The sequence below is a fragment of the Sphingobacterium sp. UBA6320 genome, from assembly GCF_002440335.1.
In the GTDB taxonomy this organism is placed as follows: domain Bacteria; phylum Bacteroidota; class Bacteroidia; order Sphingobacteriales; family Sphingobacteriaceae; genus Sphingobacterium.
Genome location: NZ_DJTA01000024.1, coordinates 57,672 through 115,342, shown reverse-complemented (window position 1 = coordinate 115,342; position 57,671 = coordinate 57,672). Strand labels below are relative to the sequence as shown.

Sequence of the window (57,671 nt, the reverse complement as noted above, 5' to 3'; positions counted from 1 at the left end):
GTGGATATCTATGGAGCATCAAGACCGAACATTATGGGATAAAAATTTAATTGCTGAAGGTTTTGCTTATTTGAATCAAATAGATCTAAAGAAGAACAGACTAAATAAGTATTATTTAGAAGCATTGATTGCCTCCGTACATTTATCTGCAGTTCAATATGAAAAAACAAATTGGCAATTGCTTTCAAAACTATATACACAATTGACATTATTAGAACCCACAATATCGGTTGAAATCAACAAAATCATTGTTGAAAGTAATTATTTACCAATAGCAGGGTTAATAGAAAAAATAAAAAATTTTGAACCTGATCTAAACGAGTTCCTCAAATTTCCCTTTTACACTACATTGGCTCATCTTTATGAAAAAAATAAGATGAACCAATTGGCTTCAACATATTATTTACGCGCTTTATTACATACTAAAAATCAGTTTGATAGAGATTATATTGGTCAAAAAATCACGAAGATAGTCCAGTAACAGGATTTTATATAAAATTAGCCGTTAGTAAGTTAAGCTTGCAAAACATAATAAATTGAGAAAACCCCAACTAGATAGTTGAGTTTATTTTTTGATAGCGGAAAGGGAGATATGGTTTCACGATCCCTAATCGGGAGGTTTCATCTAGCGATTCATTTTAGAGAGACCCTAGCTAACCATCTTTTAGGGGCTCACTATGGTCTCGCTGGAAATGAGAAGTATTGAAAAAACGATATGAGTATATAAAAGAAAAACCCTACAAATCGTAAATTTATAGGGTTTTGATACGTTTTCCTTGTTAGGATGCGGAGAGGGCGGGATTCGAACCCGCGGTACCGTTAAGTACACACGCTTTCCAAGCGTGCTCGATCGACCACTCTGACACCTCTCCGTAGTCTACTGGCAAAAATAGAAGTATAATTCTATTTTCCAAAACAAATTTCAGCAAAAAGTGTTATTTCCGCATTAATAAAAAAACTACCTTTACTTAAGGTGTTTGAAATTAGAAAATTATGGTCAATAAAAAATTATGGGCAATATTGCCAATTGCTGCTTTAGCATTTGGCTGCCAATCCAATAAAAGTTCAGATCAAAAACAAGCAGATCGAACAGTGTTTTTAGATGTATCAGGCATGGACACCACAGTACATCCAGGCGATAACTTCTTTATGTATGCCAACGGGCAATGGTTAAAAAAGACCGTTATACCACCCTCAGAATCAGGTTGGGGATCATTTTATACCCTTAACGATGAAAATCTACAAAAGCTTCATGGTATATTGGAAAAAGCGGCACAGTCTAATAGTAAAAAAGGGACTGATCAACAGAAAGTTGGAGATTTCTATACCAGCGGGATGGATACAATCACGATTGAAAGGCTTGGCATTAAACCTATTGAAGATCAATTGAAAAAAATTGATGGGTTAAAATCTATTGATGAACTTATTGCTTACAGCGCTGATGGTTTTAAAGAAGGAAATGGAGATCTATTTTCCTTCTATATTGCTGCAGACGAGCGTATGAGCAATAAAAATGCAGCTACCTTTGTTCAAGGTGGTCTTAATCTTCCTGAAGCTAGCTATTACCTAGATCAAGATGATAAGGCTAAGAAGATCCGTGAAGCATATACGAGTTACCTCACCAAGTTATTTACATTAGCAGGTCAGCAGGCAACAGCCAAAGTGAATGCCGAGTCTGTTTTGAAAATAGAAACTGCTATTGCTAAATCGCATATCAGTCCTGTTGAATTACGAGATCCCATTAAAAATTATAATAAAGTAGCTGTGGCTACATTTCAAAAGCAAACTCCAAACCTCAATTGGAATGATATTTTAGGAAGATTATCGATAAAAACAGACACATTATTGGTGCAACAACCTAAGTTTTATGTTGCTCTAAATAATTTGTTGAAATCGGAGTCATTGGATACATGGAAAATGAAGTTGAAAGCAGACCTCTTGAACAGCTCTGCTCAAGCTTTGACCAAAGACTTTCGTAATGCTCAATTCGAATTATATGGCAAGACCCTGCAAGGTCAAAAAGAGCAAAAGGAACGTTGGAAATTAATGGTGAGTACAGTAGATGAAAGCTTAGGTGAAGTCATCGGTAAATTGTTTACAGATGAATATTTTAAACCTGAAGCCAAGAAAAGAATGCTTGAGTTGGTCAATAATCTTGAAATCTCTTATCGCGATCGTATTGAAAAATTAGATTGGATGACCCCTGAAACTAAGAAAAAAGCCATTGATAAACTGCAGTCTTTTACTAAGAAAATCGGATATCCAGATAAATGGAAAGATTATTCAGATGTTGAAATCAATAAAGATAGCTACTATGCAAATTTACAATCAGCATCACGTCACGCTTATAAAGAAATGATCGATAAGATGGGCAAACCGGTAGATAAAACAGAATGGCTGATGACAACGCCAACCGTTAATGCCTATTACAATCCTCCATATAACGAAATTGTATTTCCAGCAGGAATACTACAGTTTCCTTTCTTTGATGCCAATGCAGATGATGCGATTAACTATGGTGCTATCGGTGCAGTGATTGGACATGAGATGACTCACGGTTTTGATGATCAAGGTCGTCAGTACGATAAAGAAGGAAATTTGAGAGATTGGTGGACTCCAGAAGACGCGACCAAGTTCACAACAAAAGCCAATCAGGTGGCAGCATTGTATGATGGTTTTACCTTATTAGACAATCAGCATGTCAATGGAAAATTGACATTAGGAGAAAACCTGGCTGATATAGGAGGATTAAACATTGCATTTGATGCTTTCAAAAAAACAAAACAAGGTCAAGAATCAACAAAAATAGATGGATTTACACCCGATCAACGTTTCTTTTTGAGTTTTGCTCAAGTTTGGCGCATCAAGAATAGCGATGAAAGAATGAACATGCGCTTAAAAGTAGACCCGCATAGTCCAGAAGAATTTAGAGTCAATGGACCAGTCTATAACATGGAAGCATTTTATCAAGCATTTCAGATTCCTAAAACAGCCAAGATGTATGTGGCACCAGAAAAGCGTGTTGCCGTTTGGTAGGGGAAGAAATAAAAAGTGTAATATATTTTAGAAATTGAATAATAATTGCTAATTTTGCCGTTCATTAACAATAAACACATTTAATTAATTTATTAACAATGTACGCAATAGTAAATATAGCAGGACAGCAATTCAAGGTTGCAAAAGACCAATTTCTTTTTGTGCACCGCTTACAAGGAGATGAAGGCGCTAGTATTGAATTTGACAATGTATTGTTAGCAGAAGATGGTGGTAAATTCACAATCGGTACTCCGAACGTGGCTGGTGCTAAAATTTCGGCTAAAATTTTGTCTCATTTAAAAGGTGATAAAGTTATCGTTTTCAAGAAAAAACGTCGTAAAGGCTACAAAAAGAAAAACGGTCACCGTCAACAATTCACTAAAATCCAGATCACTGGTATTACATTATAATTGAATTTTTAATCAGACATTAGTCTTAATCTAAGATAAGAAATGGCACATAAAAAAGGTGCGGGTAGTTCCAAGAACGGCCGTGAGTCACATTCGAAACGTCTAGGTATCAAAATCTTCGGTGGTCAAGCTGCTATCGCTGGTAACATTATTGTTCGCCAACGTGGTACAAATCACAATCCTGACTTAAATGTTGGTATTGGTAAAGACCATACGTTGTTCGCTTTAGTTGACGGTAAAGTAGTTTTCCGCAAAAAAGCAAACAATAAATCTTATGTTTCTGTAATCCCTACAGAGCAAGCATAAGTTTTTGCTACACAATATTTGTAAAAGGCGTTAAGTTTACTTAACGCCTTTTTTGTTTTTCACCCTAATTACGAGCTTGTTAATATACTTGAACATAATTATTTGTATCAATAATAAGAGTTTGGTACAATTTTATACGTAAAAAGCAGTTTATAGATAATATTAAACGTTCATGATTTTTAAAAGTCTATCATACGGTATTCCAGCAGTTAGCTTATTACTACTATCATCCTGTAGTTCGATGTATATGCCCAATGTCCCAGCAGCCCCTATGTTCAAAGATGCAGGTGAGGTATATGTTTCTGGAAATATCAATTTAAAAGGAAATGTTTCTGCAAGTGGTGGGGTCGCTGTTTCAGATCATATTGGAGTGATTGCAAATGGTTCTTATATAGATCGAAAAGATAGTCCAACTGATTTTGCTCAAAAAATGGGCGAATTAGGCATCGGATATTTTACTACTTTTGGACAGCGACGCAATCGTATTTTAGAAGTATATGCTGGATATGGAATAGGAACTGTGAATGAAGTGGATACCAGAACATCAACCGCTGGCCCCGCTGTCGTTGAAAGTAGAGATATGGATTTTGATAAGATATTTGTTCAGGTCAATTATTCTTCTACAAAAAGACAAAAGATACATTTATTTGGTGGAGATCGCGCATTAAATTATGGAACAATTTTAAGAGTATCCCATGTGAATATGACTGATTTTAAAATTGATCAGGTACATGCACATAAGGAACGTAATGTATTGATTGAACCTGTATTTTATACCCGTATGGAAGTGGGGCGTGGCTGGCAGATACAATATATGACAGGAATGAATTTTGGATTGATGAGTAATGATTATTTAAAAGCAGGTCATCCTATCAATAGCTTAGGAATTCTTTATAAATTTGGAAGGAAAAATTAAATTATGATAAACGTGTTGAAAAAGAATTGGTTATTCGCATTTGTGAGTATCGCAATCTTGACTAGCTGTGGAGTTAGCAGACAAAAAGCCCAAATTGAAAATTTAGGCAAATGCAAATACGATATACAATCCGTAGATAGTATCCGTGTGGCAGGTACTTCTATTCAAAAGATTGTTAAATCAGATGGTATTGATCTTTCAGCATTGCCAAGTGTAGCATTAGGGATGTTGCGTAAAAATATACCGTTAGATGCTGTTGTTCGATTGAAAATTCAGAATCCGACTCTTAAGAAAGCTGCTATCAATCAATTTCAATATATTATCTTATTTGAGAAAAAACAATTAGCAGAAGGTATTGTCAATCAGTCGATATCGTTAGATCCAGGACAATCAACAATAGCATCGGTGCGATTGAATACTAATATTTATGACTTGATCAATAACGGTGATTTAGCAGGATTTATCGGATCTAATTCCAATACAAAAAAGGGATTATTTACAATTAAGATAAAACCTTCCATCAATATTGCAGGTAAGTCAATTTTTTATCCGGGCTATATTACAATAGACAAAGAAGTGAGTCGTAATATTTTATTGTAATAAAATACGTCTGTACTACATTAAGGCTTGTGAAACTTTGTTTTACAAGCCTTATTTTTTTTAAGCACTTATCATTTTTAACTTTTGTAATAAAAAAGTTATGAGGCTTATTGTTTATAATACACAATCAAATTAATATCTTAGACAAATAATACGTCTGGATTAGTGGGAGGGTGATGACCAATTATTTATAGAAAAAAATAAAATGCATAAAAGTTTACTTGCTCTTATCTTGTTAGGAATTTCTAGTACGTCGTTTGCACAGCAAAAGGTGGAAAGTTATGTACAAGAAATAAAGGGTACAAAATTGAAATTTGATATGGTTGCAATTCCTGCTGGAGTATATAAACAAGGCGGAAATGTAAAAGCAGATGAAAAACCTATTCATGAAGTGAAAATAGCACCTTTCTGGATTGGTAAGTATGAAGTAACTTGGAATTTATTTGAACCCTTCTTGTATAAGGATTACGAACTAACTCAAAGTTTAGACGGCAAGATAGCACCAGAAGTTGATGCAGTTACACGTCCTACAAAGCCTTATTTGGACATGACTTTTGGTATGGGTAAAGAAGGGCATCCTGCCTTAGCCATGACACATTATAATGCCATTCAATTTTGTAAATGGTTGTATGTTCGTACAGGAGTTTTTTATAGACTTCCAACTGAAGCAGAGTGGGAATATGCGTGTCGTGCAGGAAGTGACAAAGCATTTAGTTTTGGCGATGATGCATCTCAATTAGATCAATATGCTTGGCATAAAGGAAATAGTGATGGATCTACACATCTTGTCGGCACTAAGATACCAAATGCATGGGGTTTATTCGATATGCATGGCAATGTTTCTGAGTGGACTTTTGATCAATATATTGAAGATTATTATAAACAATTTGAAGGTAAAGTAGCAGACAACCCAGTTGCAGTACCTACAAAATTATATCCAAATAGTGTAAGAGGTGGTTCTTTTGATAGCGAACCTATGGATTTGAGAAGTGCCGCTCGGTTGGCATCAGATCCTTTTTGGAAGCAATTAGATCCACAGATTCCTAAGAGTAATTGGTGGTTTCCTGAGGCACCATTTGTGGGGATGAGGTTGGTAAGACCAGTTACTCCACCTTCACATGAGGAGATCATGGCTTATTATGATAAAGCTCCAATTAAAGATTATTAAAATATCAATTATAACCCTAAATACCTAAAATATGGAAAAATTTGAACGTCGTGATTTTTTAAAAACGACAGCAGCTATTGCAGGTGGGACAGTTTTAAGTTCCATGCCTATCGTAGGAGCATTTGCAGCAGGAAGTGATGTGATTAAAGTTGCATTAATCGGTTGTGGAGGTCGCGGTACAGGTGCAACTTTTGATGCTTTAAGCTCTGGTTTCAATATTAAAGTTGTAGCATTAGCTGATGCTTTCAAAGATAATTTGGATAGCACTTATAAAACTTTAAAAGATAAATGGCAAGATAAAATCGATGTATCTGATCAACATAAATTTGTTGGATTTGATGCCTACAAAGAAGCCATTAAGTTAGCGGATGTTGTTATTTTAGCAACTCCTCCTGGGTTTCGTCCGATGCATTTCGAAGAAGCAGTTCGCCAGGGCAAACATGTATTCATGGAAAAGCCGGTAGCTGTTGATATCCCAGGCATCCGTAAAGTTTTAGCAGCAGCTGAAATTGCTAAAAAGAAAAAATTAAATGTCGTTGTAGGTCTTCAACGTAGATATCAAACAAATTATCGAGAAGCGATCAAAAGAATACATGATGGTGCTATCGGTGATGTTGTTGCAGGACAAGTGTACTGGAATAGCGGTGGCGTGTGGGTAAGACCACGTAAACCAGGACAAACAGAAATGGATTACCAAATGCGTAACTGGTATTATTTTAACTGGTTGTGTGGAGATCATATCGTAGAGCAACACGTACATAATATAGATATTGCCAATTGGGTAAAAGGTGCATATCCCGTACGTATTCAAGGTACAGGTAGCCGTGCACATAGAACAGGTAAAGAGTATGGAGAGATCTATGATAATTTTGCATTGGAGCTAACGTATCCCGATAATTCGGTTGTGTACAGTCAGTGTGCTCACTTTGAAGGTGTCACTAACAGAGTTGATGAGCAGTTCCAGGCAACAAAAGGTCGAGCATACCTATCTGCAAATGGCCAAGCTGTACTTTGGGATGCCAAAGGAAATGAAATCTATCGTCATGATCCTAAAGGAAATCCAAATCCTTATCAACAAGAACATAAAGAATTGTTCGAGGCAATTTCAAAAGGAGAATACAAATTTGATAATGCCGAATATGGAGCTTACAGTACTTTAACAGGTATTATTGGTCGTATTGCGTGCTATACAGGAAAAGTCATCAAGTGGGATGCGGCATTGAAATCGGACATTGATATTATGCCAGCAAATTACGTATGGGATGCTTTACCAAAAGTATTACCAAAAGAAGATGGTTCATATCCGGTAGCAATACCTGGTCAGAATACAAATTTATACATTTAATAAGGGGATGCATTCATGTATTTTAAATCATGGATACTGCTCTCAATAAGTTTGTTCAGTTTGTGCGGCATCGCTGCTACACAAATTGAACAAACTTCTTATTTTGTACAACCTCTCCAAAAAATTGTCTTGTCAGGGCCTGCACAGGGCACCTCTTACCACATAACATATTTCGATCAATATGAACAAGTTTCAAAAAATGATGTCGATAGTATATTAAAAGTGATCGATTTATCCATGTCAATCTATAATCCATTGTCGACAATCAGTCAGTTTAATAAACAGGAAACAAATATTGTCAAACTGGATCGACACTTTCAAAAAGTAGTTGAAGCATCATTTTACTACCATCAGATCACGAAAGGTATTTTTGATATCACTGTAGCACCTCTTGTTCAGTTATGGGGATTCGGTACTACACAAATCAAGCATTTTCCCGATTCCAATAAAATTACTTCCACTTTATCGTCGGTTGGGATGAACAAATTGATCTGGGAAGCACCCTATCTCAAAAAATCAAGACCCAACATTAGTATTGATGTAAATGGTATCGCTCAAGGATATTCGGTCGATGTATTGGCTGAATTTCTTGAAAATAAAGGTGTCAAAAATTATATTGTTGAATTGGGAGGTGAAATGCGTGTCAAAGGCAAAAATTTGCAAGGTGATTTTTTTAAAATTGGCATCGAAAGACCAACTTCAAATCATCATTTGCAAACAGAGGTAGTATGTATTAAATCTGGGGCGCTAACCACGGCCGGCAATTTTGAGAAATATATGATGAATGGCAAACAGAAAATCAGCCACCATGTCAACCCATTAACTGGATATATGTTTTCAAGTCCCATAGTGAGTGTGACGGTATATGCAAAAACTGCTATGGAAGCCGATGCTTTAGATAATTATTTTATGGCACTGACACCTGACGAGATATTAGATTTTGTAAAGAAGAGGAAGAATTTAGAAGTTTATATTATATTTAACAATGAAAGGGGAGAAATAGAAGAAAAATACTCAAAAGGGTTTTCTGATTTTTTTCTACAAAAAGCAACATAATGAAATTATGAAAAGATCTGATTTTTTAAAAAATACCTTACTGGTAGCTGGTTCAGCAGTGAGCTTGACCACCTTAGCAGGAGAGCAGCAACAGAAAAAAAATAAAGCTGGAGCCACATTTAATTTGGATTATGCACCCCACCAAGGAATGTTCAGTGCTACTGCAGGCAAAAGTTTTGTTGATGAGATCAAATATATGCACGAGTTGGGATTTCGAAGTATCGAAGATAATGGTATGACGGGGCGTAGTATTGACGAACAAAAGAAAATAGGTGAAACCTTGGCGGCTTTGGGTATGCGTATGGGTGTGTTTGTTGTTCCAAAAGGCGGGAACGGTGCCAATACATTAGCAGCAGGAAAACAAGATTACATCGATATCTTTCTGAAAGGCTGTAAAGAGTCTGTAGAAGTTGCAAAACGTGTAAATGCAAAATGGGTAACGGTCGTACCTGGCGACTATGAACGCAATTTATCCATCGGTGTTCAGACAGGTAATGTCATTGAAGCATTAAAAAGAGGAGCAGAGATATTCGAACCTCATGGTATTACCATGGTATTGGAGCCATTAAGTGATACTCCCGATCTATTCCTAAGATATTCGGATCAAACGTACGAGATTTGTAAAGGAGTAGGAAGCCCTTCATGTAAATTATTATATGATGCCTATCATATGCAAAAAAATGAAGGAAACTTGATACATAAAATGAATGAATGTTGGAGTGAGATCGCATATATCCAAGTAGGAGATAACCCTGGTAGAAAAGAGCCTACAACAGGTGAGATCAACTACAAAAACGTCTTTAAATGGCTTCATGAGAAGGGCTTTAAAGGTGTAGTGGGCATGGAACACGGCATGTCCAAAGGAGGCAAAGTGGGAGAAGAAGCTTTGGTTAACGCATACAGAGAAGTAGATAATTTCTTAGTGTAATTTGTACAATTGTTTTTTTTATGCTAGATTGTCATATTAAAACCAATTATTGATAAAAATCTCTTATTTTAAAATAAACTAAACATATAATGTCTACATCTATTAGATTTAAATTGTCGTTCATGATGTTCCTGGAATTCTTTATCTGGGGCGCATGGTTTGTTACATTGGGTACCTACCTAAGTAAAAATTTACAAGCACAACCGCTTGAAATTGCGAATGTCTTTTCTACCCAATCATTAGGAGCTATTATCGCCCCTTTTATTATCGGTATGATTGCCGATCGATACTTTAATGCAGAGCGTATACTTGGTGTATTGCATGTAGTTGGTGCTGTTCTGATGTATCAAATGTATAACGCTACTGAAATATCATCATTTTACCCTTATGTATTGGCTTACATGGTATTGTATATGCCAACACTATCATTGGTAAATTCGGTATCTTTCAGACAACTAAGCAATCCTGAAAAACAATTTTCCAATATCCGTATCTGGGGTACAATCGGTTGGATCGTGGCAGGTTTATCGATCAGTTACCTATTTAAATGGGATGCAGCAGAAGCATCTTCTGCCGGTGCTTTGAAAAATACCTTTTTAATGGGAGCGGTAGCATCATTAGTATTAGGTTTATTTTCATTCACTTTACCTAAAACACCTCCCGTTAAAATTGAATCCGATCAAAAACCTTCGTTTGCATCCATTATTGGTTTAGATGCAATCAAATTATTGAAAGATCGTAACTTCTTGATTTTCTTTATTTCTTCCATATTGATCTGTATTCCTCTAGCATTTTACTATCAAAATGCTAATCCGTTTTTAGATCAAATTGGAATGGAAAACCCGACAGGCAAAATGACTATTGGACAGATTTCGGAAGTCCTATTCTTATTAGCATTACCTGTTTTCTTTTCTAAATTTGGTTTTAAGAAAACAATTTTAGTGGGTATGCTTGCTTGGGCTCTAAGATATATCTTATTTGCATATGGCAACGCCGGCGATCTTTCTTTCATGTTGATATTAGGTATTGCTTTACATGGTATTTGTTATGATTTCTTCTTTGTATCAGGTCAAATTTATACCGATAGTAAGGCAGGTATTAAATATAAAAGCGCAGCTCAAGGTTTGATCACATTAGCAACTTATGGAGTAGGTCAGCTAATTGGATTCTGGGTAGCAGGATTTATTGGTGAAAAATATGCGTATCTTCAAGAAGCTAATGTTGCTGATTTCTGGAAACAAACATGGATTATTCCAGCAGGAATTGCATTCGTAGTTTTTATTATTTTCTTGGTTGCTTTTAAAGACGAGAAAGTAGAAAATAAAGTTATATCCGAATAAAAGTTAATTAAAAAACTAAACTAAACATAAATATAAAATGGCTGAAAATAACACTTATGATGCTATTGTCATTGGTTCAGGAATCAGTGGTGGATGGGCAGCAAAAGAATTGACAGAAAAAGGTTTAAAGACCTTGATGTTGGAGCGTGGTCGTAATATTGAGCACGTGAAAGATTATCCGTCGCCGAATAAAAATCCATGGGATTTTCCGCACGCAGGTGGTCGTACACAACAAATGATCAAAGATCGTCCTGTTTTGAGTAGAGATTATCCTTTAAATGAAAAAAACTTAGACTATTGGGTGAATGAGCAAGAAAGTCCTTATACCGAGACAAAACGTTTTGATTGGTATAGAGGATATCACGTAGGTGGTCGTTCATTGATGTGGGGAAGACAATCTTATCGTCTTGGTGATTTGGATTTCGAAGCAAATTTAAAAGACGGTCACGGAGTCGATTGGCCTATTCGTTATAAAGACATTGCACCTTGGTATAGCTATGCAGAGAAATTTGCAGGTATCAGCGGTAACCGTGATGGTCTAGATGTTTTACCTGACGGTGATTTCATGCCAGCTATGGCGATGAATATCGTGGAAAAAGATTTAGCAGCTCGTTTGAAGAAAGAATATAATGGTAATCGCCATTTTATTATGGGAAGAACAGCTAATATTACTGTTCCTCATCACAATCGTATCAACTGTCAATATCAAAATCAATGTTGGTTAGGTTGTAACTTTGGCGCTTATTTCAGTACACAGTCGGCAACTTTACCAGCTGCGGTAGCGACAGGTAATTTGACATTACGTCCTTTTTCTATTGTCACGAAGATCATATATGATAAGAATACAAAGAAAGCTAAAGGAGTGGAGATTATTGATGCAGAAACAAATCAAACCTATGAATTTTTCGCTAAAGTAATCTTTGTAAATGCATCTGCATTTAACTCAACTTGGGTCTTGATGAATTCAGCTACTGATGTTTGGGAAGGCGGACTTGGAAGTAGCAGTGGCGAGTTGGGTCATAACGTAATGGATCACCATTTCCGTTGTGGTGCCGGTGGTACAGTTGAAGGATATTTAGATAGTTATGTTTTTGGTAGAAGACCAACAGGATTATATGTGCCACGTTTTGTGAACGTTGCCGGTGACGAAAAGAAACGTGATTATGTACGTGGTTTTGGTTATCAAGGAGCTGCAGGTCGTGGTCGCTGGTCTGGAGAGGTCGCAGAGATGAGTGTAGGTGGCGCATGGAAAGATGCTATTACTGAAGCTGGTGATTGGAGCGTAGGTTTTACCGCTTTCGGGGAGATTTTACCATACCATGAAAACAAAATTAGCTTAGACAAGACTAAAAAAGATAAATGGGGTCTTCCTGTATTATCAATGGATGTTGAAATCAAGGATAATGAGTTGAAAATGCGCGGTGACATGCAAAACGAGATGAAAGAGATGTTGGAGAAAATTGGTGTTAAAGACACATATACCTACGATAATGTGTATGGTTTTGGTCAAGGTATCCACGAAATGGGAACAGCTCGTATGGGTAGAGATCCTAAAACATCTGTTTTAAATGGTAATAATCAGGTTTGGGACGCGTTAAATGTTTTTGTAACAGATGGTGCAGCGATGACATCAGCAGGCTGTGTCAATCCTTCATTAACGTATATGGCATTAACAGCCCGAGCGGTTGATTTTGCTGTAAGTGAACTGAAAAAAGGCAATCTATAATCATCAATAAATCTAAATTATGGAAAAAAATAATTCATCAAGAAGAGACTTTCTAAAAAAAGCAGCCTTGTTTGGAGCTGGAGTAACAATTTTACCTCGTCATGTTTTAGGAGGTACTGGTTTTACAGCACCAAGCGATATGTTGAATGTTGCATCTGTAGGGGTTGGTGGTATGGGTGGATCAGACGTTTCACGATTTGCCGCTAGCGGAAAAGCAAATATTGCTTATTTATGTGATGTAGATACACGTCGTGCCGCAGACTCAGTAAAGAAATTTCCAAAAGCAAAATTTTATAAAGATTATCGTGAAATGCTCGATAAAGAGCATAAACATATCGATGCTGTTTCAGTGTCAACACCAGACCATCAGCATGCAATCGTAGCTTTGGCTGCGATGCAGTTGGGCAAGCACGTATACGTGCAAAAACCATTAGCACATGATGTGTGGGAAGCCCGTGCATTGACACATGCTGCCAAAAAGTATAAAGTTGTAACCCAAATGGGCAATCAAGGAGCATCAGGTGATGGAGTGAGACAGATGAAAGAGTGGGTTGATGCAGGTATGATCGGCGATCTGAAAGAAATTTATTGCTGGACTGATCGTCCAGTATGGCCACAAGGAATCCAATGGCCAACTCAAAAAGCAGAAGTGCCAAAAGAACTGGACTGGAACCTTTGGTTAGGTACTGCGCCAAATAAAGATTACGTTGAAAAATTAATTCCTTTTAACTGGAGAGGTTGGTGGGATTATGGAACTGGTGCATTAGGTGATATGGGCTGCCATAACATGGAAGCACCATTTAGTATCTATGGTCTACAATATGTAAAAGATGTACAGGCAACTGTAGGCTCGGTATATGTTGATGAATTCAAACGAGGATATTTCCCAGAAAGTTGTCCACCGTCCAGTTATGCGGTTATGACTTTTCCAAAGACCGAGAAGACAACAGGTGATGTTAAACTGCACTGGATGGATGGCGGAATTCAACCACCAAGACCAGAAGAATTAGGACCAAACGAAGCTTTTGGAGACGGCGGTAATGGTATTTTATTTATCGGTACCAAAGGTAAAATATTAGCTGATACCTATGCCGCAAATCCAAGATTGCTGCCAACATCTGCTTCTTATACCAATCCAAAACAAAAGTATGCACGTGTTAAAGGTGGTGCTGATGGTCACTGGGCGCAATGGGTAGAAGGATGTATTGCTGGTTACGGTAATATGCAGATGTCTTCACCTTTTGAAATCGCTGGACCATTAACAGAAGCCTTGCTAATGGCTAATTTAGCCATTCGTGGATCTGATTTGAAAGTGGATAATAAATATCCAGGAAGAAATTTACGCCTATTATGGGATAATAATAATATGCGTGTGACTAATTTTGATGAAGTAAACCAGTTCGTAAAACGTAATTATCGTCCAGGCTGGGAAGTAAATTATACATTTTAAGTATTAAAAAAGAGATTGATTATGAATAGAAGAGAAGCAATTCAGCGTGTAGCCATGTTGATGGGAGGCGTGGTCATCGGCTCGAGCCTTTTTCTTGAAGGTTGTTCACGCTCTGCTACTAAACAAGTAGAAGTTTTATTTGAACCTAAGACTACTGATCTATTGGGAGACTTAGCAGAAGCTATTTTACCAAAAACCTCAACTCCAGGAGCAAAAGAAGCTGGGGTAGGAAGTTTTATTCCTGTAATGATTAGAGATTGTTATACTGACGAACAGCAAGCTGTTTTTATGGATGGAATTAACAACCTAGATAAAAAAGCACAAGAGTTAATGAAGAAAAACTTTTTGGATCTTTCTGCTGAAGAACGTACAAGTTTTGTGAATTTATTAGACAAAGAAGCAAATGAGTTTAATAAAAAACAGGATGAGGAAACAAAAGAAGAACGTGAAAAGAATGCAGTTAAGCAGAATGAATTATATCGAGAGGTCGCTGGTAAGCCACCACATTGGTTCACGATGTTTAAACAATTGACCTTAACGGGCTACTTTAATTCTGAACTTGGATTAACAAAAGCATTACGCTATGTTAAGATCCCAGGAAAGTTTGATGGAAATTATCCGTATAAAAAAGGCGATAAAGCTTTTGCAGGTTAATTTGCTTTATCATCATATAAAAAGGGGCTGTATCATCAAATTTGATACAGCCCCTTTTATTTTGTTTCAATTTCTAGAGCAAAAGATATATGTTCCTGCTTAGCAACGGTCATGAAATAGCCCAATTCAGTTGAATTGCCACTAATTTCCACCGTATCATTATAGCGAAGTTCTCTCAAATAATTCATTTCTATAGCAGCTATTTGATTGGTTAATACCAGTTCCATGGGTAATCGGTCCATGCACCAATCCAAGTATTTAACATTGTTTGCGTGATTGACAATATCTAGATCCGATATTTTAACCGTATAGTTTTCTATTGATTTGACTGCCTGAGCTAAATTCAATTTTGAAAAAGGTTTTTGCGTACTAAAGCGATCAGGAAAAGTTTTAAAATTTCCGAGAGCGATTGCCAATTCTTCAGGTCCTCTTTTCACCGTATTGATTACAGCCCAATAACTGCTTGCTGCCACATACAGTTGATCGTTGACATAAACTTCAAAATTACGGGTAGATTTAGCCCCCTCTAGTCGTTGAATCCAAGTTTTAATAGTCACTTTATCCATCCACTTTGGCAAACGACTTATTTCAAATCGGATACGGCTTAGAACCCAGGTTTGATTATTCTTCGCCATTTCTTTAAAACCAAAGCCAGAGATAGTAGCATGCTCACCAGCTGTCAATTGCAATAAGTTAGAAAGATCAGAATAGCGAATTCTAGCATTTGAATAGCATTGTGTAAAATTGATCTCCCAGTTTTTTTCAAATGTTGAATTGTCCATTTTTGATAAATTTCAACAAATTTAGGGATAATTATACGAGTGATGATCTGGATTTGTAAAATAAATGTTAAAAACAAAATACTATTGGTATTTTATTTAGGAATTCTTACATTTAAGTAAGGTTAAGTATATGTTATAACAATTAGGAACGTTATAAATGAAATGGCTTATTTAATCAAATTGTCAATTATAAATTATTAGGAGTATGATCGGAGAATTGATAGAAAAAGAACAAATCTCTTCATTCAAAATTGTTGCAGCGAATGAAGATAGAACTCAGACGTTCTTAGAAACACTAAAAGGGGCTTTACGATTAGGTAATGAATTCAAGTCCAAGACAACGATCGCTTTTCAAACAGAGGCTGGTCCCAAGAGAGTGGAAACAACAGTTTGGTCTTTAACAGATAAGTATCTTCAAATTAAAAGTGGTGTGTTGATCCCACTGAGATCAATTTTAGCAATAGAGTATTAAATATTATAATTTGCAATAAAGAAGAAAAAGTGCTGTACGATCAGCACTTTTCTTTTTTCTCTTTAGCCAGTGCTATATCTTCTTGATCTACATCCAGTGTATTTTCTTCTTGTTCGATATCAGCAGATCTCTCATATTGCAATTCTGTTAAAATTGGGAAGTGGTCCGAATTGAAGTTATACAACCTTTTCATCCGCTTCAATTTAAAATCCGTGCTGCAAAAGATATGATCCAATGGAAAACGCATAAAAAAATGATGCGCATGGAAGGTGTTGAGAAAGAAACGTCCCCTTCTAGGATCTAGCAATTGACTTGTTTTTAAGAATAGTTCAGTCGTATAGCTCCATGCAACGTCATTTAAATCCCCACAAACAATAACCGGTAGTTCAGATTTTTCAGCTTCATCTGCAATCATTAAAAGTTCTTTATCTCTTTCCGTTGATCGCGGGTTTTCGTTTGGAACAGGTGGAGTAGGGTGTACTGCATACAATTGGACAAGCTCACCACTCGGTAAAATTACCTTTGTGTGGATTGAGGGAATATCATCTTCAACTAAAAATTTGACTTCACTATCTTTTAGTTCCAATTTAGAATACAAAAGCATACCATAGGTATTGTCGATTGGCTTTTCGATACGAAAGGGATATGCATCCGTAGCCTCTCTTAATTCTTCCATCCATTTATGACTGGTTTCGAGCAAAAGAACAACATCTGCACCCGTCTTTTTAATCTCCGCAATACAACCCTGATAATTGGTGTTATCCTCAAATACATTGGATATCATTATACTGATCGATTGATCAGGTATATCCTTTTTAGCTCTTAAAATTTGCTTTTTTCCAATTGGAGTAAAGGGGAGAATCTGCTTTGTTAAATAGATAATAGTACCAGAAAGCAGCGTAATATAGATGTAGAAAATAGTTGTTTTTTCGCACAAAATCACTAATAGAACTAATGATACAATCGTGAGCACCAGCTTTTGTAGTCTAGGATATTCAAAAACACGAAATGTCCAATAATCGTTCCTGATTAATGGAACAAAACTTATAATGATCAGAATGGAAGAAAAAATATAAAGAGCTGTGTGCATATGTCATCTATTGTTCGATAAAAATATAAAAATAATCGAGAAAAGCTGACCGGTACACAATAAAATAGCAATTCAGAGGTATGTTATTAAGGTGATCATAGGATCCATTAATTGCTAATCAAATAATTGACTCAAACCATAAAGGAAAGTCTAGAACATAAAATTTCCTTTATGGTGTAAAAACATATGATCTACTCTTATTCTTCATACAAGCGTTCAACAGCAAACCCATTTTGCTTGAGCTGAAATGCAATCTCAAAAGCTTGAATATTGAGAGCTTCTAATTTTAGTATAAGCCCATTACTGAGTCGCTTAATATTAATGGTAACAATATTTGGGATATTCTTTAAAGTCGCCTCTAATTGATGAATTTTATCATCATTGATAAGCATAGTTTCAAAAATATATTTTTCCATAACAATAAATATTAGGGTTTTAAAATTAATGTACTTGGTAACTGTTTTGTCCATTGTTCTTTTTCAAAGGAGATCTGTTTCCATGCTAAGAAGCTAATCAGTATAATATCAAAAGAAGAATATACCACATCTTTACGATCTGCTTCATCTATGATATTGATATGATTAGGAGCTGCGTAGTCTAGCGATCGAATCGCTTCCTTAAGTTCTACAGAAGTTTTAATCACTTGATCTTCATCTAAGAAACTTACTTTTACATCATTATTTTGGATTAGTTTATGGATATAGATCAATAAGAAACTATCACTGAGAGTTTTGATAGGTACCAGTATATTTTTTACCGCATCAGGAATACCTCGATCGACCAATATCCCACAAGGAATATGAATAGATTTGAGAAGTGCTGTCGTTTTATCTTCAAATCCACTGTGATTAAACAGACTTTCTTTTCCTGTTAATGATCCTAACAATCGTTCAGGATTAACCACTTTACTCGTAAATCCAATGATACTTCCAAGGACAGACCCTTCATAGACGGATTGACCAATTCCCGTTAATAATAAGTCAAAGTCTTCTTCATTAGCCATTTTAGCAATATCTTCATTGATGTTGTCTGTACCTCTAAAAATAGGCGTATAGGGTTGATCTAATTTTTGACTTTCATCGTTTAACAATGAAAAATTATCTCTTTCATATTCTATCGAATTAAACGTATTTAATTCATTCCCTAGAGAAAGGTGTAACGCAGTTACGGTACTATTTTCTTTAGATTTTTTCGTGAGCATATTGGCAATTCGAAGTAGGATTTTACCTGAATTTGGATTGCTAAATGAAATTAAAATGTTGTATTTATTTTTCTTCGATATCAGCGTAGCATTATCTTCTATTTCGGGTTTGAAAAATTTATTAATCAAATCTAATGCTGGTCCAGTCATAAACGTGGTGATCAAGGCCATCAGTACCAATATGGCGAACATTTCATCCGTCAGTACGCCAAGATCATAACCTATATTGAGCGCAACTAACTCCATCAACCCTCTGGTATTCATTAAAGCTCCAATGGTGAGGCTACTGTGCCAATTTTGTCCTACAAACCTTGCAGAAAGCGCACTTCCAATAAATTTGCCCACTACAGCAATCAGGACTACCCAAAAACATGTGTGCCAATGTTCAGCTTCATTGAGCAATCCAATCTGTGTGCGTAATCCCGTAAATACAAAAAATAAGGGTAAAAGAAGTACTTGTGCTACATCCTCTACTTTTTCAATAAATATACTTCTAAAGCTCGTGTTATTGGGCATGATCACACCTGCCATAAAAGCCCCAAATAATGCGTGGATACCAATAACTTCAGTCGTCCAGGAAGAAATGAGTAACGTCAGGAAAAATATGCCTACAATAGATTTTCCCAGACGCTCCTTCGTCGTGTGCAGATCTCCAATACGTTGCAGAAAAGGTTTCACAAATCGTACCATTAAGAAAACGTAGCCAATGGCAAAAGCAATGGTGTAAACAGCACTGATAACAGATCCTGCTTTTACGACTGCTATGACCGCTGCCAAAAGGCACCATGCAGTAATATCATCTGCCGCGGCACAAGTAATAGCCATGGAACCCAATCTTGTCTTGTTCATACCCCTTTCTTGAACAATTCTGGCCAGTACCGGAAATGCTGTAATACTCATCGATATACCAATAAATAAAGCATATGACAAAAAAGAAACGTTATCGGGAGCTGTCGATTGAAAGATCACATAAGCCAAGCCCATTCCAAGCAAGAATGGAAAAATAATACTGACATGACTAATCACAATAGCATCATGAGCTTTATTTTTTAGGATTTTTAGGTCAAGTTCCATACCCACTACAAACATAAAAAGGACGAGACCTATTTGGCTAAGTACACCCAAATTACCTAAAGAACTAACTGGAAAAAGAAATGAAGATATCTCAGGAAAATAATTTCCTAAAAGAGAAGGACCAAGTGCTATACCCGCTACAATCTCTCCAATAACAGAAGGTTGACCTATTTTTTTAAATAATAAACCAAAAATTCGAGCTACAAAAATAATGGTTATGATCTGTAGTATGAGGACTGCTAGTGGGTAGGAAAGATTTTCATGCAAGTGATCTAAAAAATGTGACCAGGCAGAATGTATAGGAACGTTTATATTTCCATGTGTTTCATGTTCAAATCGCGTCCCTTGATGGATAATAAAATAGCCAAGTGATATCCCAATTATTAAAATAATGAGGTAAAAAAACGTAGATCGGTATTTACTATTTAACATATATTTTCCTATTGTAGACAACAAGATAATAGCTGTAAGGTTCTTAACAAACTTAAATTGTATTTTTTGTACCGAACAATAAAAAAAATGTACTAAACAATCAGACTGTTAATAAAATGATCCCTGTAGGGTGCAGATAATGTAAGTTTTATCATCGCAGATGGCTCCTTTATTTTACAAATCACATACTGTGCAGTATACGAAGATACCGTCGCTAATGCAATCACATTTCGCCTATTGATTCGACAGAATTTTCCACTAGGTAAGAGCATCAAGATTTCGTCCAGGCTTATGTTTTTTGCCAGAATATCAGGTCCGTCAGTCATCTTTATATACTTGTCCCTTCTATCATGATCTGCGACTTCGATGTAAGCAATTTGTGAAGTAATGATTCGAGTTTTCCCTTGATTACTATTCAATTCAATGATATCTTCACTGGATACCGCATTTGCTATAATCCATTTCATCGCTTTATCAAAAGCAATTTGCAAGCGATCAGCTTGATAAGGTTTACGTAAATAATCTACAGCATGCAAATCAAATGCATCCGCCGCAAACTCTTTATATGCGGTCGAAAATATAATAGCCTTATTGGGTAAGAGTTTTGCAATATCGAGACCATTAAGATTAGGCATGAGGATATCCATGACACATGTGTTAAAATCAAGCTTGTCGACCTGGTCTAAAAATTTTTGTGGATTATTAAAACTTTTGACAATTTCGACATCCTTAAAATTTCCACATAAAGCCTGAAGATAGCTTAGTGAAGGAAGTTCATCATCCAACAATATACATTTAATCATTCTTATACAGTTTTATTTTTACTGTTACGGTGTAAATATCTTCTTTTTGCTCTGTGTTTAAACTATAATCTTCACCATAAATACTTTTTAATCGTTGTATAAATGTTTTGTTTCCTAAACCACATAAAGTATTCGTTGTACGTTGTTTTGACTGGATGCGATTAGATACGGTCAGATAAAAATAATCTTCAACAACTTCAAAAACAACAGAGATATAACTATTTTCATTTTGGACATCGGCATGTTTAAACGCATTTTCGATTGGATTGATAGTCATAAAAGGAGCGATCAGCATATCTCCAGCTTCGGGGCTAATTTTTTTACGAATATGCAAATCAAATAAAGGACTGATTTTAAGTTTGTTGATCTCAATCAGATTTTGAGCAAAAGCAATTTCATCCTTTAATTTAACAAATGTGCCATCTGTCTCATAAAGAATATAATCCAGTACATTGGATAACTTATCGAGGGCATGATAACTTTGATAAGCATGCGATTGAATTGCGTTTAATGCATTTTTTAGTAAATGTGGATCTAACTTATAAATAGTTGTTTCATCTGGAAGAGTGATACTATATACATCACGATTCTGTTTAGTAAGTAATTCATTTTGCCGTTTCAAAATGCGGATTTTCCAATATAAAAATACAGTCAATAGCACAAGAACTAAGAATGCAAGAAATAATAAACTATAATAAAAATTGAGCATACTAACTTTATTTTACTTCGAATATAGCAATTTTCTAAAAAGACATTGAATTTTCTGGATTTCAGTTGAAAATTGAAATCGCCAATTGGATCGTTTTTAAAACAAGAAAAGCTCATCTTTTGGATGAGCTTTCTTGTACCTAGGGCGGGAATCGAACCCGCACTTCCTTAACGGAAACAGGATTTTAAGTCCTGCGTGTCTACCAGTTCCACCACCTAGGCAGGTGATATTAATGTGGAGCGAAAAACGAGATTCGAACTCGCGACCCCAACCTTGGCAAGGTTGTGCTCTACCAGCTGAGCTATTTTCGCATTGCTAACAGTCAACAAGTTGTTTTCTGTTTTGGTGATGCAAATATACGGCGATTTTCCTAATATCAAAATTTGAAACCATCATTTTTTAATAATTATATGTAATCGCCTCAAATATTGCAGATTATTTTTTAATGTCAAATTAAATTAGGTAAAGTATCAAGCTATAAACGTGATTTTCGAGGATATAATCTCCCAACGGATAATTATGGTAAACATTTAGGAGCACATCTTAAGAAAAGGTTCGCAAGATTAGATAGTCGATTTTACTTAATTTTGGAAATTTTGATCTATAGATTTAGATATCATGACAAGCATCTCTCATTTTAAGTAAAATCAATGATTAGCAGGAGTACTACCAATGATCCATCCTAAAAAGAGTTATATACAAGAAAAGCTCATCTTTTGGATGAGCTTTCTTGTACCTAGGGCGGGAATCGAACCCGCACTTCCTTAACGGAAACAGGATTTTAAGTCCTGCGTGTCTACCAGTTCCACCACCTAGGCAAGGTGTATTAAGTGGAGCGAAAAACGAGATTCGAACTCGCGACCCCAACCTTGGCAAGGTTGTGCTCTACCAGCTGAGCTATTTTCGCTTTTGATAATGCAAATATAGGCAGATTATAGAAACTACAAAATGTTTTTTTAGAGCTAAAACGTAATTCCCTCAAATGAAGCGAGATAAATTTTTGTACTATTAAAATAGGAGACCTTTGTAAAGCAATTGGACATTATTTATCCGTATATTTTTAGTAATCCATGATTTATATCTTGTTTTGCAACTTTCTCAAAATTTAAAATTCGATTGTTGTGAATCGCCAATGGTACGTATCGACAAGTGTCAACTTGTTGAAATCGACAGGAAGATCCGTTACAATTTTAAGGACCTGTATTGCCATCATGCTGCCAATAATACCTGGTAGTGGACCTAATACACCATATTGGTCACAGGTAGGTATATCTTCTGGATGGGGAGGCTCAGGAAATAGATCTCGCAGTTGCTTACTTCCTTTGTAATTAAAAACCGCCATCTGACCTTCAAAAGCAAAGATACTTCCATAAACTAATGCCTTTTGAGCACGTGAGCAAGCATCATTGACAAGATATCTAGTGTTAAAATTATCTGAACCATCGACCACAACATCATATGCCGCAATGATACCATCTACATTGTCAGTACTAATTTTAGTCATTAAGCTGGTCACCTTGATGGAAGAATTTAGTTCTTCAATATAAGCAGACGCACTTTTTACTTTGTCGACATGTATGCTTTTTTCGGTGTGAATAACTTGTCTATTGAGATTATGGATTTCGACATGATCAAAATCAACAATCCCTATATTTCCAATACCAGCCGCCGCAAGATATTGAAGTATGGGTGAACCCAATCCACCTGCACCAATGACCAATACTTTTGCCGCCATGATTTTTTGTTGCCCCTCGATACCGATTTCATTAATAAAAATTTGGCGGGAGTATCGATCAAAAGGACTATGCTGTTTCATATAATAGAGAACTTAAGTTGTTATCCCGAGTAGCTTATGTCCCAATCTTTCATAACAGGATCATAACCGGCTTTCCTAATGATACTTTGGATCGTTTCCATGCTTCGCTCATCGCTGATTTCAAATTGTTCCAGCGATTGCGGATCGACAACATAGCCACCAGGATTTGTTTTGGAAGCCGCACTCATGCTCGTCACACCGATAGGAATGATATGATCCCTAAATTTTTCACGCTCACGTGTTGATATAGAAATTTCAAGATTTTCATTCCATAGACGATATGCGCATATTAATTGAAGCAAATCCCGATCTTCCATGATAAAGTTAGGCGTTGATACCCCTTCAGCAGGACGTAGTCGTGGAAATGAAACCGAATATTTTGTACGCCAATATTGCTTCTCTAGATAGTCAATATGTAAGGCATTAAAAAAGCTATCCACGCGCCAATCCTCAAGACCTAAAAGTACGCCCAAACCGATTTTATGAATATCTGCTTGACCGATACGATCTGGGGTATCCAAACGATATTCAAAGTTGGATTTCTTACCTTTTGGATGATAGGTTTTATAGACCTCTTGATGATAGGTTTCTTGATAGACAAGTACAGAATGGACACCCTCTTTCTGTAAAATCCGATATTCCTCTAATAATAAAGGCTGTACTTCAATGGATATCTGTGCAAAATAAGGCTTCAATAACTGAATTGCATTCCTGAAATAGCTGATCTCGACAGTTTTATTTGCTTCTCCGCTCACGAGTAATACATGATTAACCCCCATCGACTTTAGTGCCATCGCTTCTAACATTAATTCGCCATTGGAAAGCGTTTTTCGTTTGATTTTATTGTCCATACTAAATCCACAATACGTACAGATATTTTGACATTCATTACTCAGATATAACGGTGCATATAATTGGATTGTTTTACCAAATCTGCGCTGTGTGACCTGTTGTGCCAGTCTTGCCATTTCCTCCAATTCGGAAGTCGCAGCAGGAGATATCAAGGCCAGAAAATCGTCCAGATTTCTTTTTTGCTTCCGAAGACTTTTTTTGACATCCTCACTTGTTTTATGGTATATTTTTCCCTTAATATCATGCCAGTCGTATTGTCTAAATAAGTGTTGAAACGTATGCATCATAATAGTTTAATCGATTAAAAATGAGGTTAGAGGACTAGATGCCATGGCTCGATTTTCCACTCCACCTAAGCCCGCATGATAGGCTTTTCTTCCTGCGATCACGGCTTCTTTAAATGCTTCAGCCATTTGTACCGGATAAGTTGCTGTTGCGATTGCAGTGTTGACCAGTACGGCATCGGCACCAATTTCCATTGCTTTTGCAGCATCAGATGGTGCGCCGATACCAGCATCTACGATCACAGGCACTTGGCTTTGCGCAATAATCATTTCTAAAAAATCTATGGTACGCAATCCCTTATTACTCCCTATAGGCGCTGCTAATGGCATGACCGCTGCCGTTCCAACGTCCTCCAGACGCTTACAGAGCACGGGGTCGGCATGTATATAGGGTAGCACAATAAAACCTAGTTTTGCCAACTGTTCAGTAGCTAATAGCGTTTCAATAGGATCAGGCATGAGATAACGAGAATCAGGGTGGATCTCCAATTTTACCCAATCGGTTTCCAAAGCCTCCCGAGCGAGTTGTGCCGCCAATATAGCTTCCTTAGCATTGCGCGCTCCCGAAGTATTTGGCAACAAATGTACTGATGGAATCTGCAAAGCTTCTAAAAATGTATCTGAGGAAGACTGATGATCCAAGCGTTTTAAAGCCATGGTAACCATTTCAGAACCCGACGCAACCAAGGATTCTTGCATTTGATTGAGGTGACCAAACTTTCCTGTTCCTAAGAAAAGTCGAGAATGAAATATGCGATCTGCTATTTTTAAAGTGTCCATTGCAGTTTATTTTTAAGTTCTTGAATAAGTTGAGGTTTTTTTGTGATCAGGCCTGAGAGTGCTACGCCATATATACCCATTTCTTGAAGAAGGGTAATATCTTCGAGTAAGATTCCTCCGATAGCAAAAATAGGAGGATAGTCAGTTCCTTTTGTTCTTAAATTTTGAATGATCTCCTGATATCCTGTGAATCCTAATATAGGACTTAGCTTTTCTTTAGTAGAGGTAAAACGTAGCGGTCCAAGACCAATGTAATCGCAGTTTTCTGCTATTCGTTGCTGTACATCAGATAGACTATTTGCTGTACCTCCAATAATCTTCTTTGAGCCCAGTAATAATCGTGCGTCCCGTATGCTGCTATCCGTCAATCCCAGATGTACACCAGTAGCATCAACAGCTTTAGCAATGTGAACATGATCATTGATGATCAGTTTTGCACCATATTGAAAGCACAGTTGTTTAATACAGACGGCTAATGTTAATAACTGATCTTCATTGCCTTCTTTCCAACGTAATTGAATCCAATCTGCACCAGCTTGTAGTGCGTTTCTAATATTCGTTTCCTGTTCCAGAGCAGTATTTCCCTGTGATATATATTGAATTTTACTAAACATGATGTTGACCGATAAGATTGTTTTAACTGTTTAAAAATTGTCTGATATAGATTTTCATAATTGACATAGTTCAATATGGTTATATCCTATAAGCTTACTGCTAACCGTACCACCATTAGGATCAAGGTCTACTATGATGAGTAAGAAAGGTCTTTCTGTAGACATTCATTAAAACTGATCAAAGGTTGTTCGCTTTTCCAGATGGCTCCCAGTAATGCTACTCCATCAACGCCATCCTGATATAAAGAGATGATGTTTTCGGCGTGGATGCCAGCAAGTCCTATTAAATGAACCTGCTGGTTGTCACGGTATATGAGTTCTTTTTTTACGGTGTGTTTAGACCCATGATTAAGTTTTGAAATGCTTAAAAACATTGGACTAAGCAAAGCGTAGGACCATCTGTGATCCAAGCTGTTAAAATCGTGGATGCTATGTACTGATGTTGATCGGATGATCTGTTGACTGAAATTATTTTGTATCCCCAATTTTCGATCATGCTCATTAAAATGCAATCTCTCGATGTTCAACGATTCCGCCAGATGATGATGACTATGCATGACAAGGCGATTTCGATAACGAGTTGCTATTCCGTTAATAAATTGAGACATTTCATCATCAGAAAAGCTATACTTCCGAATGTGTAACAGTTCCAATCCCGCATCTAGTATATCATTGATCACTTGTAGTTCACGAGGTACAGCCTGTTCAGCAGTCACAACTAGGATCATAGATATAGCTCTTTACCTTGCTCGATAAATTCTTTAGACATATCCATCATTCCCTGTTCTGCAGAATCGCGTATCTCTTGGGTAATCTTCATCGAACAAAATTTGGGACCGCACATCGAACAGAAGTGTGCCACTTTTGCACCATCAGCAGGTAGTGTTTCATCGTGAAATTCTCGCGCTGTATCGGGATCCAATGAAAGATTAAACTGATCTTCCCAACGGAACTCAAACCTAGCCTTGCTCAAAGCATTATCGCGATATTGTGCACCAGGATGCCCTTTGGCTAGATCCGCAGCATGTGCTGCCAATTTATAGGTAATGACCCCATCTTTCACATCTTTTCGGTTAGGCAATCCAAGATGTTCTTTAGGAGTAACGTAGCAAAGCATGGCACATCCAAACCATCCGATCATAGCCGCGCCAATTGCAGATGTAATGTGATCATAACCCGGAGCAATATCTGTTGTCAATGGACCCAACGTATAAAAAGGTGCTTCATCACAAACTTCAAGCTGTTTGTCCATATTTTCCTTAATCATATGCATCGGCACGTGACCAGGCCCTTCAATCATAACTTGTACATCATGTTTCCATGCAATTTTAGTTAACTCCCCTAAAGTCTCTAACTCCGCAAACTGTGCAGCATCGTTCGCATCAGCAATAGAACCAGGGCGAAGACCATCACCCAATGAAAAGGCGACATCGTATTGCTTCATGATCTGACAGATATCTTCAAAGTGCGTATATAAAAAGTTTTCCTTATGATGGAATAAACACCATTTTGCCATGATCGATCCACCACGAGATACAATTCCCGTTACGCGTTTTGCTGTCAGATGAATATATCTCAACAATACCCCTGCATGAATGGTGAAGTAGGAAACACCCTGTTCTGCTTGTTCGATTAAGGTATCTCTAAATATCTCCCAAGTCAGATCTTCTGCTACACCTTTTACTTTTTCCAAAGCTTGATATATAGGCACTGTGCCGATTGGGACTGGAGAATTACGGATGATCCATTCACGTGTTTCATGGATATTTTTACCCGTTGAAAGATCCATTATCGTATCCGCACCCCAGCGACATGCCCAAACAGCTTTGTCTACTTCTTCCTCAATACTGGACGTCACTGCACTATTGCCAATATTGGCATTTATTTTCACTAAAAAATTACGTCCGATAATCATCGGTTCACTTTCTGGATGATTGATATTGTTCGGGATGATGGCTCTACCCGCTGCGATTTCTTCACGTACAAATTCCGCTGTGATCAGTTTCTTGGGCGTTCGAGCACCAAAACTATGTCCCGTATGTTGATGTTCCATACCCACTGTCGCCGCTTCTATTTGCTCGATACGTTGGTTTTCACGAATAGCCACATACTCCATTTCTGGAGTGATGATCCCTTTTCTAGCATAATGTAATTGACTAACGTTATGACCTGCTAAAGCTTTTTTAGGTTTATGGCTGTATTCAAAACGAAGTTCATCCAGATCCGTATCCGCCAATCGTTCTTGACCATAATCCGAACTGATCTGGGGTAAAATTTCAACATCTTGCCTATCCAATATCCAACTTTCTCGAGTGCGAGGTAGCCCCTTACGGATATCGATCTTTGCATCATCATCGGTATATGGACCTGATGTATCATAAATGGTTACAGAAGGATTGATTTCTACACCACCTTTGCTCAATTTAGTTGCACTGAGTGTAATTTCACGCATAGCTACCTGAATTGGAAAGAGTTTTCCAGGGATGTAGACTTTTTTCGAATTTGGGAAAGGGGTTTGGGTAATGGTTTGTTCTAACATAATGGTGTATTAATAGGTGTAAATGATTTATCCGCCTTGCGTAGCAGAAATGACGAGAATTGAATCTTGATGGCGTAACTGGGTTGTTGCCCAAGCCGTTTTGGGTATGACTTGGTTATTAATGGCAACAGCAATGCCTTTGCTTTTTTCTGGAAATTCCAAAAGCATCAAACCTTCCAAAGAGGAGGGGGGCTGTTCAAAAAAACGTGATTGGTGATTGATCGTAAGTTCCATTCCTTTAAAAATTTTTAAATAAAAAACTTTAGGAATGGCCACAGTTATGCAGGTATATGCACAATGAAGACATCTTACTTTTCCCTACGCCAGTATGACCCGGATCAGGTTCTAAGGGTAAAATCTCAGCCTGCAAATCTTGCAGACACCCCTAAAGTTTCCACTAAACTATGAAAAAAATATGAATAAAAGAAAAGAGGTAGATTTATTTCTAACAAATACCTAATTGATTATAACCAATTTATCTTTTTATCAGTAATTATAAACGGTCTTGTTGAGTTGATACCGGAACCAACTTTTTTATTTTTAATTGCGTAGACGTGAATTATCTCAAATTGTTTTTTGTCTAATAATTTTTCAAATGTTTGCTCTTCATGACATCCAATATCTGATGAACTAATGATGAAAAGAAAAATTTTATTCTAATTTGTTTTATCATTAAAAATGATTTTTAAATGGTTTTTATTTAGGTTTTGGAATAAGCAGAACAAAAAAAGGGTGGCTTTATAATGTTCAGGGAAATAAGGGAGTTCAAATAAGATACGGTGAGAATAAATGGGTTACCATAGGAAGTGAAGAACCAAATGTACTTAGAGAGGCTCTTATAAAGGAATTTGGTGAAAATGTAAATTTTGAAATGAGTAATTAGGTGTTAAATTTTTATAATTTCTTAAATCCCTTATTTTGTTGTATTTAACAAATTAGGGGATTTTATCTTTTAATTGATTTTGAATTTATCTTGAAGAACTTGTATTGCTGCATTGTGCCCACACATTCCATGTAAGTGGCGGGTATTTAGAATTATAACTGGCTCGAGGATTGGACAACAGTTACTGTTATTTTTGTAAGTCGGAGTAGAATTAAACATGAAGTACAAGCTTATCATATCACAGTGAAGCGCTCCTGGAAAAAGGAATCATTAAGATGAGATTGTTGAGCCTTTTGGCGCATTGTTCAATGAATAGAATTTTGAACCGCTACGTCTGATTCACTTTTGATACACAACCTCAGACAATTAATTCCATTCCTTTGACCAAGAATCCCAAATTGAAGTCCTCTTTAGCGGCAAGTATATATTAACAGTGGTGGCATATCTAGTAGCAAAGCAACCATAAATGCCATAAAGATTAAAGTCAAATGAATACATCTTCTTTTAAGTACCGAAACGGCTTTTAAATAGTATTAACATTACGTGAGAAGATATGAAAATGGAATAGTGATCTAGATTTGAGCAATATCGATCTTCATATTGTTGCTCAAATATCTTTAAAAGGGGGCTAAATTTCACTGTTATCTCTCCAATATGATAGGATTTATAAGATGAATATCTTTGTAAAAATAAATATTTCGCAATGTAGATATGATTCTTTTTTTAAGACCATCAGTAAAAGGAAATATAGACAATTATAGATGTTTTTTTTAGAGAATCGCACGTCTACAAGATCGAAGTGATCGAATTATTTTATGTTTAATTTTATTTTAATTATCTTGCTATCTAATTAAAGATTGTGCTACATTTAGTAGTATTAACCAATTCAACTATATAAACTTTAAGACAGATTATTTACATTACATATGTAAGAAAGGCTTGGTATTATAGCTGAATTATTATAGTGAAATTAGTTATATTATTAATGAAGAGAATAAGAACTATAATCATTGAAGATGAGCCACTACCGCAAAGGCGATTGAAAGCAATGGTAGAAAAGAATGAAGATTTGAATTTAGTGGGCGTATTTGACGACCCAACCGAGGCTAATGAAATAATAAGTTCTGGTCAGGTTCAATTAATTTTTTCAGATATTCAAATGCCGGAAATGGATGGAATATCATTTGTTACATCTCTGGAAGGATCTCCATTTGTAATTTTTGTAACTGGTCATTCCGAATATGCTGATAAAGGTTTCGAACTTGATGTTCTTGATTATATAATGAAGCCCCTACTTACTGAAGAAAGGTTCGCTAAAAGTGTGCAAAAAGTAAAGCGAGCAATATCATATCAAAAAAATACTGCAAGGCGAGAATATATTAAAGTCAAAGATGGACATAAAACGATTTTTATTAAACCCAAAGAAGTCTTGTATCTAAAAGCCTACGGAGATTATGTGATTGTGCAAACCAGCGAGAGCAGTCATCTTATTTTGGGTACCCTGAAGGCTATGGAAGAAATGCTACCATCAGAAAACTTTGTTAGAATACAGCGATCTTATATTGTTAATATCGACGAGGTAAATACTGTCGATGCTACTAAAGTAATTCTTAAAAGTAATAAAGAAGATATCCCAATAGGATTACAATACCGAGAAGCTTTTTTTAAGCTGATGGGTATCCATTAATCATATTCGTAATGTCCGCTATAACAAGAATTTTTCAACATTATACTCCTGTAAAGAGAACCGTACTCCATGTCTTATTTTGGAGTTGCATGTTTGCAATGTATATCATTTTATATAATAGGTTTGACCAAAATTATGCATGGTTATTGGCAATAAAAGAACTGATTGCAGTAACCAGTATATTCTATCTAAGTTCATATGTTATCATCCCAAAATTTCTTTTAAAAGGCAGGTACATCTTATGTCTTTTATGGTTTGTTATGATGTATTGTTGGTGGGGATTATTGACATATTTGACTTGTATGGAACTTGACTTGTATATTCATATTAGTGAGCGCCTGCAGAAATATGTTGATAAGGTTTTGCAAATTGGCTTGACTGGACTTTTTAAATATTCTACAGTTGCATTTTATTTTCTAGATTTTATATATTTTATTTCGCTTCCCTTAGGAATAAAGTTGACACAAGCTATTCTGAGTATTCGCTATCAGAAGACCGACCTGGAGCTGAAAAATACAGAACTTGCTCTAAATAATGTCATGCTTGAATTAGCTTTCCTTAAAGCACAGATTAACCCACACTTTCTTTTTAATACGATAAATAATATTATTTGTTTGGTACAGGAGGATCCAGTCCGCGCAGAAATTAGTCTAGTTCAGCTTACCGGTATTATGAATTATTTAGTCTATGAAAGTGATAAATCAAGTGTTCCGTTACAATCAGAATTTACATTTATAGAAAGTTATATTGGCTTGGAAAAGCTTCGATTGAACAGTAAAGTTCAAACTTCAGTACAGATTTTGTCTGACAAAGATGACTATTTTATAGCGCCCGTAATTATATTTGCTTTTATTGAGAATGCTTTTAAGCATGGTCCTATGTCTAGTAGTAAAAATGCATGGTTGGATATTGAAATTATAGCAAAAGATGGTAAGTTAACTATGCAGGTTTCAAACGGATTTAAAAGAGTAGCTAAACCAGTAGGTTATGTCGGTGGTGTTGGCTTAGAAAATGTCAAGAAAAGACTTGAACTGAATTATTCTGGCAATTATAATTTAGACATTCAAGAAATGGAAGATTCTTATATTGTATTGCTTGAGTTGAATTTGAAGAACTAAAAAGTTCGTGTGTTTGATCGTCAGAAATCATGAAGTTTTAACAATAGAATTCAGTTGAAGTGATTTAGTTTTACCCATGCACATACGGTAATAATTATTCAATATATGATATAGCGCATATTCATAGAGTCTTTGTTCCGATGGAAGTAGCCGATTTATGAGCATGTGTATATAACTAGATAATAGGTTGCTTTTTTTATTTAAAATAGCTTTGACACTTTTCTCATCGACCTCAATTTTATCTACAATAGTTTTAAAATAACTTATGGGATATTCTTCATTTGTGTGCCATGATAGCTTATTGATGCAATGTTCAATAGTTTTTTTTTGTTCTCTAAAAATTTCGTTAAATCCTTTCTCCGTGAATTTGTTATTGCCAAATTCGGTAGAAAATGCTGAAGATATCTGCATCGAGAATTTGCATTTTTCTAATAATGTTAGGCCGGCCGTATCCAACAGCTTATTCATACAAGCTAAACAGGTATTCCAACGCTCTGAAGAGTTCGGAGCATTTTTAATAATGGACAATACATATTCGCTTTCGTGATGAAAAAGATCTTCGGTTATTAACATGTATTCTGGTGTATAGCGCTCAATCTCTCTTTTATAGGTGTCAAACTGAATATTAAAAATACTACGCTCATCAAGTGATGGTGCAAAGTTTTCATTGATCATTTGTACGATAATGCCAAATTTATCTGGAGATACTGCTTCAAATCTTAAGCGTAAATGATATTCGGGATCTCGGTATCGAATGAAGAACCATTTTTTGATTAATTTGGCTTCTTTTAATTTTTTAATAATTTCAGGAACAGTTGTTTTCAAAAGTTCTTCTGAATAGTGTATTCCACAGTAAATTTTTACATATACCCATTCAGTGCCGAGTACAAAATTTCTTTCATAGATTGATGAAGGAGGAGGTTCCGCAATACGATTCTGTTTTAGTGTTCCCTTAATTGGCAATATTATCTCATTATTGTAGCTGTTTCCGTTGACATCTTTTACAGGGGACTGGTATTCAGAAAATAGAAATTCACAAAGTACTAAATCTTCTTGTAAGACTTTATCGAAAAAAATATCGACAGCTATAGGATTGGAAAAATCGAGAAGCATTTCACTATCACCTTCGATAAGAACGACCTGCTTTGGAAGACAGTACATCTTCATAAGCATCTTTAATTTCTGTTTTTTCTCCATAGGACAGGCGGGTACATGCGTTAATTTGGATATGTGCCAAGATGCACGATTTAGTATGATGTCTTTGTACCGTATTCGAGGGAGAAAAGATTGTTTCGCTATATTACCCCATTCCCATTTTAAACCAATAGGGGGGTCTTGAAACTGTAAATCTGCAAGAAACCGATATAGATTAATGCCTTTTTGAAAGTTATGCGCGGTAGTCAACTTTGGTATGATTTCTTTTCGTAATTGTTCGGACCATAATATTAGTCGTTTATTTTGCATGAAGAGGTGTAAATCATTGATTTTTATTAAGTTTGTCTTTTTGTTTTCACTTGTCATGAGTATAATTTCAGTATCCCTTACACTGGGACGCTGAAGAATGTTACCAGTTCTGTTTTCAGGTAGATGTACAATTTCTGCGACAATTGCATCTGGATAGCAATCTTGTTCAAATTTGCTTAATGCAATTAGTTTTTTCTCGAGCTCAGTATCAAGGTAACCAAAACGTGATATGAGATTTGAAGCAGAAGATCCTCCGCATGCATGAAGGTTAAAAAGTATGTTTTTATTGGTATTATTTTCAATTAATAAATTACCCATAGCATAAAATGTAGGGGAAGATAATTTGTCATCAACTTTACTATTAAAGTTATTTATATCGCTTTCTTGTAAAGTAATTTCATAATAAGGTTGCCCCATCTGAATTTTATCTACATATTTTCTAAATATTAAATTTTCAAATGCATTTGATGCATTTTGTCGATTTTCTTTTTTAGGGCTAGCTATATTTTTAAGGATAGAGTCATCGCCTAAACTGTTTGCTGTGCTGTTTCCATAGCCTATGCCGCTATCGGGGTCTAGCGCTTCAAGTAATGAGATCATTTGACCCTCATATCTTTTTGAAAAATTATTTTTGAACTTTTCAAGTTCAATATTTGGATAGTTTTTTGACAAGGGAAGCAATTCTTCCAATTGTTTTAATACGTTTTTAATGCATTTCTTAGATAGGGCATTAGTTTCTGTTCCTAATAGCAAATCACCTTGAACTAGATTTTTTACAGGATGAGAAGGGATTTTTTGCGCAGTTAGCGTTTTTATTTTTTGATCTTTTACAAGTATTGAGCAGTCTGATTTTAATACATTATTTATCTTTTTTAAAATTGGGTGATAGTGTTTATCAATATCGATAGCTTTCAAGTTCTTGATTAATTCGCTCAAACAATCTTTACCAGTTATCTGAGGTTGCATTTCAGAAATCAATATTTGATGCTGTATGAGACTATTCAGTAAACGCTTACTTTGTACATCTGTAGCCCCCTTTGTTTTTATGAGTGAAAGTAAATCATTGTATGTTATTTTATTGGATATCTCAGTGACAATGTATGCTAGTATTGGTGTGATACGAATCTGATTTAGAAAATGTGAATTGTTTTGAATACCAACTTGCTGTTGATAATACTTATAATAGTTTCCTTGTCGGTATAGGGTGCTGTTTATGGAATATTTAAGCTTAAACCTTATTTGATCATCCGTTGCAATATGTTGAATTAGCTGCGCTAGGTATTGCATATCCAATCGGTATTGGACATGATCTACTTGCGTCCTGATGATATTGATGGAGGTATTTGTCGAGTCTAATATTTTTCCCATACTAATTCCTGCAAAATGACCATATGGAGTACAGCGAGATCCTAATCTTACCGTATATTTATACAATGTTTTGGCTAGCTTTTCCGATAATGGATTTTCTCCATGAAGCCATTTTTCAACTTCTTCATAAATTTGTTCACTGGACAGAAAAAGCGCATGTTTCATGTATTGGCTACTGTACAGCATTTTAATTGATAAATCAAACTGCTGTTTTGTTCTAATATCCAACAATAACTGAGTTTTCTCTAAAGAAATCTTAGGAGATCTTAGTAAATAGAAATCAAAATCTTGAAATTCAGACATGTTCTCGAACACTATTTTTTTCTAAAATCATTTGTAGACAATCGTCAAATCTTATCGACGAAATAGGTTTTTGAAGAATAAAATGTTCTCTTTCTTTAATGAAACTTGGATAATGCTCTGGGAAAAGAGCTGAAGTCACGATAATAAATGGAATAGACATTAAGTATTTCTTCAACATCACAATGTTTCCACCTTTTATTTGCAAATCGAGAAAGACGATATCTGTATTTTTGTGGTCAAATGTTAAATGATTTACTTCTTCAATATCATCTATATTTCCAGCAAAAAATAAGTGTTTTTGCTTTCCTATTAAAGATTGTAGTCTTCGAGTAGCCAAAGGTTCATCTTCGATAATTATGCAACTCAATAATGGCTTCATTTTTTGTATTATCATTAAATGTTTTTATCCCACTATTTAAATTACGAAGTGAGATAAAAACATGTTGTTAGTTAGATGATCATGCTTGAAGAAACAGTTACACCCGTTTCTATCATTTCTCCCCAAATACCATATGAAATGTTATCGACAGAACAAATTGTCTGTACTTCTAATTCAAAATTCTCAAAAGTTAAATTTTCCATTTTATTTGATTTGTTGTTTGTTCAAATGTGCTTTAATGAAGTTAAATGGTATAATGGATTCGCTGGAATGCGATGATTTTAGGGTAGAATGGGAATTTTTCGGGATTAAATTTTGAGAGATAATCCTTGTATAAGCTAGCAAACTTTTTTACCCTATTAAATTGCCATTTCATCGATTTCCTATTTTTCAATTGAAAATGATTAGGTATGTTGTTGTTTATTTTTGCTATTACAGCAATAAACCAAAAATTATGACAGCGCAATTGGAAGATCGACCATATTTCCTCGTGATTGAATCAAAGGTATTAACTGATAAACAGGCTCAAGTCGGGTCTTTCGATTATGTGTTGGAATTCGCTAGTGATAGCATCTTTTCTAAAAAAGCACACACACTGCTTTGTTAAGTCAAAGTCACTTATACGAGCCATTTTTTATCGATTTAATTCAAGTAAATTGTATATCTCCCCATTTATTTCACTTAAAAACTACACAAAGGTTTCTCTACCTTGTCCTTATGTTAGCAGGAGAATGCAACTATAGTGAATCGGGTGGAAAAAAGATAAGTGATCTTCCCGTAGACACTTTTCAGATGGGCTATCTGGATCAAGGATCTTATGAGATCTTATGTTATCAAGGTAAAAATGTAGGATTGATCGTCTGTATTTCACCGCAATGGATAATGGAGGTTAGTGTAGACTATCATAATATTAAAGAACTATTGCGTCGCTTTGCAAATAGTACGTCTCAGGCCGAGGTACTCTGCCAATGTAAACTAGACCGAACCATTAAGAATTGGTTACAAAAGATTTATGCTTTTTCTAAAAATAATATAGGTGCTATTGATGGCAATTTACGCAAATACGTAAGCTATGTCTTAGAACATTACAATGCTATATTAGGACAGCAAAAAGTTGATATAGCCATTGAGGTAAAAGAATACCTGAATCAAAATTTTCTTAATAAACAGCTTTCTATGCCTCTTATAGCTGACCATTTTTTTACAACAGAACGCACACTTTTCAATCATTTTCGAAAGCAATATCAGATAACTATTTGAATGTATTACACAGCACTCCGTATGGAGCATGCACTTAAATTGATGGAGGAACAGGGGATACGAGCAAAGGATATATTTATGGAAGTTTGTTACGAAGATGAAAGTTCATTTCGAAGAGCGTTGAATCGTTATCTCAAACAACGAGGATAGCCATATGCTGGTTTGGAAAGGAGAGGGGGAATAGCATTTTCATTTTTTCATGAACGGCTTTATTAAGGTCGGTTATGTACCTTAATTTTATATTAGTACAATCTTTAATTATAAATGATGAAAGCTATAATGATACATTTACTTAAAATAGCATATCCGCGTAAGTTCGCGCTGTTCACGGGAACTCAGGCCTTTTGGATTCTAGGAAACTAATTGACCATACAATAGGATCCCTCAATAGCATACCTGAAAGGCAAAACCGACATGCAAAAAAAACTAACAAAATTATAAATATAAAATATTGCGTTATGAAAACGTTAAAATCAAAAATTGTAGCTGGTATATCAGCGTTAGTATTATTATTTGGCGCTTTCTATATAGTGGAGGCTATGGATAGGAATGATCTTGAGGTTAAGAATAATGTAACTTTAGTATCTGTTAATTGGGAATTTACCCCAACGACTTCCAACGATCCATTAAATCCTGAAAATTACACAGCCTCATCTACAGCTCATTGTCAAGGAGCAAGCCAGCTTTGTGGTATACAAGCTCCTTCAGATGAAAATGGGCTTCCTATTATTGAAGAAAATAGTCCATTAGCACAGCGTATTCAAAATAAGGATACAAGCCAAGGGGATGTTTTTTTGATGAATTAGCTTATTCTCATTTTGAATAACACCTTATTCTAGTAGGTTGATTATAAGTAAAAAAAGGAGATTTTTAAAAGGTGTAATCTCCCTTTATTACATCCTTTAAGGGTTTTGCGCTATTCCACTTAATACAATTACTTGGTCAGGGATTTTAAAAGTATATCTAGCACTATTTGGTTCAAGTTCAATAATTGAATTGCCTATTTTTCGTTTTAATTTTATGGCTCTTTTACTGTGTAAATTCAATCTTTTTAAATCTATCCATCTCAAACCAGCTCGAAAAGCGAGTTCTTTTCCCCTTTCCTCTAATATGACATCTGAGGCTTTTGACTCATTTGTTTCAGATATTGGTTTAAAAGTATTATTCTTAATTCTGTTCTTTAACAGTTTGTTCAATACTGAAATTCCATCATCAACGCGATTATTTCTAATGAGTGATTCTGCCAATATGAGGTAAATCTCATCACGTGCAATACCCGAAAAAACAGCGACACTATTATTTCCAGCATAATCAGCATAAAACCCATTGATTCCCGCAATGTTTGTTTTATAAAATATATTTTTTCTCAAGTCATTGTCGGCATATAGTTTATAAAGAGTAGTGTCAACTCTTGACCTATTTGTAGAAAACAAACTGGAAAAATTTCCCTTGATCGCGTGAAATGTGACTTCACTTGGGATATCATTGGATAAAATACTACCCACAACTGAAAATCCAGATGAGGAGGTGAAAATTAGTGCAACTTCTAAATTCAATAAAAAGTCGATCGTCTATAAGCATGTTGTAACTAATGATGATGGTGCGGTGAGCGACGAAATTGAATGGAGTAGAAAACTGGTGCTTGGTGAACGTAATGTTGAAAATATAAAGCTAACAGCATATATCAATTTCCTTATTGATGAAGGTTATTTCTTGAAAGCTCGAACTGCGCTGTACCTATTTATACATTTTAGGGTATATTTTCAGTACGAACACACAATAAAGGACCTACGGATGTCATTAGCAAAGTTATTACGAAATGATGCTGGTAAATCACCTGTTTTAATGCGTTCAATTGTTAATGCGCAGTATACTTATTACAGGATTTTTTGATGAAGTACGATTGTTTTTTAATATAACACCATCTCTTAAAGATTGATTATTAAGTCAATGAGCACTCTAACTACTCACAATGTCAAGCGATGGAGTAGTTTTCTAGTGCAGTTTTTACGAAATTTACCTTAAATCCTCCAAAAGCTAGTCAAATTGATCTGTAACGACCCATTTTTTATAATAATAGTACACTAGTTGCCATTTAGGGAAATCGTTAGCCACCGTACAGTATTCTTTATCCCGTTTTAAAGAGGTAAAGAATACTGCCCCAAATCAATCGAAGGTTCTGTTTGTACTTGTAGATGCCCTTAGTGTTTTTCTGCACTATTTTTAAACGGGCTCTTAGATTTTAAACCTTGAAAAAGCCAATTTCGTCGATTTTATCTTTTATCTCTGTCTAAGTTATTTATATTTATTTCAGTGGTTACAAAAAGCTACAATTTAATCAATAATCATAAACCAATAAATGAATCTTAGGAACATAAACATTAGAATTATTAGGCATGTAATGTGCTTTTATTTAATACTTGTTCTTCAAAGTGCAAAATGTCAATGGAATATCTTTCATTATGAAAATATAAAATTAGACTCTCAGTCAATTATTCCCAACAATGCAGAATCAATAGATGGTTATTTATTCTTCGATACATCGTTTGATTTTAAAGCAAAAGTGCAGAGGAGAGCTTTTAATCCTTTAGTAGATGGGAATAAAGTGTGGTTTAAAGTTCTTTCAGATGAAAAGCAGCCATTAAAAAAAACATTATATTTTAATCTCTACACAGATAACTTATCTGGGATTTTAGTGCGTATCTATGAAAATGAAAATAATTATGCTGAATCATATGTTCATTTTAATAGCGAAGGTTATCAATTGCCTTTCGAAATCGCTTTAAAAAATATAAAAAAAGATGTTGATTCATTGTTATTATTTGCTAAAAATAGAAAGGAACCCAAATTCCCATTATTTGCATGCTATCCTATAGTGAAAGATAAAACCAAAGGAAGTAAGTTGCTGGTGGGTGAAGCCAATATTTATCAAAAAAAAGAGACTAAAAAACCAAGCGAGGCTAATTGGTTCTATGAGATTACTGGAAAAAATGAAAATAAAATTACGAACCAACCAATTACAGATATAGGTGATAATTTTCCTTTAGTCAGTTATGGTGATTTTGTAAATTATCGAGGTGGCGATTTTAATTTTCAATTCGAAAATTTGGAAAGCGATAGTTTAATAATCCAACTAAGTACCCTCGAATTATTAAAAAATATTTTTTTAAAATATCCATATTATAATAAGCCTTATTTATCAAAAAACAAAACAATAACTGAAATCGAGAATATCATAAAGTCAGATTTATCTTTCCAATCTAAAATTCATTTTTTGAAAGAAATAGCGGATAATTTTCACGATGCACATTTTTATTTAAGAATTATTACTTCCAAAACTCAGAATATTACTACTCCATTAATTTTAAAAAAGATAGGGAACCGGATTCAAGTAGTTGGACTTAGAGATACTTCTTTAAATTCAAATATCTCATTAGGGGATCGAATTTTTTCCATTAATAATAATGATCCAGAAATGTTGGTAAACAAATTATCGAGTAACTATTTTGGCAAAGACGAACAAAGAAATGAACTTGCTGTATCTCATCTTGTTGAAAGAGAAATTGGGGCATCAGTAGATAATATTGTTTTTGAAAAATCAGATGGTACTAAATATAGGACTGAAATAAAATATAACAAAAAATTTCCTGCACCTAAAAGGTTTATTCCTGAGCATTTTGGATTTAAAAAGTTAAAAAATAACTGGTCTTATTTAAAAATGAATAAATGGGACCGAGGTGATTGGATAAGGTTCTTCAATCTCAAAGATACTTTAAAAGAAAAAGAGGGGATTGTTTTTGACTTAAGAGGTAATCCTGGTGGCTTTGAAACAGAGGTAATAAAAATAGCATCCAGTTTTGTAAATTCTCCTATGCTCTATTCATCCCATATTTATGGCAATGTTGATAATGAACAGGTTTTTCATTCTATAATAAAACCTAATGAGTTTCTAGACTTGTCAAAATTAAGGGTCATAATCTTGGTTGATAATAGAACTGCATGTGCAGCGGAAGCATTTACCCTATTTTTAAAAGAAGCAACTGGAGCAATAATAATTGGTAGTTCTGATACAGCTGGAGCATATTCAACGGTATACAATTTCAACCTACCTTATGATTTAGTTGTATCAGCTAACATTTTAAGCAAAACTTCTTTTTTAGAGGAGCAAAGAATTATAGAAAATCACAGTATCCAACCTGACATCAAAGTTAAAATTGATAATTACCAGGATTTATATGGGTATGAAGACAAAGTCCTTCAGGAGGCATTAAAGATGATTGATCGATCAATGAGTAATATTAATTAATTTTTAAACTTTTAAATTTCAAAAGAATGAACACTGAAAAGAAAATCATGAACACTCTTGTAGGTTCTAATCAAGACGAATCATCCGTAAAAGTGGAAGGCTATTGCGGAAAAAATTATGGTTCATCATCTGAAACTGTAACTTGTGGTGGAAACTATTCAAGCAGTAGTTCAAGTACGTCTAGTGCATCAGATGGACTTGATATCCTAATTTAAAACAATTTTGGTCCACTACCAGGGAATCTATAGTGGACCTAACTTTTTACACATCTTTTAAACGGCCAGAAAGATACGAAGGTTATTCAATTTTCTCGAAATCAAAATAATCAAATTATGTTACCAAACCTAAAGCTCAGTTATTACAATCATTTTATTCCACATAAAGAAAGAGGTATATATATAATTTATAATTCATTTACCAATTCAATGATCGAAATAGATTTTGAACTAGGCCATACTATTTCCAAGCTCAATAGTATGGAAGTTCATTACCTAGATATTGACGTCATAGATATTTTGAAGGACAATGGAATGATAGTTTCTTCAAATATTGATGAATTTGTCGAGATGAAAAATAGGGCCAATCACTCTCGTCGAGAATTAACAGATTCCTCAACCTTCTTTCTTTGTATTTCTCCAACGAACAGTTGTAACATGAAATGTCCTTATTGCTTTCAAGGAGACAAAAGTGCTAAATTAAGAGATTCTAAATATTTGGATTCTGAAAATATTGAGAATTTAAAAAATCTACTTCATAAAGCTGTTTATTCTCCTCATTCTACTCCAATTACGAAGGTTCTGGTCGAATGGTTTGGTGGAGAACCTCTTTTAAGAAAAAACTCCATAAGGGAATTTTCAGAATATGCAATTGAACTATGTAAACAAAATAACATTGAATATTCTGCCAGCATAATAACCAATGCTGCCTTATTGGATGAGAAAACATGGGACTTATTATATGATTGTAAAGTGGAAAAAGTTCAAGTGACGATCGATGGGGAAAAAGATAAGCATAATCAGGTAAGATTTTATGCCAATGGTAAAGGATCTTATGAAGATATTATGAATAATTTGAAAATTATGCCTAAAGATAAATTTAAGCTTGTTCTTCGAATTAATGGAGATAGATTAGTATTTCAGGACATCCCAAAATTATTTGAAGATCTCGAAAATAGAGAAATATGGCCCCAAAGAAATAGTGAGATCAGTTTCCATTGGGCTCCAAAATTTTTCAACTTTTTAGGTGATAATCAGCAAAAAGATATCTATTTTACTAGTTATGATTATCAAAAATCAAGACAAGATTTCGAGTATATTAGAGTGAATCACTATAATAATTGGGCTAAACAAAATGGAAAGATTGATAAAAAGTTACATTTTGCGTATCCAAGTTTAGCAAATTTTTATTGCGTTACTGTAGAAAGTCGTAATTCACTTTCTATTGACGATGGTGGTTACATTCATAAATGCTATAATACAGTAAACAGTAAAAATAAAAGAATTGAACATATAAGTGATTTTGACGGAACCAATCCCAATTTGGATTCTTATAAAAAATTCGATAAAACTGTTCAAGCTGATTGCAGAACTTGTAAAGTCCTCCCAATTTGCGAGGAAGACTGCAACATGCGATTTATAAGTAACGCAGAAAGTAAAATTTGTACAGCATGGAAATATTTTATGGATGAAAGAATGAAAGCAATATATGATCAGAGCTTTGCGAATTCACTGGAATCTGAAATTTCATAAAATATCTTGTAACTATTAAATTTAACATGATCAAAATAGGTATTATAGATAGCGGAATAGAACCAAATTACATGAGCCAATTAAATAATGTTAGCGCACTCAAATTAAGTAAAGATAATTTGGGACAGATTTTAATAGATCATGTTGATATATCCGATAAAAATGGCCATGGGAATGTATGTTTTCAACTTATAAGTTCAGTAGTTCCAGAAGCTAACTATTTAATAATTAAAGTATTTGAAGAGAGATTGGTCACTGAGCTTGATATTCTTGAGACTGCTATTAGGATATGTATTAATGATAAGGTTGATATTATTAATATAAGTGCCGGTTTAACTTCGGAAACAATTCCTCATTCATTAAAAATGATCTGTGATGAGGCATTTCGTAAAGGAATTCTAATTGTGGCAGCTAAAAATAATGAAGGCTCGAGGTCTTACCCTGCAAATTATGAAAAAGTACTGAGCGTTGAATTGGAAAATGATAATATTACAGCTAGTTATGGTGTGAAAAATTCAAAAAAAAACGATTTATTTATTTCAGGAAATTATCTTTCAAAAGAATGTAAAACTATTTGTACAAGTTTTGCTTGTGCAAAAATGACTGGAATTATTAGTAAACTCTTAATAAACAAGGGAAGACTTAGTTTAGGGAATTTGAATAAAGAATTAATTATAAATGGTTCAAATAATTAAAAATGAATAAAACCAAAATCTTAATATTATTGATAGCCATTTTCGCATCGTCTTCTCTAATTGCCCAAACAGGGAAGACGATTTCTGGCCACGTAAAGGATGAAGTGAAAAAAAATATTTCACAAGTTACCATTGTACTTCGATCTGCAAAAGATTCTTCTTTAGTGAAAGGGACGATTTCACATGAAGATGGATCCTTTATATTCGAAAATGTTGATCAGATGGATTATATTTTGCAATTTTCCCATTTAAATTATATTACAATATATAAAAATATTTCGCTAAATAGAAGCTTGATTATCAATGATGTTGTGCTTGATCATAAAAAAAATATTAAATTAGGTGAAGTTAAAGTTAAAAGTAGGAAACCATTATTAATAAGGTCAACTGATAAATTAACCTTGAATATAGAAGGGAGTATTTACGAAAAGGGAGAAAATGGTCTTAGACTCTTCAATATAATTCCAGGTGTCAATGCTACAGGGAAAGAAATAAAATTTCGTGGTACGGAAGGAGTTACGGTATATGTAGACAATAGAAGACTGCTTTTGTCTGGTGACCAGCTCATAACTTATCTCCAAAACATCCCTTCCGAATCTATAAAATCATATGAATTGAAAGCAGTACCAGGGGCAGAACATGATGCCCAAAATGCTGGTGTTATAATTAACATTGAACTGAAATCTGAATATAAATTTGGCCTATCAGGAAACATAAATACCGGTTACTGGTATAATGGATATAATAATGGAAATGCTTCGGTTTTGTTAAATTATAGAATAGATAAATGGACGCTCCAAGCTGGAGGTAATTATCGAAATTCACCAGCATTCTATGAAGATGATATTATTCAGCAAGTAAAGAACTCTAATTTAAATAGTTTACAGAAAGAAAAATTTGTAGAAAAATTCAACACCTATGGATATAATTTCGGAATTGATTACCGACTTACTGAAAACCAGACAGTGGGTGCAAATTATACAATGTTCGCAAATCCTGGTGATAGAGATAATACAACGAATACCGTTACTAATTTTCTGAAGGTTAATAGTCCATCTTTAGTAGATTCTTCACAAATTAGTAATAAAAGAGATAATTTTTATTATAAAAGTCAAATGTCTAATATATTTTACAGAAATAAATTGGATAGCCTTGGCAGTAAACTGGATGTGGGATATAGCTACGTTAAATATAATCTGGACAATCCTTCAACTGTTGAGACAAGCTTCTATAATGAAGATCAAATAGAGAGAGAGAAAAGAGATAGCTTATATACCTATAATAAAGGAAATTCGCAGGCTCATGTTATTAATATAGATCTTGAAAAAAATCTTAAAAATTCTTTTAGTTTTAATGTAGGAGGCAAGTATTCGATTTCAAAGACTAAATATCTTATGGAATATAGACAAGGGCTCTCTTCTATTTCTCCGTTGGACTCACAAATGTCTAATGATTTTACCTATAATGAAAAAATATTAGCGTTTTATACAACGATATCAAAATCGTTAAAAAACTGGCAATTTAAAGTAGGCGTACGGGCTGAAAAGACAGATTATGATGGTAATTCATCCTCAGGCGATCAAAAAATTTCAAGAAACAGATGGGATTGGTTCCCTTCAGCTTATATAAATAGAAAACTTGGAGAGAATCATTCTTTTACTGTTTCGTATGGTAGGAGGATAAATAGACCTGGGTTTAGACAATTGAACCCATTTACCTTTTATAATAGTGCAAACAATATTCAGGAAGGAAACCCTAATTTGTCACCGTATTTCAGTAACAATATTCAATTAGAATATCTATTAAAAAGCAAATATTCTTTTACTTTTGGCTTCCAAAATACACAAAATGGCATTGTCACTAGGATAAACAATATAGATGAACTTGTTATTTCAAGAGATGAAAATATAAGTGATAATCATAATTTTTTCTTATCGGCATATATCCCTATTAAAATTACAAAATGGTGGGAATTCAATATAAATACAACATTGAGGAACACACAGATAGATGTTGCTTCTTCGCCTGAGGTTCATCGCTCAAAATTCTCTCAAAATCTATGGGCAACAAACAGGATCAATTTACCAAATAAATACTTTTTGGAAATTTCAGGGTTTTATAATAGAAATGGTTTCTATGACTTTTATGATGCCCATAATATTGGAAAAATAGATATTTATGTCAAAAAAAGCTTTTTCAAAGATAAATTAACTACTCGTCTTGAAATAGGAGATCCATTTCACATGTTTAAACCTGGTCAGGATATCATTACGCCTACTCTTGTTAGGAATGTATATAGAAATAAAATAGATTTTAGTAGATATGTAGGTGTTTGGTTCAACTACAGTTTTTCAACTGGTAAGAAATCTACAAATAGAGAGTATATCGATGCCGGTGGCAATGAAGTTAGAGGACGATTGTAAAATTTAATTAAATTAAGATTGAAAAATAATGTTAAAGAGCGTGCAGGCGGCTTTGGAATTGATGGTATTAGGCATTCGGGAGCTTTTCTGACAGAAATTGAAGTCGAAAAATTAAAGGAGAGTTGGAAAAATTATGTCAAGTTTGATATTCCATCTTTTCCAGAAAACTTCTCTGGAAAAGGAATTGTGATATGTGGCGGTGGAATCCGATATTTTACCTGCGCATGGGTAAATATCAATTTATTGAGAAAAAATGGTTGCGAATTACCAATCGAATTATGGTATACCAATGGGGAGCTTAATCAAGAAATAATTGACTTGTTAAAAGAGCTCAATGTAGATTGTAAAAATACCATTCATTATTCTAAGCAGGAATTCGAGAATTATACAATAAAATCATTTGCAATAATAAATAGTTCCTTTCGTGAAGTTTTATTTTTGGATGCAGACAATAATAGTATGACTGATCCGACTTTTTTGTTTGATAATGAATCATATTTGAAAACTGGAACTCTATTTTGGCCAGACTTTTGGAAAACTTCTTCAGAGAATGCTATTTGGAAAATATTCGAATGTAACGATTTTGACGAATTTGAACAGGAGAGTGGCCAGCTCTTAATTGACAAAGAAAAGTGTTGGTCAGAGTTAAATTTATGTAATTATCTAAATCAAAATAAAGATGTTTATTATAAATTATTATTGGGAGATAAAGATACCTTCAGATTCGCATGGAAAGCTCTTAAAAAGACTTATTCAATGATACGAACAGGTGTTGGACATTGTGGTTACTCAGATCATGCTAATCCAAAATTTAGTTCCGCAATAGCAATGGTTCAGCATGCTCCGAGTGGTGACGTGTTATTTATACACCAAAATTTAGTTAAATGGGATATAATAAAAACTGATGAACTTTTATGGCAATCCATAAAAAGGTTTAATAATGGCTCTACCAACAATGTATTTGTGCAAAAGGATGTACTATTACCCGATGGGAGCAAAGGCATAGTCTTTGACATTGATGGGGATATATCAACTGTTAATTGTGATCAAACAATTAAAAATAACGAAAAATTCTGCCTTTCATGTCTAGAAAATCTTAGGAATTCCGCTTTTTACCATCGTTTTATTCTTCATCTTTATTTGTCCCGGTCAAGAAACGAGGTTTGGATATGAGCAAGTTTAATAACTTCATAGAATTAAAGCCATATTATATTTTTCTAAAGAAATATTGGCTATTTGAATTTTTAATGCTGATGCTGATTATTTTAGGTACGGCGTGTAGTTTAGCAATGCCATATGTACTTGGTAAAGTCATCGACATAGTAATTCCATCCTCAAATAAAGACTTGCTGATAAAATTGATATTAATTATCATTTTTATTAATCTTATTAGATCGTTTGTAGGGTGGAGCTCTGATTATCTTAATACATGGCTCTCTGGTAGGATAATCACCGATATAAAGAGCTGTCTATTCTCTAATCTGTTATACATGCCTTATGAATTTTTTGAAAAAAATAAAACTGGAGAAATTATTCAGGTTGTAAGTGATGAAGTTGATAAGATACAACATTTCTTGACTTCCAGTATCATTAGATTTTTAAATAACGGTTTTACTATAGTAAGTCTCATCTCAATGCTTTGTTATCTTAATTATAAATTGTTTTTTATTACACTTATAGTTCTGCCTCCTGTTATATACTTGAATATCATAATTAGTCGAAAAGTAAGGGGATACGTAATGGATACCGGGATTCAGGAAGGTAATCTAAATAATTTCTATTTCGAGAGAATAAGGAATATTAGTACTGTAAAACTATTTAATACTTATATAGCTGAATATGAAAGCTTCGTTGGGAAACTTAGAGGTTTATTTAGTTTATATTTAAAAAACTCAATAATGACAGGAATTGGAAATAATGTATCTTTTTTTCTTATCTCTCTCTCTCCTCTCTTGATTCTATTAACAGGTGGTTTTCATGTAATGGATGGAATAATGTCAATCGGGGCATTAGTCTCCTTTATTCAATACAGTAATAGATTGATCGCGCCCACAAATGATTTCTTAGGCCTTTACATTGACTTTATTAAGGCACATGAGTCAGCAAAAAGAATATCACCTTATATTAATGCGGATTTTGGAGCTGATTTGGATCAAAATCTGACTAATGAATCATTTGCTGTAGAAAAACTCAAGTGTGTCAATTTAAGTTTTAGAACAAGCGATAAGCTGATTATAAATAATGTGAATTTTGAATTTACCAAAGGGAGTTTCTATGGAATCTTAGGGCTAAATGGTGCAGGTAAAAGTACATTGGGTAAACTTCTATCTCAATTATATAAACCTTCCTCAGGATTCATTGAAATAAATGACAACGATATATTGGATAAGTTAAATGAGAGTATATGGAGTAAACATATAGTTGTAATCAGCCAACATTCGGCAGTATTTAATGAGAGTATCAGAGACAATTTGAAATATGCTGATTCGAATGCAAATGATGAAAAATTATGGGATAGTCTTGAAAAAGTAGGTTTAAGGGATTATATTAATTCACTACCTCTAAAACTCTCGACTCTAATTGGGGATGGAGAAAACTCAGCCAATCCTTCTGGGGGCCAATTGCAGCGCCTTGCTTTGGCGCGTATATTTCTAAAATCTGATGCTCAAGTTATTCTATTAGATGAAGCCTGTTCAGCAATGGACAAGATAAGTATTGGAAAAATTCTATTAAATATTCGTACTACTTTTCCAGATAGAATTATTATAAGTATAACACATAATTTGGAAGACACTTCTCTATTCGACTATCTTCTTTTTATGGAAGAAGGAACTTTAGTTGAGTACGGAAAACCAGGAGAATTATTAGCGAATAATGGAAAATATGCGGGTCTATTCAAGATCCAAAAAGAAAAAATTTTGAAAATTGACAGCTTGAAGTTATGATACAAAAAAAAAATATTCTAATCCTGTGTGATTCTCATGATCTTATTAGACATGAAAACTATAATTATTTATTGCTAAAACAGCTATATACATATGTTTACCTTCTGAAAATACAGGATACGCTTGATGAGCTGAATATTCACATAAATAATAGATCAAAATTTACTTTTGGTATATTTTTTAAAGAAGGATCTTACATGGATATTTATTTGGACAAATATTTGAAAGCTGAAAAATGGGATCAAATCGATTTTTCGAAATATCATTTAATCGTATGTCTTCCAGAGTATCAGAAACTTCTACTTCCTATTCATTTAGATCTCCAACTATTAAATTCATCAATAGAATTCTATAGTTTTAGGGAATTACAATTTCCTGAAGAAAAAATATTTGAGTCTGCCAGTTCCATTTTCAAGGATGGATCTTGCTTCGCAATTTCAAAAGATATCAACCTAGATCAAAAACTCACTTCTTTTAAAGGCAAATTCGATCAGTCTTTAAAAAAGCTTTCAATAAGTAAACTTGAAAGGAATATTGGCTATCAGATGAATTTATTTGTTAAAAACAAGTCTTTTGCAAAATTAGAGAATTTAAAAAAAATTATCATCTTAGACGATTTTCAAAGGCCTTTTTTTATTGGAGATTCAGTGTATTGGTTTGCAAAACTTAGAAAGTTATGTTTCCATTTCGCAGATCATACTGAAATCACTATTAATATAATAAATAAAATTTCTTATAAAAATGTCAACGAGATATTTTTAAGGTCTCTCCCTCTCAATGTGCATATTACAAATAAGGATTGGAATACGATTAATTTTTCTCAATATGATTTAATTTTATGTAATAATGATATACAAAGTAAATTTCATTGGTATCTAGATGAACTGCCTTGCAATCACCAGCAAAATATTCCATCCTTCACTTTCTCAGTGAAGGATGAAAGAAAAGTTTCGACTTCACCAACACTGGACTTTTACAGCATACTTAATAAACTAGGTTACACCAAGCAATTATTACAGGCTGATCACCTATATGACCAACAAAAATTTATTGGACTACCAATCCATGATGATGAATCATTTTGGGCGGAAGCATGGTTTAAGGAGAATGGAATATCAAAAGATAATAAAATTATTATTATCTTTCATGGTGCCTCAGCAAAGAATAAAACACTGGAAGACATAGAATTAGTGAAATTACTTGTTTTGTTGAATGTAGGTGATTCAAATATTAAAATATTACTTCTCACATATAAAATTGACGAACAACACGAAGAGTTAAGGACTTCCATTTGCAATAATCCTAACTTTAATCATGTGATCATTGGAGACTCCTTAAAAATCAGAGATTTAATGAGCTTATTAATTCAACCCAATATTGAATTAATTTTAGGTCCTTGTACAGGTCATATGCATCTGGCCGATGGTATTTATACGCATCTATTGGAAGTTAACGAAAAAACAAAAAATGATATACCAATAATACTAACATATGCGGGCAAACAGGATCCAGAGCGAAATTATCATCCTTATAATTGGTGGAAACATTCGAAAATTGTAGATTGCTGCGTTGGAATGATCAATACCGAGAGTTTATCATATCTGACTAATCATCATAATTGTCCAAAAGATTTACATGCTTTCAATGAGTCATCAATTTTTGCAAAGGACATCAAGGCACAAACTCTTTTAAATTTTATTAGGCATAATTATCCGAATAAAATGAGCTTTATAAAGGATAATCCGGCCCCTCTGGATAAGGTAGAAATACCTACTTATATTATAAATCTTAAGTCAAGGCTAGAGCGGAGAAAATATATTTTGGAGCAATTTAATGGCAAGAAAATATTTAATGTGAGAGTTTTTGAAGCTATTGAACATGAAAATGGAAGGATTGGACTTTGGAAAACAATTACCAAAATTATTCATGAAGCTTCAAAATTAAACTATGACTTTGTATTATTATGCGAGGATGATCATGAGTTTACAGAACAATTCTCTGAAGAAAAACTACTAACATGTATTGAAGAAGCTACGTTGTTAAATGCAGATATTTTGCTTGGAGGAATTTGTTCTTATAAAAATTGTAAGCGTATAAGCCCAAATTTGATTTCCGTGAATGAATTTGCATGTACGCAGTTTACCATTGTATTTAAAAAAATGTATAAAAAGATTCTGGATGCACAATTCACTGACCTAGACTGTGCAGATTTCAAGTTATCTGAATTAACACACAAAAAGTATATAATATTTCCGTTTATTTCCATTCAACGTGATTTTGGTTATTCAGATGTTAGTACTGGTTATTATGAAAATAAGATGGAGATATATTTTGGAGAAACTTCTCGCTTAATAAATTTGGAACTCAAATAAATAGTTTATCTAAATATAGTTGGTTATGCATAACAAAATCCAAAGTCTCTGGATAGGTAACAATCTTTCAAATAATGAAACTTTATGTCTAAAATCCTATTTAGCACATAATAAAAACTTTTATCTATATACTTATGAACAAATCCAAAACGTGCCTACTGGAGTGACCATATTAGATGCAAATTCTATCATTAAAGAGAGTGAAGTTTTTAAAGATAGCGCAGGATCCTATGCTTCTTTTGCGGATTGGTTCAGGGCAAAAATGTTATATATTAATGGCGGATGGTGGGTAGATATGGATTCCGTTTGTTTACAAAAATTTGATTTTACACAGGATTATTGTATCTCGTCTGAGCGTTCACGTATCAGTGGACAACAAAATATCAATAATGGATTCTTAAAATTTCCAGCTGGAGATAAGGTCATCGAAAGATTATTATTAAATATCGAGAGGAGAATATCGGAGAATGAAATCATTGAATGGGGGACATTGGGTATATTCCTATTTAACAGGATTATTAACTTATATCCGGAACTATTTCAATATATAGCCAAACCAGAGGTGTTTTGTCCATTAGATCATTTTGATTTGTCGTCATTGATATGTAAATCTGAAGTCGAGTTTACCAGGGAAACTTATACTGTTCATTTATGGAATGAGATTTGGAAAAGAGGTGAACTCTCGAAAAATTGTACCTATCATCCCGAAAGTGTTTATGAAAGACTCAAAGAAAAATATCTATAGTGTATTAAAACCTAGTAATTATTTAGGTGTGTTACAATATTTGAAAATAGGTGCAAAAAAATAGGGGTATCTAGAATTCAGTTAATGTAAGGTTCTTTGAAGTGACAAAAGAATAAGTTACTTTTGAGACCTGAACTCTGCAATCCTGCTGCCAAAAATTCTGCAACTTAACTACCAAAAGTTCTGATGGAATATTTACCTGGTATAAGCATTGACATCTCGTTTTAACTAGATGTCAATGCTGCATGGTACTTAATAATTTCCCGCAGTTGCAACTGGCGTACTATTATGGATAATCCAAGAATATCAGCGACATTTTAACCTCGAAACCATTTTTCAACATATTAATAGTTGATTCTTTTTTCTCAGTAGTTTTTCAGCTCTTGCTGTAAAGCGTTCTTTTAAACGCACTTGTTGTAAATCTTTATTTGTCTTTCTTGTTTTTTTACGATTTCTGGTACATGAAAAAGCTCATAATCTAAGAATTATTTTAAAACCATTGTAGAGCATGTGAAACGGATTCTGATGTATATATATATATTGATTATTAGTGTCTTATCGTTAATAACCCTCATTTCATTGACTAACTTCTCCTAAACATCTATTTAATATTATTTTCAAAATACACCTATGCTATTTAAGAGCATGAAGTGCCTAGATTTTCTGTTTATAGAATAAAAAATCCCTCATTTTATATGCTATATAATTTAGTAAAACATGACAGAGAGATTTTTTGAGAAAGGATAAGTCGTTGTGAAGATCGTAGGGTAGACTTCGTATTACGGTATTTTTCTCGGCAAGCTATATTGTCGCACGATTGTGACGGACACAGGGAGCTTCGGTATCATAGTTTTATATTGGTTTAAGTAGGTAATTTACTTAAAAAAACTCATATTCAGTTGATTATGAGTGTTTCTTTGTAGTTGCAAAGATGCTAGGATAGGATTACTGAGCTGATCGTGTGTAAGTATAATTAAAACTGGAGATCGTTTTATTGTTATAGGATAAGTCCGCCTAAGTTATATCGCTTCATGGTTACCATGAGGCATGGTCAAACTTGTCCCTATGCCAGGTATACAATTAGCTACTTATGCAAGGACTTAAACTTATGATTTCCATGATCAAGGAAATCTTTGATACTATAATCTCAATCAAAAATCTTTTACAACAAACAGTCCACTTGATTAAAGAGGTAACGGAATACTTCTTAGAAATAAAAGCAACTTTGGACTATCAAGATTTCAAGCAATCTGAACCAATCTTAGATAAATATGATGCAATGAATAAGTTGCATATCAGTCGGTCTACCTACTACCGCTATGTTAAAATTGGTCTTTTAATTCCCCGTAAAATAGGTGGGAAAATTACTATTTTGAATCAGATCTGAAAGATGCACTCATACATAGAGATGCCAAAGGATGTCCGTAATCTGATATGCTAGACTTTTGCGCTTACGTTTGTAGTGATGCAGGTGTCTCAAGTTCAATACGATAACACAGTTGCCGTACAATCGCGTTGTCATGTTCCACTTGATGCTAGTGAAGTGAAACATGATTATACGCTAGTTGCCTTTGATGTTAATCAAGGGCAACCTGTTGCTTATCAACTAATATAAAAATGTCTTTTGGTTGAACATGATACACATCAGGCTAGTCAAGTTGGGCGTCATATGCAATTTGAGTGTAAAGTTGAACATAAAGTTTCTCGTTCTCTTGTGGAGTAGCATTAATAGGAACAAACGTATAAGCAACTTGGCATTGATATGTTGCGAAATCAATTGAAATATATGCAAAATTGGGATGCCTATTATCTCATTCTGTGTCAATTTATATCATACCGTATAAAGTTGTGTCATTATTTGATTTCCCCTTATACCCGATAGTATGTTTTTATCGTTGCATCTGGTTCGCGAGCAGAAAGTAACATGATTTTAACTATAAATTTTACTTAAAAGTACCTAAAGAAGAAAAAAAATGGCAACAAAAACAAAAGCCCTCATCGGATTTAGAAGAATGAAAGACGATGAATTGATGGTATTGACTAGAACAGTTATTGGTGCAATGACTGGTAATGCTAAATTTCTTGTACCTTTTCCTGCCTTGGATGATGTCGCAGAACTATTGGATGATTTTACGACTAAGCTTACAGCAGCACGGAAGCGAGGTTCGCCAGAAGATACAGCACTTAAAGATGAAAGTAAAGTGCCTTTGGCAGAAGCATTACAACAATTGGGGTATTATGTTAATGGTATTGCTAAAGGACATTTATCAACCTTATTGAGTTCTGGTTTCCCAACAGCAGCACCTGCTACAGGAAGTATTGTTCCTGCTATGGTTGAGGAGGTAAGAATATCTGATGGTAGGCAGTCTGGTCAAGTTCGCCTGGATTTTACAAACCAAATTAGGATGCGCCTTTATGAATATACTTTTCGAAAATTAATGGTTCCTGAGGCTGAATGGAGTGATCGCCTGACGACGACCTCTTCTAAAGGCAATATCATTGTACCGCTTGAAATGGGACTATTCTATGAGTTTAAGGTGCGTGCTCTTAATAACAAAGGTGCTGGAGATTGAAGTCAATCAGCTAGTATCTTGGTGCGCTAAGGTATTTTATCAATCTGCCTTTATTGACAAGTGATATGAAGGTAGGTTGATAATGCACTATGTACTAAGCTAGTTTTTTTAATGAACTAATTAACTGTAATAAAATGAAAATAACAGTAAAACGTGTCAAAAAGGAAGTTAATATCACTTTATCGGAAATGTGTATAGATGGCGAATTAGTCTGTTTTTGTTTGGAAGATGCGATCCGTGATGTCAAGATCAAACTGCTATCCCAGCTGGTCACTATCGTCTTTGGCTGCGAACTACTTGTGCGATTCATGCACGTTATAAAAAGCGCTTTCCTCTTCTCTATTAAAGTGAGTTGGAGATGTTACATATTTCGAACTTTCCCCATGTGTACATCCATATTGGTAATTATTTTTCTTAGGATGTACCAATTATCGGATAAAATTTTGCTTTCTGTGATCTTGATGTTAGCTATCATAGGCAAGGTTTTTTTTAATTCTTTTTTCTCTTAGTATTTGTGCAACTTTTGAATAAGGGATCAGATGCTAAAGGTATATAAATTTATAAAATCGCATCCGTATTTCTTAAGGAAGTGTAAATAAAGTTAAAGGATTTTTTTCTAGATGGCGTCAATCATGTTTGCAAGAGCGTATAATGATTCAGACGGGGTGATGGTTAGATTCTATATTACTTCAGATATACAACAAAATTTATAGTGATTTTCTACAGGTATTATAGAGATTTACCTATATGAACCCTATAGAAACCCTATACAAATCCTCTATAATAGCTCTGAATTATATTCATGATATAGTTACTAATTAACAAGGTGCTGTTTATTAATTACGAAGTGTGAATGCAGTGTGCTGGCTTAATAAAATAGAATGAAAAATCCCTAAAAAGTTGTCTTTTGTAGATATATTAATGGGAATCGGATTTATAAATTCTTAACGAAAAACAGGAGTTTAATTTTTAGCAGATGGAGTTCAGTACATGCAAAAAGAAATCGGATTTTGGTCAACGATGCTGAATACAGAGGTGTGCATTACATTAGCTTTAGAACAATTGTTTCAAAACAAGAAAAGCTCATCTTTTGGATGAGCTTTCTTGTACCTAGGGCGGGAATCGAACCCGCACTTCCTTAACGGAAACAGGATTTTAAGTCCTGCGTGTCTACCAGTTCCACCACCTAGGCAGGTGATCTTAATGTGGAGCGAAAAACGAGATTCGAACTCGCGACCCCAACCTTGGCAAGGTTGTGCTCTACCAGCTGAGCTATTTTCGCATTACTAACAGCTAACAAGTTGTTTTCTGTTTTGGTGATGCAAATATAGAGCTAATAATTAAAAAAACAAATTTTCATACCAGCTTTATTTTGTTTTTTTTATAATCCCTTTTCTTTCAGGACAGAAGAAATAATATCACTTTCAAAACCGCGGGATAAAGCATATTGAAATAGCTTATTCTTGATTATATAAGGATCTTTATCTTTTATTAAAAGCTTTTTTTTATCGATCAGCTCGTTGAGCTTATCCTCATATTCATCCATATCAATTTTAGAAAATGCAATTTTAATTAAAGGTTCTGAAACTCGTTTAAATTTTAACGACTGTTTGATCTTTATTTTCCCCCAACTCTTCATCCGGAGCTTACCTAAGGTATAAGCGATCGCAAAGCGTTCTTCATTTAAGAAATTCTCTGATATCAATTGCGAGATGATTTGTTCAACATCTTCTTCGTGTAGTCCCCAATCATATAATTTATCCCGTACTTCTTGTTGCGCCCGTTCTTGATACGCACAATAACTCTCCGCTTTGAGCAACGCCTGCTTAGGTGTGTATATTTTTTTTCTTTTTTTCTCTTCGTCAAACATCTTTACAAATTTCAAAAATATATTGAACTTACTGAAAAAATGTGGAGCTTTGATTGAATAAAATTTTTAATCATGTACAGCATTGCGGATATTTCGGAGATTATAGGCCCTAAGAGATCAATTATAGTTAATGGTCAATGTATCATTCAAAATTTGATATACGATACACGCAAAATCGTCAATGCAGAAACAGGGTTATTTTTTGCTTTAGTCAACCGTCGGGATGGGCATGAGTTTATTATGGATGCCTATAGCAAAGGAATTAGAAATTTTGTGTTACAAGATGATTTTCAACAAGAACTGGTATTGCAAGATGCTAATATTTTATGGGTAGCCGATACTTTCTTAGCCTTACAGGCCATTGCTGGTCATCAACGGATGCAGTTTAAATCCCCGGTCTTAGGGATTACAGGGAGCAACGGTAAGACTATTGTTAAAGAATGGCTTTTTCAATTACTATCTCCTGAATATAAAATATACCGCAGCCCTAAAAGTTATAACTCGCAGCTTGGAGTTGCTTTATCCTTATGGGAGTTAAATGATCAGTACAATTTTGCCATTATAGAAGCTGGGATCAGCGAAGTAGGAGAGATGGCAAAACTTCAACATATGATCAGACCTACACATGGAATACTGACCAATATTGGTGTGGCACACAAAGCAGGATTTGATTCTAAAGAGGAAAAAATTGCTGAAAAACTGAAACTCTTTACAGATGCTGAAGTATTGATCTATCCAAAAAAATATTTGGAACATATTTATATGCCTTCTCAGCTCTATAAATTTGCATGGGGCGAAGATGAGAGCTGCCAACTGGAGGTCTATTCTGTTAAAAAAGAGAACGATCAAGCAACTTTGCTCAGCTTATGTTTCTCCAGACAGTTTTTCACGGTAAAAATTCCTTTTGTCGATCAAGCATCTATTGAAAATGCCATTTCATGTATTGCTGTCATGATCACATTTGGATATGATTTCAAAACCATAGCAGAACGAATTGCAACATTGCAACCGATGGAAATGCGTCTTGAACTGAAAAAAGGAAAGCATAATAGTTCCATCATTGATGATTCCTATAGTAATGATTTAGTTGCATTGCAGATTGCGCTGGATTTTCTAAAACAGCAGAAGCAAAATACGCGTAAAGTATTG

Annotated in this window: 51 protein-coding genes, 7 tRNA genes and 1 riboswitch (2 of these 59 cut by a window edge); of the genes, 33 read left to right on the top strand and 25 right to left on the bottom strand. The window is 34.4% G+C overall.

Going from position 1 to position 57,671, the window contains the following annotated elements:
- Positions 1-481, top strand: partial view of an RNA polymerase sigma factor gene (locus tag B3P23_RS16320; protein WP_293928120.1) — the 3' portion only. 761 nt of this gene lie to the left of the window's left edge; 481 of the gene's 1,242 nt are visible here — the last part of the coding sequence; the start codon falls outside the window, past its left edge; its stop codon occupies positions 479-481.
- Positions 482-787: 306 nt separating this feature from the next.
- Here the strand turns inward: B3P23_RS16320 and B3P23_RS16315 are convergent.
- Positions 788-872 (bottom strand) — tRNA-Ser (locus B3P23_RS16315).
- Positions 873-993: 121 nt separating this feature from the next.
- On the opposite strand from B3P23_RS16315, the gene B3P23_RS16310 reads away from it, so the two are divergent.
- From B3P23_RS16310 to B3P23_RS16250, 13 genes are all read left to right on the top strand, one after another.
- A complete protein-coding gene (locus tag B3P23_RS16310) occupies positions 994-3,036 on the top strand; it encodes a M13 family metallopeptidase (protein WP_293928117.1) in 2,043 nt (680 codons plus the stop codon).
- Between the two features lie 98 nt (positions 3,037-3,134).
- Positions 3,135-3,446, top strand: a complete 312-nt coding sequence (gene rplU, locus B3P23_RS16305) for a 50S ribosomal protein L21 (RefSeq protein WP_045753476.1) — start codon at positions 3,135-3,137, stop codon at positions 3,444-3,446.
- A 42-nt stretch (positions 3,447-3,488) separates the two neighbouring features.
- Positions 3,489-3,752 (top strand): 50S ribosomal protein L27, encoded by a 264-nt coding sequence (gene rpmA, locus B3P23_RS16300; protein ID WP_045753477.1) that lies wholly within the window; start codon positions 3,489-3,491, stop codon positions 3,750-3,752.
- A 172-nt stretch (positions 3,753-3,924) separates the two neighbouring features.
- Positions 3,925-4,668, top strand: coding sequence for a hypothetical protein (locus B3P23_RS16295; RefSeq protein ID WP_248754533.1), 744 nt, complete (start codon positions 3,925-3,927; stop codon positions 4,666-4,668).
- 3 nt (positions 4,669-4,671) lie between these two features.
- On the top strand, positions 4,672-5,268 hold the full coding sequence (locus B3P23_RS16290; protein WP_052627545.1) for a hypothetical protein: 597 nt from the start codon (positions 4,672-4,674) through the stop codon (positions 5,266-5,268).
- A 205-nt stretch (positions 5,269-5,473) separates the two neighbouring features.
- Positions 5,474-6,436: a formylglycine-generating enzyme family protein gene (locus B3P23_RS16285; RefSeq protein ID WP_293928111.1), complete on the top strand. Its 963-nt coding sequence runs from the start codon at positions 5,474-5,476 to the stop codon at positions 6,434-6,436.
- 31 nt (positions 6,437-6,467) lie between these two features.
- Entirely contained in the window at positions 6,468-7,781 is a 1,314-nt protein-coding gene (locus tag B3P23_RS16280; protein ID WP_293928109.1) for a Gfo/Idh/MocA family oxidoreductase, read from the top strand.
- Positions 7,782-7,796: 15 nt separating this feature from the next.
- The gene (locus tag B3P23_RS16275) at positions 7,797-8,837 is read left to right on the top strand and encodes an FAD:protein FMN transferase (protein WP_248754532.1); all 1,041 of its coding nucleotides are present in this window, start codon (positions 7,797-7,799) and stop codon (positions 8,835-8,837) included.
- A 7-nt stretch (positions 8,838-8,844) separates the two neighbouring features.
- A complete protein-coding gene (locus B3P23_RS16270; protein ID WP_248754531.1) occupies positions 8,845-9,765 on the top strand; it encodes a hydroxypyruvate isomerase family protein in 921 nt (306 codons plus the stop codon).
- Positions 9,766-9,854: 89 nt separating this feature from the next.
- The gene (locus B3P23_RS16265) at positions 9,855-11,105 is read left to right on the top strand and encodes a nucleoside permease (protein WP_045753482.1); all 1,251 of its coding nucleotides are present in this window, start codon (positions 9,855-9,857) and stop codon (positions 11,103-11,105) included.
- Between the two features lie 37 nt (positions 11,106-11,142).
- On the top strand, positions 11,143-12,831 hold the full coding sequence (locus tag B3P23_RS16260; protein ID WP_045753483.1) for a GMC oxidoreductase: 1,689 nt from the start codon (positions 11,143-11,145) through the stop codon (positions 12,829-12,831).
- 19 nt (positions 12,832-12,850) lie between these two features.
- Positions 12,851-14,281, top strand: coding sequence for a Gfo/Idh/MocA family protein (locus B3P23_RS16255; protein ID WP_293928100.1), 1,431 nt, complete (start codon positions 12,851-12,853; stop codon positions 14,279-14,281).
- A 21-nt stretch (positions 14,282-14,302) separates the two neighbouring features.
- Positions 14,303-14,935 carry a gluconate 2-dehydrogenase subunit 3 family protein gene (locus B3P23_RS16250; protein WP_293928097.1) on the top strand — a complete coding sequence of 211 codons (633 nt, stop codon included), beginning with the start codon at positions 14,303-14,305 and terminating at the stop codon, positions 14,933-14,935.
- A gap of 56 nt (positions 14,936-14,991) precedes the next feature.
- Here B3P23_RS16250 and B3P23_RS16245 read toward each other — a convergent pair whose 3' ends face one another.
- The gene (locus B3P23_RS16245; RefSeq protein ID WP_293928094.1) at positions 14,992-15,717 is read right to left on the bottom strand and encodes an acyl-[acyl-carrier-protein] thioesterase; all 726 of its coding nucleotides are present in this window, start codon (positions 15,715-15,717) and stop codon (positions 14,992-14,994) included.
- A gap of 205 nt (positions 15,718-15,922) precedes the next feature.
- Between B3P23_RS16245 and B3P23_RS16240 the strand changes: the two genes are divergently transcribed.
- A complete protein-coding gene (locus tag B3P23_RS16240) occupies positions 15,923-16,189 on the top strand; it encodes a hypothetical protein (protein ID WP_045753487.1) in 267 nt (88 codons plus the stop codon).
- A 40-nt stretch (positions 16,190-16,229) separates the two neighbouring features.
- Here B3P23_RS16240 and B3P23_RS16235 read toward each other — a convergent pair whose 3' ends face one another.
- From B3P23_RS16235 to thiS, 16 genes are all read right to left on the bottom strand, one after another.
- The gene (locus B3P23_RS16235; RefSeq protein ID WP_293928091.1) at positions 16,230-17,279 is read right to left on the bottom strand and encodes an endonuclease/exonuclease/phosphatase family protein; all 1,050 of its coding nucleotides are present in this window, start codon (positions 17,277-17,279) and stop codon (positions 16,230-16,232) included.
- Between the two features lie 197 nt (positions 17,280-17,476).
- On the bottom strand, positions 17,477-17,695 hold the full coding sequence (locus tag B3P23_RS16230; RefSeq protein WP_248754529.1) for a hypothetical protein: 219 nt from the start codon (positions 17,693-17,695) through the stop codon (positions 17,477-17,479).
- Between the two features lie 11 nt (positions 17,696-17,706).
- Entirely contained in the window at positions 17,707-19,986 is a 2,280-nt protein-coding gene (locus B3P23_RS16225; RefSeq protein ID WP_293928086.1) for a cation:proton antiporter, read from the bottom strand.
- A 92-nt stretch (positions 19,987-20,078) separates the two neighbouring features.
- The gene (locus tag B3P23_RS16220; RefSeq protein WP_045753491.1) at positions 20,079-20,789 is read right to left on the bottom strand and encodes a LytR/AlgR family response regulator transcription factor; all 711 of its coding nucleotides are present in this window, start codon (positions 20,787-20,789) and stop codon (positions 20,079-20,081) included.
- The gene (locus tag B3P23_RS16215; RefSeq protein WP_293928083.1) at positions 20,782-21,498 is read right to left on the bottom strand and encodes a sensor histidine kinase; all 717 of its coding nucleotides are present in this window, start codon (positions 21,496-21,498) and stop codon (positions 20,782-20,784) included. The genes B3P23_RS16220 and B3P23_RS16215 overlap by 8 nt, the downstream gene beginning before the upstream one ends.
- Positions 21,499-21,634: 136 nt before the next feature.
- Positions 21,635-21,719: transfer RNA gene (locus tag B3P23_RS16210), tRNA-Leu, on the bottom strand.
- 14 nt (positions 21,720-21,733) lie between these two features.
- Positions 21,734-21,809: transfer RNA gene (locus B3P23_RS16205), tRNA-Gly, on the bottom strand.
- 422 nt (positions 21,810-22,231) lie between these two features.
- Positions 22,232-22,316 (bottom strand) — tRNA-Leu (locus B3P23_RS16200).
- Positions 22,317-22,329: 13 nt separating this feature from the next.
- A tRNA-Gly gene (locus tag B3P23_RS16195) sits at positions 22,330-22,405 on the bottom strand.
- Between the two features lie 198 nt (positions 22,406-22,603).
- Positions 22,604-23,314: a HesA/MoeB/ThiF family protein gene (locus B3P23_RS16190; protein ID WP_293928080.1), complete on the bottom strand. Its 711-nt coding sequence runs from the start codon at positions 23,312-23,314 to the stop codon at positions 22,604-22,606.
- Between the two features lie 20 nt (positions 23,315-23,334).
- Positions 23,335-24,453 carry a 2-iminoacetate synthase ThiH gene (thiH, locus tag B3P23_RS16185; RefSeq protein WP_248754453.1) on the bottom strand — a complete coding sequence of 373 codons (1,119 nt, stop codon included), beginning with the start codon at positions 24,451-24,453 and terminating at the stop codon, positions 23,335-23,337.
- Positions 24,454-24,459: 6 nt separating this feature from the next.
- Positions 24,460-25,230 (bottom strand): thiazole synthase, encoded by a 771-nt coding sequence (locus tag B3P23_RS16180; protein WP_293928076.1) that lies wholly within the window; start codon positions 25,228-25,230, stop codon positions 24,460-24,462.
- Positions 25,218-25,844, bottom strand: a complete 627-nt coding sequence (gene thiE / locus B3P23_RS16175) for a thiamine phosphate synthase (protein ID WP_293928074.1) — start codon at positions 25,842-25,844, stop codon at positions 25,218-25,220. The genes B3P23_RS16180 and thiE overlap by 13 nt, the downstream gene beginning before the upstream one ends.
- A gap of 131 nt (positions 25,845-25,975) precedes the next feature.
- Positions 25,976-26,572 (bottom strand): thiamine phosphate synthase, encoded by a 597-nt coding sequence (locus B3P23_RS16170; protein WP_293928071.1) that lies wholly within the window; start codon positions 26,570-26,572, stop codon positions 25,976-25,978.
- The gene (thiC, locus tag B3P23_RS16165; protein WP_293928068.1) at positions 26,569-28,383 is read right to left on the bottom strand and encodes a phosphomethylpyrimidine synthase ThiC; all 1,815 of its coding nucleotides are present in this window, start codon (positions 28,381-28,383) and stop codon (positions 26,569-26,571) included. Before thiC ends, B3P23_RS16170 begins: the two co-directional genes overlap by 4 nt.
- A 27-nt stretch (positions 28,384-28,410) precedes the next feature.
- Positions 28,411-28,659 (bottom strand): sulfur carrier protein ThiS, encoded by a 249-nt coding sequence (gene thiS, locus B3P23_RS16160; RefSeq protein ID WP_293928065.1) that lies wholly within the window; start codon positions 28,657-28,659, stop codon positions 28,411-28,413.
- 22 nt (positions 28,660-28,681) lie between these two features.
- Positions 28,682-28,780, bottom strand: a riboswitch (TPP riboswitch).
- A 1,471-nt stretch (positions 28,781-30,251) separates the two neighbouring features.
- Between thiS and B3P23_RS16155 the strand changes: the two genes are divergently transcribed.
- Entirely contained in the window at positions 30,252-30,953 is a 702-nt protein-coding gene (locus tag B3P23_RS16155) for a LytR/AlgR family response regulator transcription factor (protein WP_293928062.1), read from the top strand.
- 302 nt (positions 30,954-31,255) lie between these two features.
- A complete protein-coding gene (locus tag B3P23_RS16150) occupies positions 31,256-32,071 on the top strand; it encodes a sensor histidine kinase (RefSeq protein ID WP_293928059.1) in 816 nt (271 codons plus the stop codon).
- A gap of 27 nt (positions 32,072-32,098) precedes the next feature.
- On the opposite strand, the gene B3P23_RS16145 is transcribed toward B3P23_RS16150, so the two are convergent.
- The 3 genes from B3P23_RS16145 to B3P23_RS16135 all read right to left on the bottom strand — a co-directional run bounded on the left by B3P23_RS16145 (position 32,099) and on the right by B3P23_RS16135 (position 35,788).
- Positions 32,099-35,206, bottom strand: coding sequence for a lantibiotic dehydratase (locus B3P23_RS16145; RefSeq protein WP_293928056.1), 3,108 nt, complete (start codon positions 35,204-35,206; stop codon positions 32,099-32,101).
- A complete protein-coding gene (locus tag B3P23_RS16140; RefSeq protein WP_293928053.1) occupies positions 35,199-35,585 on the bottom strand; it encodes a hypothetical protein in 387 nt (128 codons plus the stop codon). Before B3P23_RS16140 ends, B3P23_RS16145 begins: the two co-directional genes overlap by 8 nt.
- 71 nt (positions 35,586-35,656) lie before the next feature.
- Complete coding sequence (locus B3P23_RS16135) at positions 35,657-35,788, bottom strand: hypothetical protein (protein WP_293928050.1); 132 nt, start codon at positions 35,786-35,788, stop codon at positions 35,657-35,659.
- 514 nt (positions 35,789-36,302) lie between these two features.
- Here B3P23_RS16135 and B3P23_RS16130 point away from each other — a divergent pair.
- The 3 genes from B3P23_RS16130 to B3P23_RS16120 all read left to right on the top strand — a co-directional run bounded on the left by B3P23_RS16130 (position 36,303) and on the right by B3P23_RS16120 (position 37,651).
- Positions 36,303-36,845, top strand: a complete 543-nt coding sequence (locus tag B3P23_RS16130) for a hypothetical protein (protein WP_293928047.1) — start codon at positions 36,303-36,305, stop codon at positions 36,843-36,845.
- On the top strand, positions 36,846-36,995 hold the full coding sequence (locus B3P23_RS16125; protein ID WP_293928044.1) for a hypothetical protein: 150 nt from the start codon (positions 36,846-36,848) through the stop codon (positions 36,993-36,995).
- A gap of 308 nt (positions 36,996-37,303) precedes the next feature.
- Positions 37,304-37,651, top strand: a complete 348-nt coding sequence (locus tag B3P23_RS16120) for a hypothetical protein (protein WP_293928041.1) — start codon at positions 37,304-37,306, stop codon at positions 37,649-37,651.
- A 96-nt stretch (positions 37,652-37,747) separates the two neighbouring features.
- On the opposite strand, the gene B3P23_RS16115 is transcribed toward B3P23_RS16120, so the two are convergent.
- The gene (locus tag B3P23_RS16115; protein WP_293928038.1) at positions 37,748-38,215 is read right to left on the bottom strand and encodes a RagB/SusD family nutrient uptake outer membrane protein; all 468 of its coding nucleotides are present in this window, start codon (positions 38,213-38,215) and stop codon (positions 37,748-37,750) included.
- 115 nt (positions 38,216-38,330) lie between these two features.
- On the opposite strand from B3P23_RS16115, the gene B3P23_RS16110 reads away from it, so the two are divergent.
- The 12 genes from B3P23_RS16110 to B3P23_RS16055 all read left to right on the top strand — a co-directional run bounded on the left by B3P23_RS16110 (position 38,331) and on the right by B3P23_RS16055 (position 54,652).
- Positions 38,331-38,738 (top strand): hypothetical protein, encoded by a 408-nt coding sequence (locus B3P23_RS16110; RefSeq protein ID WP_293928035.1) that lies wholly within the window; start codon positions 38,331-38,333, stop codon positions 38,736-38,738.
- Positions 38,739-39,246: 508 nt separating this feature from the next.
- A complete protein-coding gene (locus B3P23_RS16105; RefSeq protein ID WP_293928033.1) occupies positions 39,247-41,151 on the top strand; it encodes a S41 family peptidase in 1,905 nt (634 codons plus the stop codon).
- Between the two features lie 47 nt (positions 41,152-41,198).
- Positions 41,199-41,366 carry a hypothetical protein gene (locus B3P23_RS16100; protein ID WP_293928030.1) on the top strand — a complete coding sequence of 56 codons (168 nt, stop codon included), beginning with the start codon at positions 41,199-41,201 and terminating at the stop codon, positions 41,364-41,366.
- Positions 41,367-41,483: 117 nt separating this feature from the next.
- A complete protein-coding gene (locus B3P23_RS16095) occupies positions 41,484-42,899 on the top strand; it encodes a radical SAM/SPASM domain-containing protein (protein WP_293928028.1) in 1,416 nt (471 codons plus the stop codon).
- Between the two features lie 26 nt (positions 42,900-42,925).
- Positions 42,926-43,594 (top strand): S8 family serine peptidase, encoded by a 669-nt coding sequence (locus B3P23_RS16090; protein WP_293928025.1) that lies wholly within the window; start codon positions 42,926-42,928, stop codon positions 43,592-43,594.
- A gap of 2 nt (positions 43,595-43,596) precedes the next feature.
- A complete protein-coding gene (locus B3P23_RS16085; protein ID WP_293928022.1) occupies positions 43,597-46,017 on the top strand; it encodes an outer membrane beta-barrel family protein in 2,421 nt (806 codons plus the stop codon).
- 18 nt (positions 46,018-46,035) lie between these two features.
- The gene (locus B3P23_RS16080) at positions 46,036-47,190 is read left to right on the top strand and encodes a hypothetical protein (protein ID WP_293928019.1); all 1,155 of its coding nucleotides are present in this window, start codon (positions 46,036-46,038) and stop codon (positions 47,188-47,190) included.
- Positions 47,187-48,962, top strand: coding sequence for an ABC transporter ATP-binding protein (locus tag B3P23_RS16075; RefSeq protein ID WP_293928016.1), 1,776 nt, complete (start codon positions 47,187-47,189; stop codon positions 48,960-48,962). Before B3P23_RS16080 ends, B3P23_RS16075 begins: the two co-directional genes overlap by 4 nt.
- Entirely contained in the window at positions 48,959-51,334 is a 2,376-nt protein-coding gene (locus B3P23_RS16070) for a hypothetical protein (protein WP_293928014.1), read from the top strand. The genes B3P23_RS16075 and B3P23_RS16070 overlap by 4 nt, the downstream gene beginning before the upstream one ends.
- A gap of 25 nt (positions 51,335-51,359) precedes the next feature.
- Positions 51,360-52,079 carry a glycosyltransferase gene (locus B3P23_RS16065; RefSeq protein ID WP_293928011.1) on the top strand — a complete coding sequence of 240 codons (720 nt, stop codon included), beginning with the start codon at positions 51,360-51,362 and terminating at the stop codon, positions 52,077-52,079.
- A gap of 1,117 nt (positions 52,080-53,196) precedes the next feature.
- Positions 53,197-53,466, top strand: a complete 270-nt coding sequence (locus B3P23_RS16060; RefSeq protein WP_293928008.1) for a helix-turn-helix transcriptional regulator — start codon at positions 53,197-53,199, stop codon at positions 53,464-53,466.
- A gap of 586 nt (positions 53,467-54,052) precedes the next feature.
- Positions 54,053-54,652: a hypothetical protein gene (locus B3P23_RS16055; RefSeq protein ID WP_293928005.1), complete on the top strand. Its 600-nt coding sequence runs from the start codon at positions 54,053-54,055 to the stop codon at positions 54,650-54,652.
- Between the two features lie 1,107 nt (positions 54,653-55,759).
- On the opposite strand, the gene B3P23_RS16050 is transcribed toward B3P23_RS16055, so the two are convergent.
- From B3P23_RS16050 to B3P23_RS16040, 3 genes are all read right to left on the bottom strand, one after another.
- Positions 55,760-55,844, bottom strand: a tRNA-Leu gene (locus tag B3P23_RS16050).
- 14 nt (positions 55,845-55,858) lie between these two features.
- Positions 55,859-55,934 (bottom strand) — tRNA-Gly (locus B3P23_RS16045).
- A 99-nt stretch (positions 55,935-56,033) separates the two neighbouring features.
- Complete coding sequence (locus tag B3P23_RS16040; protein ID WP_346570381.1) at positions 56,034-56,537, bottom strand: regulatory protein RecX; 504 nt, start codon at positions 56,535-56,537, stop codon at positions 56,034-56,036.
- Between the two features lie 57 nt (positions 56,538-56,594).
- On the opposite strand from B3P23_RS16040, the gene B3P23_RS16035 reads away from it, so the two are divergent.
- Positions 56,595-57,671, top strand: partial view of a bifunctional UDP-N-acetylmuramoyl-tripeptide:D-alanyl-D-alanine ligase/alanine racemase gene (locus tag B3P23_RS16035; RefSeq protein WP_293928002.1) — the 5' end (the start) only. The gene runs 1,365 nt beyond the window's last position; only the first 1,077 of its 2,442 coding nucleotides appear in the window; its start codon is at positions 56,595-56,597; its stop codon lies beyond the right edge, outside the window.

Coding starts and splice junctions, on each gene's coding strand:
- B3P23_RS16255 (WP_293928100.1), top strand. CDS start 12,851: ATGGAAAAAAATAATTCATCAAGAAGAGACTTTCTAAAAAAAGCAGCC.
- B3P23_RS16105 (WP_293928033.1), top strand. CDS start 39,247: ATGTGCTTTTATTTAATACTTGTTCTTCAAAGTGCAAAATGTCAATGG.
- B3P23_RS16145 (WP_293928056.1), bottom strand. CDS start 35,206: ATGTCTGAATTTCAAGATTTTGATTTCTATTTACTAAGATCTCCTAAG.
- B3P23_RS16220 (WP_045753491.1), bottom strand. CDS start 20,789: ATGATTAAATGTATATTGTTGGATGATGAACTTCCTTCACTAAGCTAT.
- B3P23_RS16190 (WP_293928080.1), bottom strand. CDS start 23,314: ATGAAACAGCATAGTCCTTTTGATCGATACTCCCGCCAAATTTTTATT.
- rplU (WP_045753476.1), top strand. CDS start 3,135: ATGTACGCAATAGTAAATATAGCAGGACAGCAATTCAAGGTTGCAAAA.
- B3P23_RS16100 (WP_293928030.1), top strand. CDS start 41,199: ATGAACACTCTTGTAGGTTCTAATCAAGACGAATCATCCGTAAAAGTG.
- B3P23_RS16180 (WP_293928076.1), bottom strand. CDS start 25,230: ATGGACACTTTAAAAATAGCAGATCGCATATTTCATTCTCGACTTTTC.
- B3P23_RS16065 (WP_293928011.1), top strand. CDS start 51,360: ATGCATAACAAAATCCAAAGTCTCTGGATAGGTAACAATCTTTCAAAT.
- B3P23_RS16090 (WP_293928025.1), top strand. CDS start 42,926: ATGATCAAAATAGGTATTATAGATAGCGGAATAGAACCAAATTACATG.
- B3P23_RS16310 (WP_293928117.1), top strand. CDS start 994: ATGGTCAATAAAAAATTATGGGCAATATTGCCAATTGCTGCTTTAGCA.
- B3P23_RS16075 (WP_293928016.1), top strand. CDS start 47,187: ATGAGCAAGTTTAATAACTTCATAGAATTAAAGCCATATTATATTTTT.
- B3P23_RS16245 (WP_293928094.1), bottom strand. CDS start 15,717: ATGGACAATTCAACATTTGAAAAAAACTGGGAGATCAATTTTACACAA.
- B3P23_RS16265 (WP_045753482.1), top strand. CDS start 9,855: ATGTCTACATCTATTAGATTTAAATTGTCGTTCATGATGTTCCTGGAA.
- B3P23_RS16270 (WP_248754531.1), top strand. CDS start 8,845: ATGAAAAGATCTGATTTTTTAAAAAATACCTTACTGGTAGCTGGTTCA.
- B3P23_RS16275 (WP_248754532.1), top strand. CDS start 7,797: ATGTATTTTAAATCATGGATACTGCTCTCAATAAGTTTGTTCAGTTTG.
- B3P23_RS16170 (WP_293928071.1), bottom strand. CDS start 26,572: ATGATCCTAGTTGTGACTGCTGAACAGGCTGTACCTCGTGAACTACAA.
- thiC (WP_293928068.1), bottom strand. CDS start 28,383: ATGTTAGAACAAACCATTACCCAAACCCCTTTCCCAAATTCGAAAAAA.
- B3P23_RS16280 (WP_293928109.1), top strand. CDS start 6,468: ATGGAAAAATTTGAACGTCGTGATTTTTTAAAAACGACAGCAGCTATT.
- rpmA (WP_045753477.1), top strand. CDS start 3,489: ATGGCACATAAAAAAGGTGCGGGTAGTTCCAAGAACGGCCGTGAGTCA.
- thiE (WP_293928074.1), bottom strand. CDS start 25,844: ATGTTTAGTAAAATTCAATATATATCACAGGGAAATACTGCTCTGGAA.
- B3P23_RS16155 (WP_293928062.1), top strand. CDS start 30,252: ATGAAGAGAATAAGAACTATAATCATTGAAGATGAGCCACTACCGCAA.
- B3P23_RS16260 (WP_045753483.1), top strand. CDS start 11,143: ATGGCTGAAAATAACACTTATGATGCTATTGTCATTGGTTCAGGAATC.
- B3P23_RS16215 (WP_293928083.1), bottom strand. CDS start 21,498: ATGCTCAATTTTTATTATAGTTTATTATTTCTTGCATTCTTAGTTCTT.
- B3P23_RS16135 (WP_293928050.1), bottom strand. CDS start 35,788: ATGGAAAATTTAACTTTTGAGAATTTTGAATTAGAAGTACAGACAATT.
- B3P23_RS16060 (WP_293928008.1), top strand. CDS start 53,197: ATGATCAAGGAAATCTTTGATACTATAATCTCAATCAAAAATCTTTTA.
- B3P23_RS16230 (WP_248754529.1), bottom strand. CDS start 17,695: ATGGAAAAATATATTTTTGAAACTATGCTTATCAATGATGATAAAATT.
- B3P23_RS16235 (WP_293928091.1), bottom strand. CDS start 17,279: ATGCACACAGCTCTTTATATTTTTTCTTCCATTCTGATCATTATAAGT.
- B3P23_RS16070 (WP_293928014.1), top strand. CDS start 48,959: ATGATACAAAAAAAAAATATTCTAATCCTGTGTGATTCTCATGATCTT.
- B3P23_RS16095 (WP_293928028.1), top strand. CDS start 41,484: ATGTTACCAAACCTAAAGCTCAGTTATTACAATCATTTTATTCCACAT.
- B3P23_RS16140 (WP_293928053.1), bottom strand. CDS start 35,585: ATGAAGCCATTATTGAGTTGCATAATTATCGAAGATGAACCTTTGGCT.
- B3P23_RS16250 (WP_293928097.1), top strand. CDS start 14,303: ATGAATAGAAGAGAAGCAATTCAGCGTGTAGCCATGTTGATGGGAGGC.
- B3P23_RS16125 (WP_293928044.1), top strand. CDS start 36,846: ATGTATTACACAGCACTCCGTATGGAGCATGCACTTAAATTGATGGAG.
- B3P23_RS16225 (WP_293928086.1), bottom strand. CDS start 19,986: ATGTTAAATAGTAAATACCGATCTACGTTTTTTTACCTCATTATTTTA.
- B3P23_RS16285 (WP_293928111.1), top strand. CDS start 5,474: ATGCATAAAAGTTTACTTGCTCTTATCTTGTTAGGAATTTCTAGTACG.
- B3P23_RS16150 (WP_293928059.1), top strand. CDS start 31,256: ATGGAACTTGACTTGTATATTCATATTAGTGAGCGCCTGCAGAAATAT.
- B3P23_RS16240 (WP_045753487.1), top strand. CDS start 15,923: ATGATCGGAGAATTGATAGAAAAAGAACAAATCTCTTCATTCAAAATT.
- B3P23_RS16120 (WP_293928041.1), top strand. CDS start 37,304: ATGAAAACGTTAAAATCAAAAATTGTAGCTGGTATATCAGCGTTAGTA.
- B3P23_RS16055 (WP_293928005.1), top strand. CDS start 54,053: ATGGCAACAAAAACAAAAGCCCTCATCGGATTTAGAAGAATGAAAGAC.
- B3P23_RS16085 (WP_293928022.1), top strand. CDS start 43,597: ATGAATAAAACCAAAATCTTAATATTATTGATAGCCATTTTCGCATCG.
- B3P23_RS16290 (WP_052627545.1), top strand. CDS start 4,672: ATGATAAACGTGTTGAAAAAGAATTGGTTATTCGCATTTGTGAGTATC.
- B3P23_RS16130 (WP_293928047.1), top strand. CDS start 36,303: ATGTTAGCAGGAGAATGCAACTATAGTGAATCGGGTGGAAAAAAGATA.
- thiH (WP_248754453.1), bottom strand. CDS start 24,453: ATGATGCATACGTTTCAACACTTATTTAGACAATACGACTGGCATGAT.
- B3P23_RS16295 (WP_248754533.1), top strand. CDS start 3,925: ATGATTTTTAAAAGTCTATCATACGGTATTCCAGCAGTTAGCTTATTA.